At 73.0% G+C, this 42,056-nt stretch carries 37 protein-coding genes (1 of these 37 cut by a window edge); 13 read left to right on the forward strand and 24 right to left on the reverse strand.

Features of this window, described 5'->3' with window-relative positions; genetic code table 11:
* The 8 genes from AB0F77_RS03125 to AB0F77_RS03160 all read right to left on the reverse strand — a co-directional run.
* Positions 1 to 947, reverse strand: partial view of a substrate-binding domain-containing protein gene (locus AB0F77_RS03125; RefSeq protein ID WP_361940442.1) — the 5' portion only. 94 nt of this gene lie to the left of the window's left edge; the window shows 947 of its 1,041 coding nt (coding positions 1-947); the start codon lies at positions 945 to 947; the stop codon falls past the left edge of the window.
* 18 nt (positions 948 to 965) lie between these two features.
* Positions 966 to 1,985, reverse strand: a complete 1,020-nt coding sequence (locus tag AB0F77_RS03130) for an ABC transporter permease (protein ID WP_361940445.1) — start codon at positions 1,983 to 1,985, stop codon at positions 966 to 968.
* Complete coding sequence (locus tag AB0F77_RS03135) at positions 1,982 to 3,499, reverse strand: sugar ABC transporter ATP-binding protein (protein ID WP_361940448.1); 1,518 nt, start codon at positions 3,497 to 3,499, stop codon at positions 1,982 to 1,984. The genes AB0F77_RS03130 and AB0F77_RS03135 overlap by 4 nt, the downstream gene beginning before the upstream one ends.
* Positions 3,500 to 3,666: 167 nt before the next feature.
* Positions 3,667 to 4,848 (reverse strand): ROK family transcriptional regulator, encoded by a 1,182-nt coding sequence (locus tag AB0F77_RS03140; protein ID WP_361940451.1) that lies wholly within the window; start codon positions 4,846 to 4,848, stop codon positions 3,667 to 3,669.
* Positions 4,849 to 5,089: 241 nt separating this feature from the next.
* Complete coding sequence (locus AB0F77_RS03145; protein ID WP_361940454.1) at positions 5,090 to 5,767, reverse strand: GntR family transcriptional regulator; 678 nt, start codon at positions 5,765 to 5,767, stop codon at positions 5,090 to 5,092.
* Between the two features lie 161 nt (positions 5,768 to 5,928).
* On the reverse strand, positions 5,929 to 6,876 hold the full coding sequence (locus tag AB0F77_RS03150) for a beta-ketoacyl-ACP synthase III (RefSeq protein ID WP_361940457.1): 948 nt from the start codon (positions 6,874 to 6,876) through the stop codon (positions 5,929 to 5,931).
* Positions 6,877 to 7,012: 136 nt separating this feature from the next.
* On the reverse strand, positions 7,013 to 7,141 hold the full coding sequence (locus AB0F77_RS03155; protein WP_361940460.1) for a hypothetical protein: 129 nt from the start codon (positions 7,139 to 7,141) through the stop codon (positions 7,013 to 7,015).
* Complete coding sequence (locus AB0F77_RS03160; RefSeq protein WP_361940463.1) at positions 7,116 to 8,444, reverse strand: OFA family MFS transporter; 1,329 nt, start codon at positions 8,442 to 8,444, stop codon at positions 7,116 to 7,118. Before AB0F77_RS03160 ends, AB0F77_RS03155 begins: the two co-directional genes overlap by 26 nt.
* 196 nt (positions 8,445 to 8,640) lie before the next feature.
* Between AB0F77_RS03160 and AB0F77_RS03165 the strand changes: the two genes are divergently transcribed.
* Genes AB0F77_RS03165 through fdhD form a run of 5 tightly spaced genes read left to right on the forward strand, consistent with a single transcriptional unit; the run spans position 8,641 to position 15,131 of the window.
* Positions 8,641 to 9,612, forward strand: a complete 972-nt coding sequence (locus AB0F77_RS03165) for a 2-dehydropantoate 2-reductase (protein WP_361940466.1) — start codon at positions 8,641 to 8,643, stop codon at positions 9,610 to 9,612.
* A complete protein-coding gene (locus AB0F77_RS03170) occupies positions 9,609 to 11,528 on the forward strand; it encodes a molybdopterin-dependent oxidoreductase (protein ID WP_361940469.1) in 1,920 nt (639 codons plus the stop codon). Before AB0F77_RS03165 ends, AB0F77_RS03170 begins: the two co-directional genes overlap by 4 nt.
* 3 nt (positions 11,529 to 11,531) lie before the next feature.
* Positions 11,532 to 13,349, forward strand: a complete 1,818-nt coding sequence (locus AB0F77_RS03175) for an NAD(P)H-dependent oxidoreductase subunit E (RefSeq protein ID WP_361940472.1) — start codon at positions 11,532 to 11,534, stop codon at positions 13,347 to 13,349.
* On the forward strand, positions 13,346 to 14,275 hold the full coding sequence (locus AB0F77_RS03180) for a 2Fe-2S iron-sulfur cluster-binding protein (RefSeq protein WP_361940475.1): 930 nt from the start codon (positions 13,346 to 13,348) through the stop codon (positions 14,273 to 14,275). Before AB0F77_RS03175 ends, AB0F77_RS03180 begins: the two co-directional genes overlap by 4 nt.
* Positions 14,276 to 14,282: 7 nt before the next feature.
* Positions 14,283 to 15,131: a formate dehydrogenase accessory sulfurtransferase FdhD gene (gene fdhD, locus AB0F77_RS03185; RefSeq protein ID WP_361940478.1), complete on the forward strand. Its 849-nt coding sequence runs from the start codon at positions 14,283 to 14,285 to the stop codon at positions 15,129 to 15,131.
* A gap of 13 nt (positions 15,132 to 15,144) precedes the next feature.
* Here the strand turns inward: fdhD and AB0F77_RS03190 are convergent, their stop codons facing one another.
* The gene (locus AB0F77_RS03190) at positions 15,145 to 15,672 is read right to left on the reverse strand and encodes an isochorismatase family protein (protein ID WP_361940480.1); all 528 of its coding nucleotides are present in this window, start codon (positions 15,670 to 15,672) and stop codon (positions 15,145 to 15,147) included.
* Positions 15,673 to 16,013: 341 nt separating this feature from the next.
* Here AB0F77_RS03190 and AB0F77_RS03195 point away from each other — a divergent pair, with 341 nt between their 5' ends.
* Positions 16,014 to 17,882, forward strand: a complete 1,869-nt coding sequence (locus AB0F77_RS03195; protein WP_361940482.1) for a sialidase family protein — start codon at positions 16,014 to 16,016, stop codon at positions 17,880 to 17,882.
* A gap of 105 nt (positions 17,883 to 17,987) precedes the next feature.
* On the opposite strand, the gene AB0F77_RS03200 is transcribed toward AB0F77_RS03195, so the two are convergent.
* The gene (locus AB0F77_RS03200; RefSeq protein WP_361940603.1) at positions 17,988 to 19,001 is read right to left on the reverse strand and encodes a bile acid:sodium symporter family protein; all 1,014 of its coding nucleotides are present in this window, start codon (positions 18,999 to 19,001) and stop codon (positions 17,988 to 17,990) included.
* Positions 19,002 to 19,184: 183 nt separating this feature from the next.
* On the opposite strand from AB0F77_RS03200, the gene AB0F77_RS03205 reads away from it, so the two are divergent.
* Positions 19,185 to 20,069, forward strand: a complete 885-nt coding sequence (locus AB0F77_RS03205) for a LysR substrate-binding domain-containing protein (protein ID WP_361940485.1) — start codon at positions 19,185 to 19,187, stop codon at positions 20,067 to 20,069.
* On the opposite strand, the gene AB0F77_RS03210 is transcribed toward AB0F77_RS03205, so the two are convergent.
* From AB0F77_RS03210 to AB0F77_RS03240, 7 genes are read right to left on the reverse strand one after another with little or no spacing between them, the layout of a single operon-like run.
* Positions 20,035 to 20,931 (reverse strand): DUF6879 family protein, encoded by an 897-nt coding sequence (locus tag AB0F77_RS03210; RefSeq protein WP_361940488.1) that lies wholly within the window; start codon positions 20,929 to 20,931, stop codon positions 20,035 to 20,037. The genes AB0F77_RS03205 and AB0F77_RS03210 overlap by 35 nt on opposite strands.
* Before the next feature lie 9 nt (positions 20,932 to 20,940).
* Complete coding sequence (locus tag AB0F77_RS03215) at positions 20,941 to 21,876, reverse strand: hypothetical protein (protein WP_361940491.1); 936 nt, start codon at positions 21,874 to 21,876, stop codon at positions 20,941 to 20,943.
* 21 nt (positions 21,877 to 21,897) lie between these two features.
* Entirely contained in the window at positions 21,898 to 22,863 is a 966-nt protein-coding gene (locus AB0F77_RS03220) for an SCO2521 family protein (RefSeq protein WP_361940494.1), read from the reverse strand.
* Positions 22,864 to 23,823 carry an SCO2522 family protein gene (locus AB0F77_RS03225; protein ID WP_361940497.1) on the reverse strand — a complete coding sequence of 320 codons (960 nt, stop codon included), beginning with the start codon at positions 23,821 to 23,823 and terminating at the stop codon, positions 22,864 to 22,866. It lies immediately after the preceding gene.
* Positions 23,820 to 24,734 carry an SCO2523 family variant P-loop protein gene (locus AB0F77_RS03230; protein WP_361940500.1) on the reverse strand — a complete coding sequence of 305 codons (915 nt, stop codon included), beginning with the start codon at positions 24,732 to 24,734 and terminating at the stop codon, positions 23,820 to 23,822. The genes AB0F77_RS03225 and AB0F77_RS03230 overlap by 4 nt, the downstream gene beginning before the upstream one ends.
* 3 nt (positions 24,735 to 24,737) lie before the next feature.
* A complete protein-coding gene (locus AB0F77_RS03235) occupies positions 24,738 to 26,579 on the reverse strand; it encodes an SCO2524 family protein (protein ID WP_361940503.1) in 1,842 nt (613 codons plus the stop codon).
* A 53-nt stretch (positions 26,580 to 26,632) separates the two neighbouring features.
* Positions 26,633 to 27,427, reverse strand: a complete 795-nt coding sequence (locus AB0F77_RS03240; protein ID WP_361940506.1) for an SCO2525 family SAM-dependent methyltransferase — start codon at positions 27,425 to 27,427, stop codon at positions 26,633 to 26,635.
* Positions 27,428 to 27,620: 193 nt separating this feature from the next.
* Here AB0F77_RS03240 and AB0F77_RS03245 point away from each other — a divergent pair, with 193 nt between their 5' ends.
* The 3 genes from AB0F77_RS03245 (at position 27,621) to AB0F77_RS03255 (ending at position 31,334) form a co-directional block, all read left to right on the forward strand.
* Complete coding sequence (locus AB0F77_RS03245; RefSeq protein ID WP_361940509.1) at positions 27,621 to 28,133, forward strand: GNAT family N-acetyltransferase; 513 nt, start codon at positions 27,621 to 27,623, stop codon at positions 28,131 to 28,133.
* A 398-nt stretch (positions 28,134 to 28,531) separates the two neighbouring features.
* Positions 28,532 to 30,358, forward strand: a complete 1,827-nt coding sequence (locus tag AB0F77_RS03250) for an AMP-dependent synthetase/ligase (RefSeq protein WP_361940512.1) — start codon at positions 28,532 to 28,534, stop codon at positions 30,356 to 30,358.
* A gap of 139 nt (positions 30,359 to 30,497) precedes the next feature.
* The gene (locus tag AB0F77_RS03255; RefSeq protein ID WP_361940515.1) at positions 30,498 to 31,334 is read left to right on the forward strand and encodes an aldo/keto reductase; all 837 of its coding nucleotides are present in this window, start codon (positions 30,498 to 30,500) and stop codon (positions 31,332 to 31,334) included.
* A 73-nt stretch (positions 31,335 to 31,407) separates the two neighbouring features.
* On the opposite strand, the gene AB0F77_RS03260 is transcribed toward AB0F77_RS03255, so the two are convergent.
* The gene (locus tag AB0F77_RS03260; RefSeq protein ID WP_361940518.1) at positions 31,408 to 32,019 is read right to left on the reverse strand and encodes a hypothetical protein; all 612 of its coding nucleotides are present in this window, start codon (positions 32,017 to 32,019) and stop codon (positions 31,408 to 31,410) included.
* Between the two features lie 216 nt (positions 32,020 to 32,235).
* Between AB0F77_RS03260 and AB0F77_RS03265 the strand changes: the two genes are divergently transcribed.
* Positions 32,236 to 32,934, forward strand: coding sequence for a glycoside hydrolase family 75 protein (locus AB0F77_RS03265; protein ID WP_361940521.1), 699 nt, complete (start codon positions 32,236 to 32,238; stop codon positions 32,932 to 32,934).
* A 101-nt stretch (positions 32,935 to 33,035) separates the two neighbouring features.
* On the opposite strand, the gene AB0F77_RS03270 is transcribed toward AB0F77_RS03265, so the two are convergent.
* The 3 genes from AB0F77_RS03270 to AB0F77_RS03280 form a co-directional block, all read right to left on the reverse strand.
* Positions 33,036 to 33,959 carry a class I SAM-dependent methyltransferase gene (locus tag AB0F77_RS03270; protein ID WP_361940524.1) on the reverse strand — a complete coding sequence of 308 codons (924 nt, stop codon included), beginning with the start codon at positions 33,957 to 33,959 and terminating at the stop codon, positions 33,036 to 33,038.
* 186 nt (positions 33,960 to 34,145) lie between these two features.
* Positions 34,146 to 34,892: a class I SAM-dependent methyltransferase gene (locus AB0F77_RS03275; RefSeq protein ID WP_361940526.1), complete on the reverse strand. Its 747-nt coding sequence runs from the start codon at positions 34,890 to 34,892 to the stop codon at positions 34,146 to 34,148.
* A 4-nt stretch (positions 34,893 to 34,896) separates the two neighbouring features.
* Positions 34,897 to 35,202 carry a 4a-hydroxytetrahydrobiopterin dehydratase gene (locus AB0F77_RS03280; RefSeq protein WP_361940529.1) on the reverse strand — a complete coding sequence of 102 codons (306 nt, stop codon included), beginning with the start codon at positions 35,200 to 35,202 and terminating at the stop codon, positions 34,897 to 34,899.
* Positions 35,203 to 35,516: 314 nt separating this feature from the next.
* On the opposite strand from AB0F77_RS03280, the gene AB0F77_RS03285 reads away from it, so the two are divergent.
* Both AB0F77_RS03285 and AB0F77_RS03290 read left to right on the forward strand, forming a co-directional pair.
* On the forward strand, positions 35,517 to 36,380 hold the full coding sequence (locus tag AB0F77_RS03285; RefSeq protein ID WP_361940532.1) for a helix-turn-helix transcriptional regulator: 864 nt from the start codon (positions 35,517 to 35,519) through the stop codon (positions 36,378 to 36,380).
* A 126-nt stretch (positions 36,381 to 36,506) separates the two neighbouring features.
* A complete protein-coding gene (locus AB0F77_RS03290) occupies positions 36,507 to 36,989 on the forward strand; it encodes a molecular chaperone TorD family protein (RefSeq protein WP_361940535.1) in 483 nt (160 codons plus the stop codon).
* Between the two features lie 199 nt (positions 36,990 to 37,188).
* On the opposite strand, the gene dnaK is transcribed toward AB0F77_RS03290, so the two are convergent.
* From dnaK to AB0F77_RS03305, 3 genes are all read right to left on the reverse strand, one after another.
* Positions 37,189 to 39,045, reverse strand: a complete 1,857-nt coding sequence (gene dnaK, locus AB0F77_RS03295; protein WP_361940538.1) for a molecular chaperone DnaK — start codon at positions 39,043 to 39,045, stop codon at positions 37,189 to 37,191.
* A gap of 132 nt (positions 39,046 to 39,177) precedes the next feature.
* The gene (locus AB0F77_RS03300; protein WP_361940541.1) at positions 39,178 to 39,603 is read right to left on the reverse strand and encodes an OsmC family protein; all 426 of its coding nucleotides are present in this window, start codon (positions 39,601 to 39,603) and stop codon (positions 39,178 to 39,180) included.
* Between the two features lie 176 nt (positions 39,604 to 39,779).
* Positions 39,780 to 41,864, reverse strand: a complete 2,085-nt coding sequence (locus AB0F77_RS03305) for a phage holin family protein (protein ID WP_361940544.1) — start codon at positions 41,862 to 41,864, stop codon at positions 39,780 to 39,782.
* Positions 41,865 to 42,056: the final 192 nt, after the last annotated feature.

Consider the following 42,056-nt stretch of genomic DNA (forward strand, 5'->3'; position numbering starts at 1 on the left):
AGTCCGCCGACGCCCTTGGCCTGACCGAGGGCGCGGGCGAGGTCGATCGCGGAGGCGGCCATGGTCGGCGGGTAGAGCACGGTCGCCTTGAGGACGCCGTTGTCCTGCTTGATGGCCTGGAACGCGTAGAGCGCCCCGGCGCCGCCGACCATCATGAAGTCGTCCCGGCCGGCCTGTTCGATGGCGCGCATGGCGCCCACGCCCTGGTCGTCGTCGTGGTTCCACACGGCGTCGAACTTGGGCTGGGCCTGGAGCAGTTGGGCCATCTTGGCCTGTCCCGACTCGACCGTGAACTCGGCGGCCTGGCGGGCGACCTTGCGGACGTTGGGGTAGTTCTTGAGGGCGTCGTCGAAGCCCTGGGTGCGCTGCTTGGTCAGCTCCAGGTTGTCGAGTCCGGCGAGTTCGATGACCCGGGCGCCGGGCTTGTCCTTGAGCTTCTCGCCGATGTAGTGCCCGGCGTTGAGGCCCATGCCGTAGTTGTCGCCGCCGATCCAGCAGCGGTACGCCTGCGGGGTGTTGAAGATGCGGTCCAGGTTGATCACGGGGATGCCCGCGCGCATGGCCTTGAGGCCGACCTGGGTGAGGGCCTTGCCGTCGGCGGGCAGCACCACCAGGACGTCGACCTTCTTGTTGATGAGGGTCTCGATCTGGCCGATCTGCGCGGCGGTGTCGTTGGAGCCCTCGGTGATCTCCAGGGAGACGTCCGAGTACTTCTTGGCGCGGTTCTTGGCGTTGTCGTTGATGGCGTTGAGCCAGCCGTGGTCGGCCTGGGGGCCGGCGAAGCCGATGGTGACGTGCTTGCCGGGCTTGTCGTCGGCGGCCGGCTGGTCGCTCGCGGCGGGCTCCTCGTCCTTCGGGTCGTTGCTCGTGCAACCCGCGAGGAGGGCACCGGCGGACACGGCGGCGGTCCCGAAGAGCAGTCCTCTGCGACTGGTGAGTTGCGTCATGGCGGGTGAACCCTTTCCTCAGTTCGTGCTCGCGGTACGGCGCTGGACCAGCACGGCGGCGACGATGATCGCGCCCTTGGCGATCTGCTGGACGTCGCTCTGCAGGTTGTTCAGGGCGAAGATGTTGGTGATCGTGGTGAAGATCAGGACGCCCAGGACGGAGCCGGTGATGGTGCCGCGGCCCCCGCTGAGCAGGGTTCCGCCGATGATCGCGGCGGCGATGGCGTCGAGTTCGTAGAGATTGCCGTTGGTGTTCTGGCCCGAGCCCGACAGGATGATCAGCAGGAAGGCGGCGATCCCGCAGCACAGTCCGGACAGCAGGTAGAGGTAGAGCCGCTGGCGGCGGACGTCGATGCCGGCGAGCCGGGCCGCCTCGGAGTTGCCGCCGACGGCGACGGTGCGGCGGCCGAAGGTGGTGCGGTTGAGCACCAGCCAGCCGATGACCGTCACGACCGCGAAGACCAGCACGAGCGGCGGGATGCCGAGCACGTAGGAGTCGCGCTCGCCGAGGTCGAGGATGCCGTCGACGGTGACGATCTGCGTCCTGCCGTCGGTGATCTGGAGGGCGAGACCGCGGGCCGAGGCGAGCATGGCGAGGGTGGCGATGAAGGGCACCATGCCGCCGTAGGCGACGAGGACCCCGTTGACCAGTCCGCAGCCGACGCCGACGAGCACGGCGGTGAGGAGGATGCCCGCGAAGCCGTACTCCTGGGTGGCCACCGTGGTCGCCCACACCGAGGCGAGGGCGACGATCGCGCCGACGGAGAGGTCGATGCCGCCGGAGGTGATGACGAAGGTCATGCCGACCGTGACGACGCCGATCACCGATGCCTGGGTGAGGACGAGCTGGAGGTTGCGGGTGTCGAGGAACTCCTCGGGCTTGGTGACGCCGCCGATGAGGATCAGCGCGGCGAGCACGCCGAGGAGCGAGAGGGTACGGACGTCGGCGCGGGCGAGCACGCCGCGCCAGGCGGGTGGTTGACCGACCGGCGGCGCCTTGTCTGCGCTGCCCCGCGGCGGTGAGACGTGCTGCGTCATGACGCCGGACTTCCTTCCATGACGAGGTCGAGTACGCGGTGTTCGTCCAGTGCGCGGGCGGGCGCCTCGTGCACCACGCTCCCCTCGCGCAGCACCAGCACACGGTCGGCGAGGCCGAGCACCTCGGGGACCTCGCTGGAGACCAGGAGCACGGCGAGTCCCGCGTCGGCGAGGCGGCGCACCACGGCGTACAGCTCGGCGCGGGCGCCGACGTCGACACCGCGGGTGGGTTCGTCGAGCAGCAGCACACGGCAGCCGCGCAGCAGCCAGCGGGCCAGGACGGCCTTCTGCTGGTTGCCGCCGGAGAGGGTGCGCACGGGCACCGCCGGGTTGTCGGGGCGCAGCGACAGCTCCCGCACGGCGGCGCGGGCCGCGCCGAGTTCGGCCCGCCGGTCGATCCAGCCGGCGCGCGAGAAGCGGGACAGCGTGGAGACGGAGACGTTGCGGGTGACGGACTCCAGCATCAGCAGGGCCTGCGCCTTGCGTTCCTCGGGGGCGAGCCCGAGTCCGGCGCGGACCGCGGAGCGTACGCTGCCGGGCTTCAACGGCCGTCCGTCGACGAGTACTTGGCCGGCGGTGGGCCGGCGGGCGCCGTAGATCGTCTCCAGGATCTCGGAGCGGCCCGAGCCGACGAGCCCGGCGAGGCCGACGATCTCGCCGGGGCGCACGGTGAGGTCGAGGGGGGCGAACTCGCCGTCCCTGGCGAGGCCGCGCACGTCGAGCACGGGGGCTGTCCCGGGCGCCTCGGCGGGCCGGTCGGGGAAGACGTACTCGACGTTGCGTCCGGTCATCAGGGCCACGACCTCGCGGGTCGGTGTGGACTCGGCGGGCAGTCCGCCCGCGACCGCCCGTCCGTCCTTGAGCACGGTGACGCGGTCGCCGATGCGGCGGATCTCCTCCAGGCGGTGCGAGATGTAGACGACGGCCACGCCGTCCGCGGTGAGGTCGGCGACGATGCGGAAGAGGTTGTCGACCTCGTCGGGGTCGAGGGCGGCGGACGGTTCGTCCATGACGATGAGCCGTACGTCGTGGGAGAGCGCCCGCGCCATGGAGACGATCTGCTGCTGTGCCGCCGACAACTGCCCCACGAGCCGCGCCGGATCGATCTCGGGGTGGCCGAGCCGCTTGAGCAGGGCGGTGGTCGACGCGCGGGCCGCCTTGCCGCGGACGACGAACCCGGCGGCCGTGGGTTCGTGGCCGAGGTGGACGTTCTCGGCGACCGACAGGTGCTCCACCAGGTCGAGTTCCTGGTAGATGGTGGCGATGCCGAGGCGCATGGCGGCGATGGGCGAGCGGAGCGTGACGGGCTCGCCGCGCCAGTGGATGGTGCCCGTGTCCGGCTGGTGGGCGCCGGCCAGGACCTTGATGAGGGTGGACTTGCCGGCCCCGTTCTGGCCGAGCAGGCAGTGCACCTCGCCGGCCTGGACGTCGAGGTCGACACCGTCGAGGGCCCGGACGCCGGGGAACGACTTGGTGATGCCGGACATGCTGAGCAGCGGTGGTTCTGGTGCCATGTGGGTTCCCCTCGGCGGGCGTGCGGGCCGGTGTCAGGGCGGAACACGTGCGGGCGGGGCGTGTTCGGGCAGGGCGGAGCGGTGTTTCTGGCAGGGCAGGGCAGAGCAGGGTGCGCTGTGCTGACGAACCGTGCCTCGTGGCCCGTGGCGGGCCGACGAGCGGTGCCTTACGCGGGTGAGAACAGGTGGTCGCTGATGAGCCGGGCCGCGCCGATGACTCCGGCGTTCGGTCCCAGCTCGCCCAGGACGATGGGCAGGTTGCCCGTGGCGAGCGGCAGTGACTGGCGGTACACCTGGGTGCGGATCGCGGCGAGCAGGGTGTGGCCGAGGCCGGTCACCCCGCCGCCGATCACCACCAGGCCGGGGTTGAAGAAGGACACGAGCCCGGCGATGACCTGGCCGGTGCGGGTGCCGCCTTCGCGGATCAGGTCGAGCGAGGTGGCGTCGCCCGCGGCGGCCGCGGCGGCGACGTCGACGGCCGTGAGACCGCCGTTCGCCGCCAGACGGGTCGCGAGCTCGGCCGAGTGGCCCTGCTGGGCCGCCTCCAGCGCGTCGCGGGCCAGTGCCGCGCCGCTGAAGTGGGCTTCCAGACAGCCCCGGTTGCCGCAGGCGCACGGGCGGCCGTCGGGCACGGCCTGGATGTGCCCGATGTCGCCCGCGCTGCCCGTCGTGCCGCGGTGGACCTCACCGCCGACGACGATGCCGCAGCCGATGCCGGTGCCGATCTTGATGCAGAGGAAGTCGCCCACGGAGCGTGCGACGCCCGCGTGCTGTTCCCCCATGGCCATCAGGTTCACGTCGTTGTCGACCATGACCGGGCAGCCGAGTTCCTGGCTGAGCGCCTCCCGCACGGGGAAGCCGTCCCAGCCCGGCATGATCGGGGGTGCCACCGGGACGCCCTCGGGGAAGCGGACCGGGCCGGGGACGCCGATGCCGGCGCCGTCGAACCCCTCCGCGAGCCCCGACGCCCTCAACTTGGCTGCCATGGCGAGGACTTGCTCGAAGACCGCGACGGGGCCCTCGCGTACGTCCATGGGCTGGTTGAGGTGTCCCAGCACTTCGAGTTCGGCGTTGGTGACGGCGACGTCGACCGAGGTCGCGCCGATGTCGACGCCGAGGAACCTGAGGTTGGGGGCGAGCCGGATGTTGTGGGAGCGCCGTCCGCCCCGGGAGGCGGCGAGTCCGTCGGCGACGACGAGGCCCGTCTCCAGCAGCCGGTCCACCTCCACGGCCAGCTTGGACCGCGACAGGTCGATCTGATCGCCCAGTTGCGCACGGGAGTTGGGACCTCCGTCGCGCAACAGCTTGAGCAGCCGGGCCTGGTGGGCGTTTGCGGGTCGGGCCGTCATGCGTCTCACGTGCCCCTCCCCGCCTCGAACCGGCTGTCGCTGTCCTGTCTTTCGAGGGGAACGTAGCAGCGGCTGCCGAACCTGGGAAGAAGTTGCGCAGAGAATCCCGCATTCTTTTTCCACTGAAAGGACAAAGCCCGGCCGCTCCGCTCACGCCGGCCGCACGCACGGACAGCCCGGCCGCAGGGCGACCGGGCTGCTGACAGGGGGGGGAGACCGCGGCCTCCCGGGGAGGTGCCGGCTAGTCGCGCTGCCGGGCGTGGTACGAGCGGCGGGTGTGCTCGGTGTGTTCGCGCATGAGGACCGTCGCGCGCTGTTCGTCGCGGGCCGCGATCGCCGCGATCAGGGCCCGGTGCTCGATCCAGGACTGCTTGCCGCGCTGCCGGGCGACCGGTGTGTAGTACCAGCGCACCCGGCGGTCGACCTGTCCGGCCAGCTCCGCGAGGACCGCGTTGCCGGCCAGCTCCATGATCTTGGCGTGGAAGGCCGCGTTCAGGGCCACGGCGCCGTCCACGTCGTCCGCGGCGACCGCCTCCTCGCCCTGCGCGCACAGCTCCTCCAGCGCGCTGACGCCGGGGCTGCCCGCGTGCGCGGCGGCAAGCCGGGCGGCCTCGGCCTCCAGGAGCGTACGGACCGTGAGCAGCTGGTCGGCCTCCTCCTCCGTGGGCTCGTGCACGAACGCCCCCTGGGCGGGCCGCAGATCGACCCACCCCTCGGTGTTCAGCCGCTGGAGCGCCTCGCGGACCGGCTGCCGCGAGACGCCGAGGTGCCCGGCGAGTTCGCTCTCGACGAGGTGCTGGCCGGGTTGGAGCGAGCGGGTGGTGATGAGTTCGAGCAGCGCCTCGTAGACGCGGTCGCGCAGTGGTCCGGGCCGTTCGAGCTTGGGCACTGCCCCCTGCGGCAGTCCGGTCGACAACATTCGCGGTCCCCCTCCTCGGCAGGGCCGTGCACGGCGGACGGAGCTCGTGCTCGCTGAAAGCCCAGTATTTATTGTCTTTCGTCTACAGTCTACGGCGCACAGACACCAGGGGAAGCGGGAGTCGGGCGCGTCACACCGGCGGTCGCGCGCCCGGGTCCGGGTCAGGGGCAGCGCACGACCTGACCGGCGTACGACAGGTTGCCTCCGAAGCCGAACAGCAGCACCGGATCGCCCTGGGCGATCTCCCCCCGCTCGACGAGCTTGGACAGCGCGAGGGGGATGCTCGCGGCGGAGGTGTTGCCGGACTCGACGACGTCCCGGGCGACGACCGCCCGGCGCGCGCCGATCTTCTCGGCGAGGGGCTCGATGATCCGCAGGTTGGCCTGGTGCAGCACGACCGCGGCGAGGTCGGCGGGGTCGACCCCGGCCTTCTCGCAGGCGCCGCGGGCGACCGCCGGGAGCTGCTGGGTGGCCCAGCGGTAGACGCTCTGGCCCTCCTGCGCGAACCGGGGCGGGGTGCCCTCGATGCGCACCGCGTGGCCCATCTCGGGCACCGACCCCCACAGCACGGGCCCGATGCCGGGCTCCGCGCCGGGCTCGCACGTCTCCACCACGGCGGCTCCGGCGCCGTCGCCGACGAGCACGCAGGTGGTGCGGTCGCTCCAGTCGGTGACGTCGGACATCTTGTCGGCGCCGATGACAAGTGCGCGGCTCGCCGCGCCGGCCCGCAGCGTGTGGTCCGCGCTGGCCAGGGCGTGGGTGAACCCGGCGCACACGACGTTGAGGTCCAGCGTGGCGGGTCCGGGGATGCCCAGCCGGGCGGCGACGCGGGCGGCGGTGTTGGGTGAGCGGTCGATCGCCGTGGAGGTGGCGACCAGGACGAGGTCGATGTCGCCGGGGGTGAGCCCGGCGGCGGCGAGGGCCTTGGCCGCGGCGTGCGCGGCCAGCTCGTCGACCGGCTCGTCGGGGCCGGCGATGTGGCGGGTGTGGATGCCCACCCGGGTGCGGATCCACTCGTCGCTGGTGTCGACGATGCCCGCGAGGTCCTCGTTGGTGAGTACCTTGGCGGGCTGGTAGTGGCCGACGGAGGCGATGCGCGTGCCGATCATCTGGGATCCCCCTCGTGTGCCTGGATAGCGGGATCCCCAGTGTTGCCAGTGACTCGCGGGTACGTCGGCAGGTGAAGTCACAGGAATCGGGCGCCCGAGTTGTCGGCTTCCCTCAGCACCTCGGGCGCCCTTTGTCTCAACCGGTGAACAACTGCGTTGCCTTCTGCACGAGTTCGTACAACCCGTAGGCCAGGGGCGCTCCCACCCACACCCAGGAGAGGGCGATCAGGCCCCTCCGGCTAGGCGGACTGGTGTCGCTGGACATCGGCGGCCTCCTGCGGTGCGGGAACGTGGTGGCGGGCGTCGACGGGACGGACGAACTCGTTGGCCACGAAGCCGACGACGAGCAGGCCGATCATGATGAAGAAGGAGAGTCCGTACAGGGAGGAGCCGTGCTTGCCGGCGTCCTCCTGGCGGTCGGCGATCCAGTTCACGATCAGCGGTCCGAGCACGCCGGCGGTGGACCAGGCGGTGAGCAGCCGACCGTGGATGGCGCCGACCTGGTAGGTCCCGAACAGGTCCTTGAGGTAGGCGGGTATGGTCGCGAATCCGCCGCCGTAGAAGGAGAGGATCACCAGCGCGCACAGCACGAACAGCGGCTTGGAGGAGTCGCCGAACAGGGAGATGAGCAGGTACATCAGCGCGCCGACGCCCAGGTAGACGCGGTAGATGTTCTTGCGTCCGATGAGGTCCGAGGTGGACGACCAGCCGATGCGCCCGGCCATGTTGGCGGCCGACAGGAGGGCCACGAATCCGGCCGCGGCGGACGCCGAGACGGGGGTGGAGGAGTCGGCGAAGAAGTCCGTGATCATCGGGGCGGCCTTCTCCAGGATGCCGATGCCCGCCGTGACGTTCATGCAGAGCACCAGCCACAGGCACCAGAACTGCGGGGTGCGCACGGCGCTGCGGGCCGAGACCTGGACGCCCTCGACGACGGCCGGTCCGCTCTCGACGGGCTTCTCGCTGCGCGGGACCCGCACCAGCAGCACGCCGAGCGTCATGAAGACGGCGTACGACAGTCCGTGCACGAGGAACGCGAGCGCGATCCCGGAGCTGTCGGAGCCGAAGGAGTCCAGCATCTGGGCGGACCAGGGCGAGGCGATGAGGGCGCCGCCGCCGAAGCCCATGATGGCGATGCCGGTGGCCATGCCGGGCCGGTCCGGGAACCACTTGATCAGGGTGGAGACGGGCGAGATGTAGCCGATGCCGAGGCCGATGCCGCCGACGAAGCCGTAGCCGAGGACGATCAGCCAGTACTGCTCGGTCCACGCGCCCAGTGCGGAGATGAGGAAGCCCGAGGAGAAGCAGATCAGGGCGACGGTCATGGCCCAGCGGGGCCCGTTGCGCTCGACGAGGGTGCCGCCGAACGCGGCCGACAGACCGAGCATCACGATGGCCAGCTGGAACGGCAGCGCGCTCTGGGTTCCGTCGAGACCGAGGGCGGATTCGAGCGGCGGCTTGAACACGGACCAGGCGTACGCCTGACCGATGGAGAGGTGGACGGACAGCGCGGCGGGCGGGACCAGCCAGCGGCTCCATCCGGGCGGTGCGACAGGTGGGCTGCTCATGATCCCGGACGGTAGGTCGATGTCAAGAAGTTGAGAAGCGTCGAGTCGACCGTATGCGGTGAACGGTATGCGAGATGCGATGAACGGTCGGCGCGCGGACCCTTGTCGACCCTTCCTCCATACTGTAGACAATATTTCGTCGACAAGATTCACCCCCCACCTCCGCGGTATCCCTCAAACCGAACGGAGTGTTCCCGTGAAAGTCGCAGTTCTCGGCGCCGGTGCGATCGGCGCCTATGTCGGTGCCGCACTCCACCGTGCGGGCGCCGATGTGCATCTCGTCGCCCGTGGACCGCATCTCGCGGCCATGAGGCAGGACGGGGTCAAGGTGCTGAGCCCGCGCGGTGACTTCACCGCGCGCGCCCACGCCACCGACGACCCCACCGAGATCGGCCCGGTCGACTACGTCTTCCTGGGCCTCAAGGCGAACTCGTACGCGGCGTGCGGGCCGCTCATCGAGCCGCTGCTGCACGACAGGACGGCCGTGGTGGCGGCCCAGAACGGCATCCCGTGGTGGTACTTCCACCGGCACGGCGGGCCGTACGACGGACAGCGCATCGAGAGCGTGGACCCGGACGGCGCGGTGAGCAAGGTGCTCGCGCCCGAACGGGCCGTCGGCTGTGTGGTCTACGCGGCCACCGAACTCGAAGGCCCCGGCGTCGTACGGCACTTGGAGGGCACCCGCTTCTCCATCGGTGAGCCCGATCGCAGCGTCTCCGCGCGCTGCACGGACTTCAGCGAGGCGATGGTGGCGGGCGGACTGAAGTGCCCGGTCGAACCCGACCTGCGCAACGACATCTGGCTCAAGCTGCTCGGCAACATCTCCTTCAACCCGATCAGCGCGCTCTCCCGGGCCACCATGCGGCAGATGTGCCTGCACGGCGGCACCCGCAAGGTCATCGAGGTCATGATGCGCGAGACCCTGTCGGTGGCCGAGGCCCTCGGCTGCGAGGTGGGCATCTCCATCGAACGCCGCCTGGCGGGCGCCGAGAAGGTCGGTGACCACCGCACGTCCACGCTCCAGGACCTGGAGCGCGGCAAACCGCTGGAACTCGACGTGCTGCTCGCGGCCGTCGTCGAGCTGGCCGAGATCACCGGTGTGGAGGTGCCCACCCTGCGCACCGTGCACGCCATCTCGGACCTGCTCGCGCTCCGGAGCGCCGCGTGAGCGCTCGGGAGGGCGAACCCCTTCCCCGCCTCACCCACCCGCTGGTCAGGGACGCGCGTGGCGCGCCGCTGCGACCGGCGACGTGGGACGAGGCGCTCGACCGGACGGCCCGTGGCCTCGCGCTCGCGCGCGGGGCCCTCGGGCTGTTCGTTTCCGCCCGCGCCACGAACGAGACGGCCTATCTGGCCCAGCGGTTCGCGCGGGCCGTCATGGGCACCAACAACATCGACCACGACGACGGTCCCGGCCGCGACGCCCGTGCCGCGGGCGCGGCGGCCCTGTCGGCCGCGTTCGGCCCGGACGGCGCGACCCCCTCGTACGCGGAGGTGGAGCGCACCGACCTCGTGGTGCTGTGGGGCTGCGACGCCCGGCGCGGCCACCCCGTGTTCTTCCAGCACGTCCTGCGGGCCGTCCGCGACGGCGCCCGCCTCTACACGGTCGACCCGCGCCGCACGGCGAGCGCGCGCTGGGCCGAGGGCTGGCTCGGCCCCGACGTCGGCACCGACGTCCCGCTGGCGCACGCGCTCGGCCGCGAGATCGTCCGCGCCGGCCTGGTCGACGAGGCGTTCGTGGAGCGGGCGACGTCCGGCTTCGAGCGGTACCGGGCCCTCGTCGAACCGTGGACGCCCTCGCTGGCGGAGAAGGCGACCGGCGTACCGGCGCACGCGATAAGGGAGTTGGCGCACGCGTACGCCCGCGCCGAGCGCGCCGTGCTGTGCTGGACCCCCGGGGTCGCCGGTGGCCACCGCGGCGCCGGCACCGTGCGCGCGCTGATCGACCTGGCGCTGCTCACCGGTCACCTGGGGCGCGCGGGCTGCGGGCTGCTGCCGCTGCGGGGCGCGGGCAACCTCCAGGGCTGCGCCGACATGGGCGCGGTGCCGGACCGGCTGCCCGGCGGGGCCGACGTCCTGGACGCCGGGGCCCGCGAACGGCTCGCGGCCGCCTGGGGCGTGCCCGTCCCGGAGCACTACGGGCTCGATCTGCCGGAGATGGTCGCGGCGGCGGCGGACGGCTCGCTGCGGGCCGTGTACTGCGTCGGCGCGGACCCGGTGCGGACCGGGGCGGACCCGCGTCGGGTGGCCCGGTCGCTCGCGGGGCTCGACTTCCTGGTCGTCCAGGGCGCCTTCCGCACCCGGACCGCCGAGTCGGCGGACGTGGTACTGCCCACGGCGGGCCCGGCGGAGTCCGAGGGCACCACCACCAGCGGTGAGCACCGCGTCCAGCGGGTGCGCCGCGCGCTCGCCCCGCCCGGCGGGGCACGCGACGACGTCGCCGTCCTCACCGCCCTGGCACGCCGGCTCGGGCACGCGTGGAACCATCCGGACGCGGAGGCCGTCTGGGACGAGCTGAGGTCCCTCTCCGCGGGCCATCACGGCATGACCTACGAGCGGTTGGCGCGGCGGCAGGGCCTGCGGTGGCCGGGCGCCGGCACCGGCGGAGACGAACCGCCGTACGCCCACGGCCGGTTGTGGGAGACGGACCCGCGACGGCGGGGCGGGCGGGCGCCGTTCGGGAGCGTGCGGCACGAGCCGCCCGCCGACCTCACCGACGAACGCCATCCGCTGCGGCTGACCACCGGCCGCCCCGCCGACCCGTCCGATCCCCTGGTGCGCGCGGGGAGTTCGGGCCTGCGGCGCGGCGACTGCGTGGAGCTGAGCCCGGAGGACGCGGAGCGGTACGGGGTGGCCGTCGGCGAGCGGGTACTGGTGACCTCGCGGCGCGGCTCGGTCGTCGCGTCGGTGTGGATCGACGCCGCCCTGCGTCCCGGTCTCGCCTTCATGGCCGTCCGCGACGGCGACACCGACGAGGTCGAGCGGCTCACCGCCGGGGCGCGCACCCCGGCGCCGGGGACCGCCGGGCTCGGGGCGTCGGCGGTGCGCGTCGAGAAGCTTCCGCTCGTCACGTACGTGGGGTGAGACGTGGACCTGTACTTCGGGGACGGCGAGCCGACGGACGAGGAGCGCGCGGCCGTCGACGCGCTGCTCGGGCCGCCCGGGTCGTTCTGGGAGGGCGGGGAGCGCCGCGCCGAGGACCTGCGGTGGTCGCGCGGCGGACGTACGGCCCGGGAGCTCCGGCACCTGCTGCTGCCGGGGCTGCACGCCCTCAACGACCGCGTGGGCCGGATCAGTCCGGGCGGGCTGGCCCATCTGTGCCGGCGGCTGTCGGTGCCGCCCGCGGAGGCGTACGGCGTCGCCACGTTCCACCCGTACTTCTCGGTGCGCCCCCGCCCGCGCACGGTCCTGCGGATCTGCGCCGACCCGGTCTGCGCGGCGGCCGGCGCGGACGCGCTGCGCGCCGGTGTGGAGTCCCGGCTCACCCCGGCGGACGGCGTCGCCGTCGAGCGCTCGTCCTGCCTCGGCCACTGCGACCGCGCCCCGGCGGCCCGCGCGACCCGCGCCGGAGACCCCGCCCGCTCCGCCCTCACGGCCCCGGCCACCCCCGCCACGGCACTCCTGTCCGCGACGTCCCCCGACTCCCTCCCGGACCCCCCGCCCCCGGCCGCCTCCACCCCGCAGATGTCCGAGGAGGACGACGTCCCGGGGGCCGAGCCCGTTTCCCCCGGTGTCGGGCGCGTGTTGTTGCGGCGGGTCGGGGTGGTCGATCCCGGGTCGGTCGACGACTACCGGGCCCACGGCGGGTTCGTGGCCTTGCGGCGGGCCCTCTCGCTCGGGGTCTCCGGGGCGCTGGACGTGGTCGCCGCGGTCTGGCCGCAGGCGCGGGACGTGGCGGGACGGCCCGAGCGGCCGCACCATGTCGTGTGCGACGCGGACGCGTGGGCGGCCGGTGACGTCGCGGACCGTGTGCTCCTGGAGGGCGACCCGTACGCCCTCGTCGAGGCCATGACGATCGCCGGGTACACCACCGGCGCCCGGCGGGGCTTCGTCGTCGTGGGTCCCGACCACCCCGACGCCCTGCGCCGGCTGGACCACGCCGTGTCCCGTGCCCGCGCGCGGGGGCTGCTGGGCGAGGACGTCCTCGGCCGCGGCCACGTCTTCGACATCGAGGTCCGCCGCGGCGCGGGCGGCCGCACCGGCGGTGAGCACTCGGCCGTGCACCGCGCCGTCGAGGGCCACCGCGCCGAGCCCCTGCTCACCGGCGGGCGCGGGCTGTTCGGCCGCCCCACGCTCACCGGCCGCGTGGAGACCTTCGTGGGCCTGCTCCCCCTGCTGACCCCGGACGCCCCGGCGTACGCCGCCCGCGCGCCGAGGCTGTTCTCCGTGTCGGGATGCGTCGACCGCCCCGGCCTCTACGAGCTGCCGTCCGGCACGCCGCTGCGCGACCTGCTGGACCTCGCCGGCGTACGGCAGGGGCTGCGCGCGGTGCTGCTGGGCGGCCCGGCGGGCCGTTTCGTGCGCGCGGACCCCACGGGCGGCGCCGACCGCCTCGGCGTCCCGCTCACCCCCGACACCTCCGTCCCCGGTTCCGGCGCGGTCCTGACGCTCGACGCCACCGTCGACCTGCCCCGCCTGCTGTCGGCCGTCGCCGGTACGGTCCGCGCGGCGTCCTGCGGCCAGTGCGTGCCGTGCCGGATCGGGACCGTGCGCCAGGAGGAGGCCCTGCACCGGCTCGCCTCGCGCACCGGCACGGACCCCGCCGACACCGCCGCAGCCACGGACGACGTGGCCCTGCTGCGCGCGGTGGGCCGGGCGCTGCGCGACGCCTCGGCGTGCGGGGTGGGGCGCGGCGCCTGGAACGCCGTGGAGTCGGCCCTGGACGAGCTGGGGGTGTACGCGTGACGCCCACCGGACTCGGACTCCCGCGCCGCCTGCTGGAGTTCACCCTCGACGGCGAACCGGTCCGGGTGCCCGAGGGCACGACCGTGCTCGACGCGTGCCGCTCGGCGGGCAAGGACGTCCCCGCGCTCTGCCACACCGGGGGCGCCGGGCGCCAGGCCCCCACCTGCCGCCTCTGCGTCGTCGAGACCGACAACCCCGATAACACCGGCAACCCCGGCAACCCCGACGTCGCCGGTGACACCGCCGGCACCGACGACGCGGCGCCCCTGGTGCCGGCCTGTGCGCGTGCGGTCGAGCCCGGCATGGCCGTCCGCACCGACACCGAGCGGGTCCGGCACAGCCGCAGGACCGTCCTGGAACTGCTCGCCTCCACGGCCGACCTGTCCACGACCCCGCGAGCGGCCGGGTGGATCGAGGAGTACGGCGCCCGCCCCGACCGGTTCGGCCCGGACGCCGCCCGCCCCGACGACGGACCACCGAGGCTCGACGACGAGCTGATCGCGCGCGAGCCGGACAAGTGCGTCCTGTGCCGGCGGTGCGTGGACGTCTGCGGCGAGCAGGGCCCGTACGCCTTCGCGCTCGCGGTGACCGGCCGCGGCTTCGCCACCCGGATCGCGGCCGAGCACGACGCCCCGCTCCCCGACTCCGCGTGCGTGTACTGCGGGGACTGCCTCGACGTGTGCCCGACGGGCGCCCTGTCGGCGCGCACGGAGTTCGACCTGCGCGCGGCGGGTACCTGGGACGTGACACGGCGGACCACGACGGCCACGGTGTGCGGGCACTGCGACGCGGGCTGCGGGGTCGTGCTCCATGTGCAGGACAATGACATCGTGAGGGTCACCTCCCCGCAGAGCCATCCGGTGACCCGGGGCCACCTCTGTTTCAAGGGCCGTTTCGGCCACCAGTACGCACAGAACCGGGGCTGATCAGGACATGGGACGAGTCACGGAACGACGCAAAGTGCTCCGCATCCGCGACGGGGCGGTCTCCAGCCGGCCCGACACGCTGGTGGCCGAGGAGCCGTTGGAGATCAGGCTCAACGGCAAGCCCCTCGCCATCACCATGCGCACACCGGGCGACGACTTCGCGCTGGCCGCGGGCTTCCTGGTGAGCGAGGGCGTGCTCGCCGAGGGCACCGACCTCCAGAACATCGTGTACTGCGCGGGCGCCACGGCGGACGGTTCGAACACGTACAACGTGGTGGACGTGCGGACCGCGCCGGGCGTCGTGATCCCCGACATCACGCTCGAACGGAACGTGTACACCACCTCGTCCTGCGGGCTGTGCGGCAAGGCGAGCCTGGACGCCGTACGGACCACGGCCCGCTGGCCGATCGCCGACACCCCGCCCGTGCGCGTCGATCCCGGGCTGCTCGCCGAGCTGCCCGACCGGCTGCGGGCCTCACAGCGGGTGTTCGACCGGACCGGAGGGCTGCACGCGGCGGCCCTGTTCACGGAGGACGGCGAACTGCTCGACGTCCGGGAGGACGTGGGCCGGCACAACGCGGTCGACAAGCTGGTCGGGCGCGCGCTCCAGAGCGGCGCCCTGCCGCTGTCCCGGACGCTGCTGCTGGTGTCGGGGCGGGCCTCGTTCGAGCTGGCGCAGAAGGCCGTGATGGCGGGCATCCCGGTCCTCGCGGCGGTCTCGGCGCCGTCGTCGTTGGCGGTGGACCTGGCCGCGGAGACCGGGCTGACGCTGGTGGGGTTCCTGCGGGGCAGCTCGATGAACGTGTACGCGGGCGAGGAGCGCATCGCCCTGCGGACCCCGGTCGGGCGGGGCTGAGGGTCTGAACGGCTCAGGCGGTCGCGAAGCTCAGCGCGGCCGCCCGGACCACCGTGCCGAGCCGCGGGAAGTCGAGGCGTACGGAGGCGTCGTGCTCGGCGGCGGTGAACGCGGCCATGGCGTCCTCCGCGAAGACCAGGTCGTAGCCGAGGTCGGCGGCGGCGCGGGCGGTGGACTCGACGCCGAGGTTGGTGGCGATCCCGGCGAACACCAGCCGGGTCACGCCGTGCGCGCGCAGCCGCGCGTCGAGGTCGGTGCCCTGGAAGGCGCCGATCGTCCGCTTCACGACCTCCACGTCCCCCTCCCCGGGCAGTCCCGCGACCAGCCCGCTGCCGGGCGGCTGCTCGGCGACGCCGGGCCGTTCCACGCGCACGAGCACGACGAGCGCGCCCGCGGCCCGGAACGTGCGCGCCAACTCCTGGGCGGTGGCGAGGACTTCGGTGCCCTGCCGGGGCTCAAGGGGCAGCGCGACGATGCGGTCCATCAGGTCGACGAGGACGAGGGCGGTGCGCGCCGGATCGAGTGCGAGAGCTGGGGTCATGACGGAACGTTAGCCTCCGTCAGCCGTCCGCGACGGACACACCCCGACAAAGGGGTCGTTGGACTTGCCCACGATCGTGGATATCGTCGGGGCCCCCGGCGCCACCCCGCCCGTCCCGCCGGCCGAAGTGGCCGCACGCTTCTTGTGAGGCCCCTCTGATCCCAACTACCTTCTGATACGCGCACGTTGGACGTCGGATGTCCGGATGTCCCGATGCCGTGACGTCTCGATGCCGTGCTGCCGTGATGTCCCGATGTCCCGATGTCCCCATGCCTCTCGACGCATGAAGGGCAGGTCGCACCATGCCGTCAGGAACCAGCGCACTCCACCGACTCCGCGGTTTGGGACGCGCGGGCGGGATTCCCCTGAGAGCCGCCCTGGCCGCCGTGTGCACGGCGGCCGTCCTCCTGGTGCCGGCCGAGGCCGCGCACTCCCAACCCGCCGCAGCCGCACCGCAGTTCGAGCAGCAGATCCTCTTCAAGGCGTCCCAGGACCCCGGGTACGCCTGCTTCCGCATCCCGGCCGTCGTGCGCACCACCGACGGCACGCTCCTGGCCTTCGCCGAGGGCCGGGTCCTCAACTGCGGGGACGCCGCCGACATCGACATCGTCCTCAAGCGCTCCACCGACGGCGGGCGCACCTGGGGCCCGCTCCAGGTCGTCGACCGGGGCGGGGGCGACACCCACGGCAACCCCGCCCCGATCGTGGACCGCGACACCGGCCGGATCCTGCTCGCGGAGACCTACAACACGGGCCGTACGGACAGCGCCGGCTGCTCCGTCCCCTGCGACCGCACCCCGCACCTCCAGTACAGCGACGACGACGGCCTGACCTGGTCGGCGCCGCGCGACCTGAGCCCCGAGATCCTGCCCCCGGACTGGAACTCCTGGTACGCGACGGGACCGGTGCACGGCATCCAGCTCACCCGGGGCCGGTACGCCGGCCGGCTGGTCTTCGGCGTCAACACCGAGACCTGGGACGGCAGCCGGGTCAGCGCCAATCACGCGGCGCTGATCGTCAGCGACGACGGCGGCGACCACTGGCGGATCGGCGCGCGCGACACCTGGCCCATCGCCGCCGACGGGACCTTCCGGCAGAAGCCGTCCGAGGTGACCCTCGCCGAGCGCGCCGACGGCTCGGTCCTCGTCAGCGGACGGGAGCAGGACGGCACCGACCTCGGCCACCGCGCCCAGACCGTCAGCCGCGACGGCGGCACGAGCTTCACCACGCCCTTCCGCGCCCTGCCGGACCTGTACACGCCCCAGGTCCAGGGCTCCCTGCTGAACGTCGGCGACCGCGTCCTGCTGTCCTGCCCCGCCGACCCCGACCGCCGCCGCACCATGATGATCCGCTCCTCCTACGACGGCGGGCGCACCTGGGACAGCGTGGACCGGGGCACCGTCGTCACCACGGACTGGTCCGGCTACTCCGACCTGGTGGGCATCGGCCGGGGCACGGTGGGTCTGCTGTACGAGGGCGGCGCGGTCGACGCACGCGACGAGATCCGCTTCGCCCGGTTCACCGAGGACTGGCTGCGACCGCGCCGCGGACCCGATCCCACGACCGCCGACCTCGCCGCGGGCGCCCGGCGGGCGGCGGTCCTCGGCGGCGCGCGGGAGACGGACGGCGTGCGGGGCGGCGCGCTGGAGTTCGACGGCACCGACGACGCCGTGCGGCTGCCGTACGACGGGCGGCTGCCGCTGGGCACCGGGGACTTCACGGCGTCCCTGTGGTTCCGCTACTCGGCCACCACCGGGGAGCAGCCGCTGCTGTGGATGGGCGGCATCGGCACTACCCAGCCGCAGATCTGGCTGCGCGGCGAACCGGAGAGCGGGCGGCTGCGCGGGCTGATCACCGTGCGGGACGGGGCGACCGCGGTGCGGACGGCGGCCGTGGCCACGACGACCGCCTACAACGACGGCCAGTGGCACCGGGTGGTGCTGCGGCGCGGCGGCGGGCAGTTGTCGCTGTCGGTGGACGGGACCGTGTCGAGCGTCGCCGACGTGACCGGCTCGGTGAGCCGCAACTCCCCGTTCGGCGTGCACATCGGCCAGCGCATGGACAGCCGCGCCTTCTTCACCGGCTCGATCGACGAGGTCCACCTCTGGAACCGCGCCCTGACCGACGCCGAGCTCGCGGCCCCCGGGGCCCACCGCGGCTCACCGGACACGGTCCTGTACCTCCCCCTGGACCGGGTGACACGCGGCTGACGCCGGGACCGTCCGGTGGGGACACCACCACCTCACCGGACGGTGTGCCCCCGCCGGACGGCGGCGGCATCGAGGGCGGGATCGGCGTCGGTGTCCGCGTCGGCGTCAGTGCCAGCGGGGGCCGGTGCCCACCGCGGTGCGGGTCTCCGCCCTCGGGGCCTGCGGGACCGGCGGCCGCTGCGGGTCGCGGGCGCGGCGTTTGGCGATGACCGCGCAGACCATGAGCTGCATCTGGTGGAAGAGCATCAGCGGCAGCACGGCGAGGGAGGCGTGGGCGCCGAACAGCACGCTCGCCATGGGCAGTCCGGAGGCGAGGGACTTCTTCGACCCGGCGAACTGGAGGGCGATGCGGTCCTCGCGGCCGAAGCCCAGCGCCTTGCCGCCGTACCAGGTCACCAGGAGCATCACCGCGAGCACCACGGCCTCGACGACGAGCAGCCCGCCGAGCCGCAGCGGGCTGACCTGGTGCCAGATGCCCTGGACCATGCCCTCGCTGAACGCGGTGTAGACGACGAGCAGGATCGAGCCCCGGTCGACCAGTCCGAGCACCTTCTTGTGCCGGGCCATGAACCCGCCCACCCAGCGGCGCAGCAGCTGCCCGGCGACGAACGGCACGAGCAGCTGGAGCACGATCTTGACGAGCGAGTCGGCCGAGAAGCCGCCCCCGCTGCTGCCGAGCAGCGCCGCCGCGAGCAGCGGGGTGAGGACGATGCCGACGATCGAGGAGAAGGAGCCGGCGCAGATCGCGGCGGGCACGTTGCCGCGGGCGATCGAGGTGAACGCGATGGACGACTGGATGGTCGACGGCACCAGCGTGAGGAACAGCAGGCCCTGGTAGAGCGGGTGGGTGAGGAGGACCGGCACGAGTCCGCGCGACGCGAGTCCGAGCAGCGGGAAGACCACGAAGGTGGCGGCGAGGACGGTGACGTGCAGACGCCAGTGCCTGAGGCCGTCCAGCGCCTCGCGGGTGGACAGACGGACGCCGTAGAGGAAGAACAGGAGGGCGATGGCGCCGGTGGACACGCCGGAGGCGACGTCCGCGGCGGTGCCCCGGGCGGGCAGGAGAGCGGCCAGACCCACCGTCCCGAGCAGCAGCAGGATGTAGGGGTCGATCGGCATCCAACGCGGCCGGTGCAGGCGTTTCACGGTGCTCCACTTGCTTGTGTCACGAGGGTCGTGTCGTCGTCGTGTTCTGGTCGTCCGAGGGCCGGAGGACCCCTCTCCATCGTCCTCCTCCCACCCGCGATCGGGAATCCGTCATACCACTCTGACTGTTATCGCGGCCCGCGATAGCCTGGCCGGATGTACGACCCCACCCACCTGCGGACGTTCCTCGCGGTCGCCCAGACCCTCAGCTTCACGCAGGCCGCCAGACGGCTCGGACTGCGGCAGTCCACGGTGAGCCAGCACGTGCGGCGGCTGGAGGACGCCACCGGACGGCAGCTGTTCTCGCGCGACACGCACTCGGTGGAGCTGACCGAGGACGGCGAGGCGATGCTCGGCTTCGCGCGCCGGCTCCTGGAGGTGCACGAGCAGGCGACGGCGTTCTTCGCGGGCACCCGGGTGCGCGGCCGGCTGCGCTTCGGCGCGTCGGAGGACTTCGTGCTGACCCGGCTGCCGGAGATCCTGGAGGGCTTCCGCCACGACCACCCGGAGGTCGACCTGGAGCTGACGGTCGAGCTGTCCGGCACCCTGCACGAGCGGCTGGCCGCGGGGAAGCTGGACCTGGTCCTCGCCAAGCGGCGCCCGCAGGACCCGCGCGGCGAGCCCGTCTGGCACGACCGCCTGGTGTGGATCGGCGCGGAGCGGCTGCGCGTGGACCCCGACCGCCCGGTCCCCCTCATCGTCTACCCGCCGCCCGGCATCACCCGTGCCCTGGCCATGGAGGCGCTGGAGCGGCAGGGCCGGGAGTGGCGCGTCGTCTGCACGAGCGGCAGCCTCAACGGCCTGATCGCGGCGGCCCGCGCGGGCCTGGGCGTCATGGCCCACTCCCGCGGTCTGATCCCCCCGGGCCTGTTCCGGGTGCCGGACCGCGCCGGTCTGCCGGAGCTGGGCGCCGTGGACTTCGTCCTGGTGCACGGGCAGCGGCGTACGGCCGCGCAGGAGGCGGCGGACGCGCTCGCGGCGTCGGTCCTGGCGGCCGGCAACCGGCTCATGACCGTCCGGCGGCCTCCCACAGCTCGCTGAAGCGCTTGACCCGCTGCTCGACCCGCTCGGTCAGGAAGTTCAGCGTGGTCGCGTTGATCCCCTGGAGGTCGAAGACCACCTCGTAGGAGAGCTGTTCGTCGAAGACGACGAAGTCCCGCGTCACGTCGAGCCGCACCGACGAGGGCACGGAGTCGAGCACCAGCACCCGCACGTCGATGCCGAGGCTCTGCTGGTTCTCGAACTGCCGCTCAAGCACCTCGTCGACGTCGGCCGGCGCCGCGACGAGGAAGACGCGCCGGATGCGCACCCCGCGGGTCTGGATGGCCTCCCGCTGGGCGCTCAGATAGCGGCGGCCCGTCTCGCCGTCCCAGAAGTCCCGGTCGATCGAGGTGCTGACGGCGTTGATCGTGGCGACCGTGCACCGGGTGAGGGTCACGATCCACTCGTGGTCCTCGCCCTCGCGGTCGACGACGTTGCGGCTCATGTTCTCCAGCAGGTCCGTCAGCCTGCGCACCTCCTCCTGGGCGAACACGCGGACGATCCCGGGCGCCGACGAGTCCACGTTGGTGGCGCTGTTCACCAGCCGGACCACACCGTCGGCGCGCAGGGCGGACGTCTCGACCTGGCCGAACAGCTCGGTGGCCTGGCTGATCCGGGTGAAGCTGTCGTCGACGAGTTCCCGGGTCTCCTCCCGGTCGCGGCGCAGGTCCTCGCCGAGCGCGCCGATCCGCTGGTCGAAGTCGAGCATGAACTGCACGATCAGGGCGACGCCCCCGACGACGACGGCGAGGGTGACCCGCCACGCCACGGGCTGGTCGAAGGCACCGGCGACCAGATAGGCACCGCCGCCGACGATCACGGTGACCAGCGCGCGCGTCGTCAGCATCAGCCTGTTGCTCATCCCGCCTCCCTAGTTCCCCTCGTCCCACAACTCGTTGAAGCGGGCGATCCGGGTGTCCACGTCCGACTGGCGCAGCACGAGCTTCGTGCTGGCGATCATCGGGGTCACCGGCTCCTCCTCGGTCCCCCGGCCGCCGTCGAGGTCGGGGCTCACCTCGTAGCTGATCGCCCCGTCGAACACGACGAAGTTGTGCACCGGGAAGATGCGCAGATGGTGGGGGAGCGTCGAGAGCGTCGCGATCTTCACGTCGATGTCCAGGAGTTCCTGCTGTTCGCGCAGGCGTCTGAGGTCCTGGTCGATGTGTCCGGGCGACTCGACGATGATCAGCCGGCGGATGCGCACCCCCCTGAGCCGGATCGCGTTGCGCTGCGCCATCAGATAGCGGCGGCCCAGGTCCGTCTTCCAGAAGCCCAGGTCCTCCTGGGTGCTGGCGGCGTCCATGGTGAGCCCGACCTTGTCGATCAGGGCGAGCAGCCAGTCGCGGTCCTCGCCCTCGTAGTCGACGTGGCTGCCCGACAGGTTCCCCATGAGGTCGGCGACCCGTTTGAGCTCGGCGTCGACGAACTCCTCCAGGATGCCCCCGCGGCCGGGCGCCAGGGCGGCGACGTTGCGCACCAGCCGCTCGACCTCCGCGAACCGCTCGGTGTCGTCGTCGAGCCGGCCCAGGAACTCGAAGATGTCGCCGAAGCGCACGAACCCGTCCCGCACCCGGCTCTCGACGGCCGTCGTGTGGTCCTCCAGGCGGGTCCCCAGGACCTTGGTGCCCTTCTCGAAGTCCATCATGAACTGCACGATCAGCGCCGAGGCGCCGATCAGCAGGGACAGGGTGATCTTCGCGACCTCGGACGCCTCGAAGAGATTGGTGATCACATAGCTGCCGATCCCGAGGACGCCGGTGATCCCGACCTTCAGCAGCACCGACTGCGTACCGCCGGACTCCGCCATCTCATCCCCCGCTTCCGGTCGTCACGCGCTCTCCCCCGGCATGAGTGCCAGCAGCGCCGTCTGATCCCTGATCCGCTGCGCCAGGCCGTGCCACTGCCGGCTGAACCCCGGCGCGCGCTCCAGGGGGTCCCACAGCGCCGCGAGGTCCGGGTCGAGCCGGGCCGCCGGCATCCACAGGTGCAGCAGCCGGCCGACGGCGGGGCGCAGGGCGCGCAGCGCCACGAGGTCGTCCGCCGAGCCGAGCCCGCTGCGCTCGACCTGGGCAAGGAGCGTGGTCAGGAGCCAGTCGTGCAGGGCCAGGTCCTCGCAGAACGCGGTCAGCGCGTCCCCGTCGTCCCGTTCGGGCAGCCGCAGCCGCGCCGTGCGCAGTCCGTCGTCGACGAGCACGAGGGACTCGATCGCGGGTGCCTGCCCGGCCGGCGCCCGCAGCGCGGCCCAGCGCAGCCGGGTCGGGCGGGAGCGGAAGGGCGGCCGGTGGTCCAGGACCGGCTGCCGGGTCACGTCGGCGAGCAGCCGTCCGGCGACCGCGCCGAGCGCGAGTTCACCGGGCCGGTCCGTCCCGGCCAGCCAGCCGTCGGCGACGTCCTCGGCGGGCAGCCGCCCGAAGGGCCGTACGGTCCCCGGCCGGGCCAGGTGCCGTCCCCACGGTCCGCGGGCGCGCTCACCGTCGGCGGGCAGCGCGACACGGGCGGAGGACTGCAGGACGCGGCCCCCGGTGAGCAGGGCGCGGGCGCGCACGGTGCCGACCGCCCGGACGCGGGCGCCGGACGCGGTGGGCAGCGGGCAGTCGACGCCCGTGAGGACGTCGGCGGACTCGGCGTACGGCACCGGGCGGCTCGCCAGGCGCACCCGGTCGCCGGCGCGCAGCCGCAGCAGGGCGCACGCCTCCTCGCCGGACAGGGCGCGGGAGGTCGCGAGCAGGGTGGTGCGCACCTCGCCGCAGGCCAGCACGGTGGTCCCGGTCCCTTCCGCTCCCCCGGCCGGCATTCACGGCTCCGCGGGGAAGACGTAGGAGATTCGCTCGGCGACGGAGCCGGGCACGGTCAGTCCCTCGCGCGCGGCGCGTCCGGCGGCCTGGGCCAGGGCGTCGGGGTCGACGGTGACCTGGTCGAGGACGATCCGGACGGCGTGCTCCACGGCGAGGAACCGCGAGGACAGGACGGACCAGGTCCGGTAGGCGCAGAAGGGCGGGGGGTCCGGTCGTGTCCGCAGCAGCGGCGGCAGGGCGGCCCAGGTCCCGGGCAGGGCCGCGGCGTCGAAGGGGTGTGCGGCGGGCAGCGGCCGGCCCTCGTGGCGCAGCAGGCCGAGCCGGGCGAGCTGCCAGACGGCGGCCAGGAGCGGGCAGGACCAGGTGCGCCGGCCGTCCCGTTCGTCCCACAGCTCGACGTCGGTGAAGATCGAGTGCCGGCGTGCGCCGGTCTCGGCGGGCGGGGCCCAGGGCCGGGCGGGCGCCATGGCCTCGACGGGTGCGGGGGCGGGGCCGCGTTCACCGTTGGCGAGCCAGCCGGTCTGCCGGGCGGGCGGCCGGGAGCCGTCGCTGCCCGGCACCGGCGACTCCACCAGGCGTGCCACCGTGTGCTCGGCCAGCGGGACGCCGTCGGCGACGGCGCAGCCCGACTCGCGTGCCAGGTAGTCGACGCGCACCCCGGCCCGGTCCGCCTCGGCGAGCAGGCCGGGCAGGACCTCGGCGGGCGAGGCGAAGGGGGTGAAGTAGTCGTCGACGAGGAAGCAGGTGCTGACGCGGGGCCGGGCCACGAGGGCGGCGGTCGCGGTGTGGACGGCGTCCAGCCAGGGCCGTACCCGCTCGAAGTGGGCGCGCAGCCGGGCCGTTCCCGCCGCGAAGTCCTCGGCGTAGAGGTGGCCGACCTCCAGGGAGACGTGGGAGAGCGGCACGGCCTCGGTGCGCGGCTCGGCGGTGGTCTCGCGGAAGACGGGCGGGCCGTTCACGTCCGGCCCCAGGACGTGTCGTCGGTGAGCCGTCCCGCCAGGTCCTCCAGTGCCTGCCGGGTCTGCGGGGCGACGATCCCGCTCTGCACGTCCTCGTCGGTGATGAGCTGCTCGCGCCACTGGAGCACGGGTTCGAGCGGGACGGAGCCCAGCACCCGGGCGTAGCCCGCGCCGAGTTCGGCGGCCAGCGCGAGCAGGGACTCGTCGCACTGGCGCATCCAGGTGGCCTGCGCGGGGCCGAGCTGCGACCAGAGCGGGGAGTCGGGGTCGGGTACGGCGGCCCGGACGAACCGGACGGCGCCGCGCAGCCGTTCCTCGTCGTGCCCGTGCCGTACGCCGGCCGCGATCAGGCCGCGCCCGCCGTGGACCAGTCCGGCGGCGGCGGTGACGTGCTGGCGCGTCCAGCGGTGGTAGACGAGCCACCGTGCCGGCACGTCGCGCAGTGCGGGCAGGGCGGTGGCGGCGAGGACCATGTCGGTGGCGAAGCTGCGGCCGGCGCTGAGGTCGACCATCACGAGGTCGAACTCCGCGGTGAGGGCGAGGAGCAGGTCGGCGCAGCGCCGCAGTGTGTCCGGGCGGACGGCGAACTCGCCGCGTCCGGGGTCGCCGGGGAGCAGGACGAGGCGTCCGGCGGGCGGCCGGTGCCGTCGCAGGTCGGGGTGTTCCGTGCGGGTCCAGACGTCGATGCGGGCCGGTTCGGGGCCGGTGCCGTCCAGGTACGAGTGGAGGCCCTTGCCCTCGGCCTCGCGCAGGGCGCGCGGGACGTCGAGGACCACCGCGGTGGTGGGAGAGCCGAAGTCGAAGTCGACGTAGCAGACGTCGTCGCCGTGCAGGGCCCTGCGGTAGGCGAGGTTGGCGGTGGTGACGGAGCGGCCGGTGCCGCCCTTGTCGGACGCGGCGAAGAGGATCATCGGTCAGCCGCCTCCGAGTGCGTTCTGCCGGGCGCGGGCCAGGGTGTCGAGGTCGCCGAGGGCGCGCAGGGCCAGGGCGAAGGCGGTGCCGGGCTGTTCCTCGGCGAGGCGGCCGGCGCGGCGGAGTCCGGCTTCGATGCCGGCGAGTTCGAGGGCCTGGGCGCTGCCGGCCCGTACCGGGGGCCCCTGGCGTTCGACGCCGAGCAGGTGTCCGGCCTCGCCGATGAGGTCGCGGGTGAGGCCGACCAGGTCGACGCTGCGGATGGGCTGCTGGGCGAGGAGCAGGCCCGCGGCGACCATGGCCTCGACGACGCGTTCGGTCAGTCCCCAGGAGGGTTCGTCGGACGCGGGCGCGTGCGGGTCCACGCCCCGTGCGTCGTCCCAGAGTCCCGCGCCGGGGCCGTCGGGCCGCCGTCTGGCCCACAGGTGGGCCATCGTCTCCTCGGCGAGCCCGCGCAGCTGTTCCTGGGCGGGCAGGGCGCGGACGAGGACACGCAGTTGGACGGTGCGTTTGAGGAGCTGGGCGGCGAAGTCGTTGACGGTCCAGGACAGCGGCGGGCCGAGGCGTTCGCTGCCGTCCAGGGGCAGGGCGACGCCGGGGGTGTGCAGGCGCAGCGCGGTCTCGGCGTCGCTGGTCATCCGGCTGGTGACGCGGCCGCGTTCGGCGAGGCGGCGCAGGACGTCGACGACGCGGGGCACGTCGTCGTCGGCGGTGCGTTCGCGGGCGAGGCCGTGGACGAGGATCGAGGTGACGGAGAGGGTGTGGTACTCCGCGACGGGTCCGTCGTCGGCGAGCCGCCAGGGGATGTCGGCGAGGGGCCAGGCGGTGGGCAGGAAGCGGGCGATGCCCGACCAGTACTGCTGGGCGACCTGGCGGCGCAGCCGCAGGGCCTCGGCGAGCCGCTGCTGGTCGGGGGTGAGCAGCCCGAGCTTGAGGGTGCGGTCGGAGAACAGGTCCACGATCCCGTCGAGGGCGACGACCGTGAAGTACGGGGAGGGGACGGGGTCGGCGCAGCCCTCGGGCTGGGGGCCGATGTCGTCCTCGGTCGCGACGGGCGGCGCGTCCCGTACGACGCCCCAGGTCCAGCCGCACTCGAAGAGCTGGTCGCGCCGGTCGAGGCTGCCGCGGAGGTCGGCGCCGAGGTCGAAGTGGTCCCGGACGGTGGCGCTCAGCGAGCCGAACCGGCGCTGGAACCGCTCCAGGACGATCCGGTCGGGCACCTTGTCCTGGCCGAGCAGCGCGCACAGCCGCCGCCCGCGGGGCGACTCGGCGTCGAAGACGCTGACGGTGAAGGAGCGCAGCAGGCTGACCAGGGCGGCGGTGAGCCGGACCCGGGTGGCCTCCCTGAGTTCGGCGGCGAGGGCGGCGTGCGGGCCCCAGGGGCGGGCGGCGGTGAGGTCCTTGAGGAAGCCGAGCGTGGCCAGGCAGAGGGTGATGGACATCGAGTAGGAGTCGACGACGCCCAGGGCGCGCTGTTCGGCGGTGGGTTCCCGCGTGGGGTCGAGGGCGGTGAAGTAGCTGCCGCCCGCGAAGGCGGGCCGGCCGTCCGCGGTGGTGTGGGTGGTGGTGAAGTCGTGGAGCATGCGGCAGAACGCCTCGGGCAGGCCGAGCCGGCCGCCGAGGCCCGCGAGGACGGCCGCCACGTCCTTCTGGAGGAGGTCGGGGTCGCTCAGCTGGAACGCGGGCATCTCGGTGGCGGGGTACATGAGGCACAGGAGGCGTTCCGCGTCCTCGACGCTGCTGCGGCCGGCGTGCGGCCCCCAGTCCCAGGCGCCGTCGGTGACGGCGTGCCGTGCGATGCCGGACCAGATGGCCAGCACCTGCTGCCGCGGATCGATCTCCATCCGGCCCCCCTGATGGTCGTCGTCGGCCCGTCGCGCGCGGGGCGCGGGCCGGATCAGCCGCCGCCGTGTGCGACGGGCCGTGCGTTTCTGCGCCCGCAGGCGACGATCATTCCGCTGGTCCCGGTGCGGAACGGCGGGTCGTGCGGTTCGACGACGGTGATCTCGCACTGTTCGGCGTGCGGTGCGAGACAGGCGCGGACGTCGGCCTCGCCCACGGCGCAGGCGGGGTACGCCGTGTCGCCGACGTCGTAGCCGGCCGAGCCGGAGACGAACGCGGCGGCGAAGGGGGCGCCCGGTTCGAGGGAGCCGAGGAAGCAGGCGACGGCCTGTTCGAACTCGGTGTGCGAGGTGGACATGGACTCGGCGACGAAGAACATGGTCCCGATCTCCCAGGCCGCCCGGGGCAGGTCGAACAGGTTGCCGTGTTCGACGCGGACGACGGAGCCGAGCCGGGAGCGGGGTTCGCCGACGGCGCGGTAGACGGGGCGTTCGGCGAGCACGTCCCAGAACTGGCCCCACAGCCAGGGGCTTCCGTTCGCCGACGGGGTCCAGTCCTGCCGCTTGAGCCATTCGATGTTGGCGGCGGAACGGTCGCACAGGGTGATCTCGTGGCACCAGGGCAACAGGGAGAGTGCGGGATAGAGGTTGGCGCCGGTTCCCACGTCGATACCGCGCAGCGGAATATGATCGTCGGCAGCAAAATGCGCACCGAAATGATCACGGACGATCGCGAGGATTCGGGAGTCCTCGCCGGTCAGGGAACGGTAGTTGACATCCACATAGGCGCGCGCGTCGAATGAGTTCCACGGAGCGTTGTCATTGAGCACCTGAACTGGCGACTCACGCACTCGTTTCCCCCTCGTCTCGATCGCCCCATGGTATGAGGGAATGCCCCGTTCGGGGCCACTATAGGGACAAGTCCCGCGGCCGGCGGCGTCTCTCGCGCTCTCGGCCCGCGGCACGCACAATTCGACATCCCGGTACAGGAGTTCGCTCCTGCCGATACCCCTTCATCCCTCAACTCACGCTTCGAGGAACGGAATGACTCCACCGACCGGCGACCCCGCCCCCGCCCCTCCCCCGGTCCGGCCGGGCGACCCCTCCGGGCCTCAGGTGCGGCTGCGCCTCGCGACCGAGCAGGACCTGCCGCTGCTCGCCCGTCTCGACGAGCGGATCTTCAAGGAATTCGCCTATCCGTTCTTCACGCTGCGTCAGCTCATGGACGTGTGCGGGGAGGACCTGCTCGTCCTCGACGACGGCCGGGACCTCGTCGGGTACGTGCTCGTGGGCACCCGGCCCGACCGCAAGCGGAGCTGGGTGCTGGGGCTCGGCGTCGACGAGCGGATGCGCGGCCGGGGCATGGGGCGCCGGCTGATGGAGGCGGCGCTGGACCTGATGCGCGCCGAGGGGGTGGTCGAGGCCGCCCTGACGGTGGACCCGGAGAACGCGTCCGCGCGGGCGCTCTACCAGGCGTTCGGCTTCGAGCAGATCGACGACCGGAGGGACTACTTCGGTCCGGGCCAGCACCGGCTGATCATGGTCCGCCCGCTGTGAACGCCCGCCGGGCCGCCCCGCGGCCCGGCACCCGCACGGCCCCGCAGCCGGGCGGTTGACACGTGTCCCCGCGGGGAAGAGTCGCCCGGGGACGGTTCCCCGCGCGGCGCGAAGAAGGCTTTCGCCGACCCCCTCCGAAAGCCGACGTTCCGGACAGTCGGTCCGTAATCGCGGAGTACAGATTCGGTGGAGATTACGGCACCGAAACTTACTGAACCGTAAGGATTCTGTCCGTCCCTTCCCCATGTACGGGCATTTTCCGGGTGCTGACCTGTGGAGACCCGGGTGATGCCCGATTTCCGCCCCCCTCCCGCCCGGTCGGCGGGTGGGGTAGCTTTCACGGCGCTGTGAGGAGCGCCACTGATGAGCTCCATGGAGCGAGGAGCGGGGAGCGGGGTTTGCGCGAGTTCACCAACCCTCCGTCGGCCTCTGCGCCGCCGGTGGGCGGCCTGGCCGACGCGGTCTTCGAGCATGCGCTCCAGGACCCGCACCGGGTGGCGTTCGGCCGCAAGGACGATCTCGGCCACTGGCGCGACGTCACGTCCGGGGAGTTCCGTGACGAGGTCCTGGCGCTCGCCAAGGGGCTGCTCGCCCGGGGCATCCGCTTCGGCGACCGGGTCGCGATCATGTCCCGCACCCGCTACGAGTGGACCCTCTTCGACTTCGCCCTGTGGACGATCGGCGCCCAGGTGGTCCCGGTCTACCCGACGTCGTCGGCGGAGCAGTGCTTCTGGATGCTGTACGACGCGGAGGTGTCGGCGGCGATCGTGGAGCACGAGGACCACGCCATGACGATCGCCACGGTGATCGACCGCCTCCCGCAGCTGCGTGAGCTGTGGCAGCTGGACTCGGGCGCCGTGCAGGAGCTGTACGACGCGGGCGCCCACCTCGACGACGAGGTGGTCCACCGGCACCGCCAGGCGGTGACCCCGGACTCGATCGCCACGATCATCTACACCTCGGGCACCACCGGCCGTCCCAAGGGCTGTGTCATCTCGCACGGCAACTTCATGTGGGAGGCAGACACGGTCATCCGGCGCTGGGAGCCGGTGTTCCACTCCAGGAAGGGCGACGAGGCGGCGACCCTGCTGTTCCTGCCGCTCGCCCATGTCTTCGGGCGCATGGTGGAGGTCGCCGCGTTCCGCGGCCGGGTCCGCTTCGGGCACCAGCCGCAGCTGAACGCCGCCGCGCTGCTGCCCGACCTCCAGGCGTTCCGGCCGACGTTCATCCTGGCCGTGCCGTACATCTTCGAGAAGGTGTTCAACTCGGCCCGCCGCAAGGCCGAGAAGGAGGGCAGGTCCGGCCCGTTCGAGAAGGCCGTCGACATCGCCGTGCGGTACGCGGACGCGGTGGAGGCGCGGGCCTGGGGCGTGGGGCCGGGCCCCTCGGCGGCGCTGCGCATGCAGCACCAGCTCTTCGACAAGCTCGTCTACGCGAAGGTGCGCACGGCGATGGGCGGCCGCATCCGCAACGCGATGTCGGGCGGCTCGGCCATGGACCGCAGGCTCGGTCTGTTCTTCGCCGGCGCGGGCGTGCAGATCTACGAGGGCTACGGCCTGACCGAGTCGACGGCCGCGGCCACCGCCAACCCGCCCGAGCGCACCCGCTACGGCACGGTCGGCCAGGCCATCCCGGGTGTGACCGTGCACATCGCGGACGACGGGGAGATCTGGCTGCACGGCGACAACGTGTTCCAGGGCTACCTCAACAACCAGAAGGCCACCGACGAGACCCTGCACGACGGCTGGCTGGCCACCGGCGACCTCGGTTCCCTGGACGAGGACGGCTACCTCACCATCACGGGCCGCAAGAAGGAGATCCTGGTGACCTCCGGCGGCAAGAGCGTCTCGCCCGGTGTGCTGGAGGAGCGGGTGCGCGACCATCCGCTGGTCAACCAGTGCATCGTCGTCGGCAACGACCGGCCCTACGTCGCCGCCCTGGTCACACTGGACCACGAGGCGGTCGAGCACTGGCTCCAGATGCGCGGCAAGCCGCAGCTGTCGGCGGCGCAGCTGGTGCGGGACCCCGATCTGGAGACCGAGGTGCGGCGCGCGGTGGTCGCCGCCAACACCCTGGTCTCGCAGGCCGAGTCGATCCGTACGTTCCGCATCCTCGCGCAGCCGTTCACCGAGGAACACGGCCTGCTGACACCGTCGTTGAAGCTGAAGCGCAAGGCGATCGAGAGCGCGTACCAGAACGAGGTCGAGGCGCTGTACCGGGCGTGACGGGCCGCCGTGCGCGGCCCGGACCGGTATCCGGCCGGACGACCTGTTTCCGTGAATCGCGTGGTCAGGAATGCGCGCGGGCCCGTGATCGTTCAGGATGGGAGGACGAACTGTCGACAAAACGAAGGATCAAGAGCTCGTGAGCAGCAAGGTCCCCCCGATCATCCTCAACAACGGTGTCGAGATGCCCCAGCTGGGCTTCGGCGTCTGGCAGGTGCCGGACGACGAGGCAGAGCGGGCCGTGGCAACGGCGCTGGAGTCCGGTTACCGCAGCATCGACACCGCGGCGATCTACGGCAACGAAGAGGGCACCGGCCGGGCGATCGCCGCTTCCGGCGTGCCCCGCGAGGAGCTCTTCGTCACCACCAAGCTCTGGAACGGCGACCAGGGCTACGACGCGACGCTGCGCGCGTTCGACACCTCCCTGCGCAAGCTGGGCCTGGACCACCTCGACCTGTACCTCATCCACTGGCCGCTGCCGGCCAGGGACACGTACGTCGACACGTACAAGGCGTTCGAGAAGCTGCACGCCGACGGCCGCGTCCGGGCCATCGGCGTGTCCAACTTCCTGCCGGAGCACCTGGAGCGGCTGATCTCCGAGACGTCGGTCATCCCGGCCGTCAACCAGATCGAGCTGCACCCGCACCTCCAGCAGCACGCGGCCCGCGAGTTCCACGCGGAGCAGGGCATCGCCACGGAGGCGTGGTCCCCGCTCGGCCAGGGCAAGGGCCTGCTCGACGTGCCGGCGATCGTCGCCATCGCCCAGAAGCACAACCGCACGCCCGCCCAGGTGGTGCTGCGCTGGCACATCCAGCTCGGCAACGTGGTGATCCCGAAGTCCGTGACGCCGTCGCGGATCGAGGAGAACATCCGGGTCTTCGACTTCAGCCTGGACACCGAGGACCTGGCGGCGATCAGCGCGCTGAACGAGGACCGGCGCCTCGGTCCGGACCCGGCGAGGTTCGACGTCGGCTGACGCCCGGCCCGTACCCCGCCCGCGCCCCGTCGCACGGAAGCCCCGTGCGACGGGGCGCGGGCACGTCCGCGGGTCAGTCCACCCGCACGTCCGCGTGGACGACCTCGAACTCCTCCAGCGAGACGACGGTGACGTGCGCCTTGGCCGCGCCCTCGTGGCGGGCCGCCGCCTGGGCCGCGCGGGAGGCGGCGAGGGAGCCGCGGTCGGTGAACAGCGCTCCCGCCATGCCCCGGCCGCGCTCACGGTCCACGAACAGGTGCGCGCGGGTGAGGCCCGGCAGGGTCTCCAGGCGGGGCAGCACGGAGGCGCGGAAGGTCTCGGCGAGCAGGTCCGTGTCGCCGGGGTCGAACTCCAGCCTGGTGACGCGCAGTCCGCCGCCCGGGCTCGTGGGCCGGAGCGAACGGACCGCCGCCACCTCGTAGTTGTGGACGGCGACCGTGCCCGCGAACGGCTCCAGGAGGCTCGCGCGCCGCTCGCGCATCACCGCGTCGCTGTTGCTCCTCGCGTCCTCGGACTCCCACCAGCTGACCCCGAGGAGCTTGCCGAGGTCCCGGTCGACGAAGACGCCGGCGCCCCGGTAGCCGGGTCTGTCCGCCAGCAGCTCCCGGCCCTGTGTGTTCAGGGCACGGACGGCCGTGTCGATCTTCGAGGGGTCTCCGGTCGTGTACACGGTGCGTACGAACATGGCGCCTCGCCTCCCACGGGCTGCGTGACTGTACGGGGAATTCCGGGTTGAATGTCCGGAATGCTCGATATGGCAAGTCTTCTCTGCGGCGTGAATCGCCGCAAACGCCACACGGACCTCCCGTTTCCCTCTCGGGTATTGACGCGAGCATGCAATGAGGTCCACCTTGTACGGCACCCGGTAAGGAAACTTTCCTAACAGAAGGGTCCCCCCACAGTGCGCATCCGAACACTGACCCTCGCCGCGGCCTCCGGGGCCGCCCTGCTCGCGGCCGGAGTGCTCCCGGCCTCGGCCTCCGGCGCCACCCGCGCCCCGGCGTCCACCCAGGAGGGCACGGTCAGCGCGGCGGACCTGCTCGCCAAGGTGACGTCCTGCCAGCAGCTCTCGAACGGCAAGTACCGTACGGACGAGGAGACTTCGGCCACCGTTCCGGTGTGCGGCAAGAACGGCGCGGTGTTCTGGAAGGCCGACATGGACATCGACTGCGACGGTCAGCGCACCGCGAACTGCAGCGAGAGCACCGACCCCTGGTACCAGGACGACACGGCGTTCCACCAGTCCGACGGCAGGCCCCTGAAGGCCGACACGCTGCCCTACGTCGTCGTGCCCAGCTCCAGCAGCATCTGGAACTACTCCGGTGCGGGCATCAAGGGCGGCGGCGTGGTCGCCGTCATCTACAACAACAAGGTCGAGTACGCGGTCGTCGGCGACACCGGCCCCAACCAGATCATCGGCGAGGCGTCGTACGCCACGGCCAATGCGCTCGGCATCGACCCCGACCCGGAGACGGGCGGCGCGGAGTCCGGCGTGACGTACATCCTCTTCAAGAACTCGACGGTCTCCCCCATCGAGAACCACAGCGCGGCGGTGTCCCTGGGCGACCAGCTGGCCCGCCAGTTCTTGCAGAACAACTGATCCCCGGCGGGCCCGCCGGCACAACCGGCGGGCACCACGGCCGGGCGCGGGGCCACGAGCCCCGCGCCCGGCCCGCACTCCGTCCGCGTCGCCGCGCGGGTCTACGCCGGGCGCACCGCCGTGTGGACGGTGTAGGCCGACAGAACGAAGAGGTCGGGGCGGTGGTGGACGCCCGCCGGGTCGTCGGGGTCGAGGAGGCGGTCCAGGGTGGCGCGGTCCTCGGCGTCGAGGCCCTCGGCGAAGGTGTCGCGCAGGCGGGTGAAGGACGCCGCCACATAGGCGCGGACCCGGTCCGACGCGGGGGCGGGCAGGTCGAGCAGGAAGCTGCGCGTGCGGGTGTGCTTGAGGCCCGCGGACGTCAGCAGCGCGGGCCAGTCCTCCGTGACCGCCACGCTGCCCGGCAGATCGGCGCGCATCCTCGCGAACCACTCCTCCTGCACGGCGTCGACGCGCGCCTCGAGTCCCGGCCGCCCGATCCCGATGTCACGCGGCAGGAAGCGGTGCGGCAGTCCGCCCTCCAGGAGGGCCAACGTACCGCCGGGAGCCAGCCGTTCGCCGAACGCCGCGAGCGCGGCCCGCTGGTCCCCGAGATGGTGGAGGCTGCGGCTCGCCCAGAGCAGATCGGCCGGGTACTCCAACTCGTCCAGGACCGAGGGAAGTTCACCGGCGAGGGTGTCGAACCGGTCGGCGACCCCCTGCCGGGCCGCCCGGTCCCGGGCCCGCTCCAGCAACGCCTCCGTACCGTCCACCGCGACGACCCGCGCCCCGGGGAACGTCTCGGCGAACAGGCACGACACGACACCGGGCCCGCTGCCCGCGTCCACGATCAGGCCCGGCTCGGTCACCTCCTTCGCCAGCCAGGCCAGCGCCCGCTCGTACATGGGGACGGCCAGCTCCGCCTGCGACTCCAGGAGCGGGGCCATCTCGGCCCAGTCGATGTCGGTGCCGTCATGACCGTGGCCATGACCATGACCATGACCATGACCGTGCCGGTGCTGGTTCTCGTGCTGGTGGTGGTGCGCCATGGGCTCAGCCTCTCGTCAGGATGCGGACAGCCTGCGACGACGCACCGCCCGTCGGCCAGTCCTCTTGCGGGGACGGCAAAAAGACGGTGGGGAGAGACGGCGGGAGAGCGGGGAGCCGGCCACGCCGTCGCCTCTCCGCCCGTCGTCCGTCGCCTCTCCGCCCGTCGGTCCGTCGCTCCCCGCCCGTCAGGCCGTCGTCTTCCTGAAGGACCGGACGCCGAACCGCGGGTCGGGCCTGCGGCGGTCCTGGTCCGGCAGCGTCGCGAGCCGCGCGGCGAAGTGCTCCGCCCGCGGGTCGCCCGGCGGGAACAGGCTGTACCAGCCGCGGCGCAGGTCCGCGATGGTGCTGCGCGGGCTGCGGCCCTGGCCGAGGCCGGTGAAGACGGTCCGGCCCGCCGGCAGCAGGCCGTACCGGGCGGCGTGGTCGACGACGGCCGCGGCGGCGTCCTTCGCCGGCGGGCGCGGACGCGGCGCGAGGACGGCGTCGATGTCGCTGCCGACGTCGTGCGCGGCGGCCTTGTCGACGGTGGTGACGTACACCCCGCCGGGCCGCAGCACCCGTGCGCACTCCCCCAGTACGGCCCCCACCTCGGCGGGGTCCTCCAACAGGTGCAGCAGCCAGACGCTGGTCACCGCGTCGAACGTGCCGCCGGGGAAGGGCAGCCGGCGGCTGTCGGCCCGCACCACCGCACCGGGCAGCCGGCCCGCGGCGAGCCGGACCATCGCGGGGGCGAGGTCGCAGCCCGTGACCCGCAGCCCGGGGCGGGACTCCGCGAGCCGCCGGGTGACGAGACCGGTGCCGCAGGCGAGGTCCAGCAGCCGGCCGGCCGTGACGGGGACCAGGCCGAGGACGGCGTCCGCGGCGGCCCGGGCCCGCGCCTCCCCGCCGCGCGACGCGTCGTAGACGGCCGCTTCCTTGTCGTAGTCGAGCACGGCGTCAGCGGGCGCCGTGGGCCGGGGCGAGGTCCTCGACCCGCCGGGCCAGCTCGAAGTCCTTCTCCGTGACGGCGCCGCCCACGCTGTGGGTGTTCACCGTCAGGGACACGCTGTGGTAGCCGAGGGTGAGGTCGGAGTGGTGGTCCAGTGCGTCCTGCACCCCGGCGATGTGCACGACCAGCGCGGCGGCCGCGAAGTGCGTGTCCAGCCGGTACGAGCGCGCGAGCCGGTCCCCGTCCAGGGACCACCCCGGCAACTCCCCCAAGCGTTTCTCGATCTCTTCCCGCGACAACGGCGCGACGCCCATGACCGCCTCCCTCCGACGAATGCCGGGTACCTGTTCAGCGTGCCACAGGAGACCCGGCCGCGACCGGGTCGCACCGGGCGCGCGGGGAGCGCGGACGGGCGCACGGGGGGAGGCCGGTGGGCCGGTGGCGGGCCCCTTCCTGCCGTTGCGGATCGGGCACGAGGGGCGCACCCTGTCGTTCGTGAGGTCGATCTCCACCTCGTTCCCCAGCGGGCCGGGCGTGTCCGGCGCCATGAGTCCGGGGCGGACAGGTGTGCGAGACGGCATCGCGTGCCACACTGCTCGCGTACTTCGGCGCGTAGGGGAGGCGTGGCGTGAGTGAGCGGCGGGCTGCGCCCACCGTCGGCCAGGTGGTGCTCGGAAGGCGGCTCCAGGAGCTGCGCGAGGTGGCCGGCCTGAGCCGTGACGAGGCGGCACGGGTGCTGCGGGTGGCGCCCGCGACCGTACGGCGGATGGAGATGGCCGAGGTCTCCCTCAAGATCCCGTACGTGCAGGTGCTCCTGACGACGTACGGCGTGCCGGAGGAGGAGGCCGCCGCGTTCGTGCGGCTGGCCGAGGAGGCCAACCGGCCTGGCTGGTGGCAGCGGTTCCACGACGTGCTCCCGGACTGGTTCAGCATGTACGTGAGCCTGGAGGGCGCCGCCCGGCTGATCCGCTCGTACGAGCCGCACTTCGTGCCGGGGCTGCTCCAGACCGAGGCGTACGCGCGGGCGGTGCTGGAGGCGGGGACGGTCGGGCAGCGCGACCCGGAGCTGATCGAGCGCCATGTGTCGCTGCGGATGGCCCGGCAGCGGCTGCTGGAGCGCGAGGAGCCGCCCCATCTGTGGGTGATCATGGACGAGACGGCGCTGCTCCGCCCGGTGAGCACGGACCCCTCGGTGATGCGCGGTCAGCTCGACCACCTCCTGGAGTTCGCGGAGCGGGACCGGATCACCCTCCAGGTGGCCGAGTTCGCGAACGGGCCGCATCCGGGGACGTACGCGCCGTTCACGCTGTTCCGGTTCGCCGAGCCGGAGCTTCCGGACATGGTGTTCACCGAGTATCTGACCGGCGCCCTCTATCTGGACTCCCGCAAGGAGGTCGCCACCCACCTGGAGGTCCTGGACCACATGACCGCGCAGGCGGCGTCGGCCCAGCGGACCAAGAAGCTGCTGCGGGAGTTCCGCGAGAACTGCTGACGGCGAGCTGCCGCGGGGCGCTCCGACCCGTACGGGTGGCGTGAACGGGTGCGTACGTGCGGCCGCCCCTAGGTTCGAAGCCACGGTGGTGCGGTGGCGGACCACCGACGGCGCACGGGAGGTGCGATGCCCGCGGACGCGGTGTTCCACCAGGCGGCGGCGCTCTGTCTGACCCGACCGGACGAGGATCTGGTGGCCCGGCTGCCGCTGCTGCGGGAAGCGGCGCCGCAGTTGCGGGAGTTCACCGACCACGCGGCGGTGACACCGCTCGGCGAACTGGCCGCGCACTACGAACGGGTCTTCGGCGGCGGCGACCGGCACCGGCTGTGTCTGGCGTGGGGACGGGAGGGGGACGGCGCCGCGCTCGGGCGGTTCAGGGAGCTGTACCGGGCGCACGGGCTGGAGCTGGGCGAGCGGGAGCGGCCCGATCTGCTGCCCGCCGTCCTGGAGTTCACCGCCCGCACCGGCGACCCGGCCCCCCTCGCCGAGCACCACGAGGCCCTGAACCGCCTCCGCGCCCACCTGACCGATCTGGACACCCCGTACGCCTGCGTCCTGACGGCGATCTGTGCGACCCTGCCGCCCCGCGGCGAGCGGGACCACCCCTGAACGTCCCGCACGAGGCCCGGCATTCGCCCATGCCCCGGAACCGCCGGTCGGCCGGTCGGCCGGTGCCGCCGCCCCGCTCCCGTGAGCGTCTCCCACCCCCGCGCCGCGCCGGAGGGTCCGCCCGCGCAGGACGGCCCCCGTCAGCCCGGTGGGTGCCCGGCCCGAGCCCGGACCGTCCGGCGCGGGCGGCCGGCAGGCGTCACGCGGCGCCGCCCCTGGTGTCCCTGTCGTCGTCGACGATCTCCGCGTCCACCACGCCCTCGTCGTCCGACGGACCGTGTTCCTCCGTGGGCGTGGTGGACTGCTGCGCCTGGGCGTACATGGCCTGGCCCATCCGCTGGCTGACCGTGGCGAGCTTCTCGATGCCGGCGCGCAGGGCGGCGGTGTCCGGCTCGCCGTCCAGCAGGGTCTTCAGCTCGGCGACGGCCGCCTCCACCTCGGCCCTGGTGTCGGAGGGCACCCGCTGCTCGTTGTCCCGGACGAACTTCTCGGTCTGGTAGACGAGTTGCTCGGCCTGGTTGCGGGTCTCGGCGGCCTCGCGGCGTCTGCGGTCCTCCTCCGCGTACTGCTCGGCGTCCCGCATCATGCGGTCGATGTCGTCCTTGGGCAGCGCCGAACCGCCGGTCACCGTCATCTTCTGCTCGCGCCCGGTGGCGAGGTCCTTGGCGGAGACGTGCATGATCCCGTTGGCGTCGATGTCGAACGCCACCTCGATCTGCGGCACCCCGCGCGGGGCGGGCGGCAACCCGGTCAGGTCGAAGACGCCGAGCTTCTTGTTGTACGCGGCGATCTCCCGCTCGCCCTGGTAGACCTGGATGCCCACCGAGGGCTGGTTGTCCGCCGCGGTGGTGAAGATCTCCGAACGGCGGGTGGGGATCGTGGTGTTGCGCTCGATCAGCCTCGTCATGATGCCGCCCTTGGTCTCGATGCCCAGGGACAGCGGGGTGACGTCGAGCAGCAGCACGTCCTTCACGTCGCCGCGGATGACACCCGCCTGGAGGGCGGCGCCGACGGCCACCACCTCGTCGGGGTTGACGCCCTTGTGCGGGTCCTTGCCGGTGAGGTCCTTCACCAGCTCGGTCACCGCGGGCATCCGGGTCGAGCCGCCGACGAGGATCACGTGGTCGATCACGGAGAGCTTCACCCCGGCGTCCTTGACGGCCTGGTGGAAGGGGGCCCGGCAGCGCTCCAGCAGATCGGCCGTCAGCTCCTGGAACTGCGCCCGGGTCAGCTTCTCCTCCAGGTGCAGCGGGCCCTCCGCGGAGGCGGTGATGTACGGCAGGTTGATCGAGGTCTCGGTGGACGAGGACAGCTCGATCTTGGCCTTCTCCGCGGCCTCCCGCAGCCGCTGCACGGCCATCTTGTCGCCCGCGAGGTCGATGCCGTGCTGCGCCTTGAACCGCTTCGCCAGGTGCTCGACGACCCGCTGGTCCCAGTCGTCGCCGCCGAGCCGGGTGTCGCCGTTGGTGGCCTTCACCTCGATGACGCCGTCGCCGATCTCCAGCAGGGACACGTCGAAGGTGCCGCCGCCGAGGTCGAAGACCAGCACGGTCTGCTCGTCGCCGCGGTCGAGGCCGTAGGCGAGCGCGGCGGCGGTCGGCTCGTTGATGATCCGCAGCACCTTCAGACCGGCGATCTCCCCGGCCTCCTTGGTGGCCTGCCGCTGGGAGTCGTCGAAGTACGCGGGCACGGTGACCACGGCGTCCGTGACGTCCTCGCCGAGGTACGCCTCCGCGTCCCGCTTCAGCTTCTGCAGCACACGCGCCGACAGCTCCTGCGCCCGGTAGCGGGTGCCGTCGACCGATCCGCTCTCCGGGAAGCGCCACTCCGCGCTGCCCATGTGCCGCTTCACCGAGCGGGCGGTGCGGTCCACGTTCGTCACGGCCTGCCGTTTGGCGACCTCGCCGACGAGGACGTCGCCGTTCTTCGCGAAGGCCACCACGGACGGGGTGGTCCGTGCCCCCTCGGCGTTGGCGACCACGGTGGGCTCGCCGCCCTCCAGGACGGCCACCACCGAGTTCGTCGTCCCGAGATCGATTCCGACCGCACGTGCCATGTCCGTCCCCTTCCGCGCCGGTATCTCCCCGCTTTCCAGCACAAAACGCGAGGGGGCGGTTGTCAATGGCACCCGGCGCGGAAACGGCGGTGCCGCGCCCCCGGGAGGGACGCGGCACCGGGGCGTGCGGGGTCAGGCGAGCTTCGCCGACAGGGTGATCGTCGTGCCGGTCAGGGCCTGGCTGACCGGGCAGTTCTTCTTGGCGTCCTCCGCGGCGGCGGCGAAGCCGTCGGCGTCGAGGCCCGGGACCGTGCCCTCGACGGTCAGGTGGATGCCGGTGATGCCCTCGCCCGGCTGGAAGGTGACGTCCGCCGAGGTGAGGAGCTTGGTGGGCGGGGTGCCCGCGCCGGCCAGGGCGTGCGACAGGGCCATGGAGAAGCAGCTGGAGTGGGCGGCGGCGATCAGCTCCTCCGGGCTGGTCTTCCCGTTCGCGTCCTGGGCGCGCGAAGCCCACGTGACCGGCTGCTCGCCGATGCCGGAGGAGTCGAAGGTGACGACACCGTTGCCCTCCAGCAGATTGCCTTCCCAGGCCGTGTGTGCGGTGCGCGTGGTAGCCACGGTTCTTCCTTTCGCATGCGATCCCGGTTCCGGGTTCCGTGCCCCCCATCCGATCACATCCGGGCTCGTCGCACCCCGAAGACCGGGCCACGCGCGGTGAACGGCGGACGACGGCCGCGCGGGAGCGGACAGTGGGCCCCGGTGCGGGGGTACGGCTCCCGGGGCGCGGCCGGTTCTCAGGCGGCCCGGGTCTCCTCCTCCGCGGCCCCGGCGAGCGGCACCTGCGGTCCGTTCGACTCGCGCAGCCAGCGCCGCAGCACACCGTGCACCTGCTCGGCGCCGACGAGGTCCGCGCGGTCGGCGACCGGCTGGGACAGGTCGGCGGGCCACAGCAGGAAGGGGCGGCCCTGGGCGCCGCCGAGGCCGCCGTGCGAGCCGATCTGCTCCTCGAACGCGAGGACTTCGCCGTCGGCCGGGTCGTACCAGGAGTTGACCATGATGTCGGCGGTGTGCGGGAAGCCGTGGGTGCGGCGGACGGCGTCGGCGGCGCCGGGGCCGAACACGGCGAGCGGGCCTGGCTGTTCGTCGAGCCGGTCGAGGGGGATCTCCGCGCCGTACGCGCCGAGGACCACCCCGCCGTGCCGTTCGCTGCGCACCAGCAGGAAGCCGACGCCGGGGTGGTTGGCGAGGGTGGTCAGCAGCGCTGGGTGGCGGGCGTCGATCTCCTCCTTGGTCATGCGGTGCGGCACGTCGGGGAAGGAGACGAGGCCGAGGTTGCCGGAGGCCAGCACGATGGGCTCCGCGTGGCGGCCGGCGATGCCGTGGTGCCCGGCGCGTTCCTCGACGGGCCGGCGCAGCGCGGCGCGGACGGCGGCGCGGGCCTCGGTACCGCTGTGGGTGCGCTCGGCCCTGCGCGGCACGGGCAGTCCGCAGCCGGCGCGGACGAGCTGGCCGAGGGTGAGGCCGTAGCGGGCGCGGAAGGTCTCGCCGGGGCTCTGGCCGTGGTCGGACAGGACCACGATCCGGTAGGGGCGGGGGGCGTGTTCGGCGACCTTCTCGATCAGGGCGAGGGAGCGGTCGAGGCGCTGGAGGACCTTCGCGGCGTCCCGGCCGCGCGGCCCGGAGTGGTGGGCGACCTCGTCGTAGGCGACGAGGTCGGCGTAGACGGCGGTGCGTCCGGCGAGCAGGTCGCCCATGACCGCGGCGACGACGACGTCCCGTTCGACGACGGTGGCGAAGGCCCGGACGAACGGGTAGAGGCCGCCGCGTCCGACGCGCGGGCGTTCCCTGCGGACCAGGGCGCGGGTGGACTGGCCGATCTCGCGTCCTGCCTCGGCGACGAAGGACAGGGCGGTGCGCACGGCGTTGGCGGGGTCGGAGAAGTAGGCGAAGTAGCCGGCGCGGGAGCGGTTCTCGCGGGAGCGGCGGCGGGCGGCTATGGACAGGACGAGGGCCTGTTCGTCGGCGCCGCCGCCGAAGAGGTTGCCGCGGCTCGCGCCGTCCACGGTGAGCAGTCCGCCGTCGCCGGTGCGGGCGACGGCCCGGCGCTGGAGTTCGGCGGCGCTGGTGGGACGGTTGCAGACCATCACCTCGCGCTGGTCCTTCTCGTACCAGCGGAAGGCGGGCACGTCGAAGGTGCTGCCGTGCAGGATGCCGAGCTGGCTGGCGCCGGTCTGGCTGGACCAGTCGGTGCGCCAGGGGGTGAGGCGGTGGGTGGGGCAGCCCGCGTCGCCGGGGGCGAGCCAGCGGGCGACGGTGGGCATCAGGCCCTTGGCGACGGCGTCGACGAGGACGTCGTGGCCGACGCCGTCGAGCTGGAGCACGACGGTGCCGGGGGCGTCGGGGCACGGCGGGCGGGATCTGCGGCGGCGGTCGGCGAGCCGGGAGAGCCGGCGCCGGTAGGCGTCGTCGTCGCGCACGGCGAGGGCGGCGCCGGTGGCGGAGGCGACGGCGGACATCACCGCGGCGACGATGACGGCGGTCTCGGGGGCGACCTCGCCCCGGCCGGTGGGGTTGATGCGCAGCGCGACCAGCAGCAGGGAGCCGTTGAGGAAGAAGACGAGCAGACCGAGGACGAGGGCGGGCACGAGCAGCAGCAGCCGGACCAGCAGGGGCCACACGAGGGCGGACAGCAGGCCGAAGGCGCCGGCGCCGAGGGCCGCGGTGGCGGCGATGCGGGTGGCGCTGTCACCGTCGGCGGACTGGAGCTGGAAGTCGGGCAGGAGGCCGGCCAGCACGAGCATGGTCACGGTGGAGACCGCCCACACGGTGACACTCCGCCCAACCTGGCTCAGTACGCGCCGCCACCACCCACCGGCCACCGACCGCCCACCTCACATCCCGCCCCGAGCCCGACAGAGAACTGCCCCCACCTTGTCACAGCCTCGGAAACAGCGACCGGACCAGTTCTCCGGGCGGGGCTAGGGCGTGTTTCGAAAGTAGCGCCGTCCGCCCGGAGGGCGGGGCCCGCGGCGTCTGGTGCGTGCAATCGCAAGGCGGAGGATCGCCCTCGT

The organism is Streptomyces sp. NPDC026672 (genome assembly GCF_040638185.1).
Taxonomy (GTDB): Bacteria; Actinomycetota; Actinomycetes; order Streptomycetales; family Streptomycetaceae; genus Streptomyces.

Bases quoted from the DNA above. Each gene is read 5' to 3' on its own strand.
- AB0F77_RS03130 (WP_361940445.1), bottom strand. From the start codon at position 1,985: ATGACGCAGCACGTCTCACCGCCGCGGGGCAGCGCAGACAAGGCGCCG.
- AB0F77_RS03135 (WP_361940448.1), bottom strand. From the start codon at position 3,499: ATGGCACCAGAACCACCGCTGCTCAGCATGTCCGGCATCACCAAGTCG.
- AB0F77_RS03140 (WP_361940451.1), bottom strand. From the start codon at position 4,848: ATGACGGCCCGACCCGCAAACGCCCACCAGGCCCGGCTGCTCAAGCTG.
- AB0F77_RS03145 (WP_361940454.1), bottom strand. From the start codon at position 5,767: ATGTTGTCGACCGGACTGCCGCAGGGGGCAGTGCCCAAGCTCGAACGG.
- AB0F77_RS03150 (WP_361940457.1), bottom strand. From the start codon at position 6,876: ATGATCGGCACGCGCATCGCCTCCGTCGGCCACTACCAGCCCGCCAAG.
- AB0F77_RS03155 (WP_361940460.1), bottom strand. From the start codon at position 7,141: ATGTCCAGCGACACCAGTCCGCCTAGCCGGAGGGGCCTGATCGCCCTC.
- AB0F77_RS03160 (WP_361940463.1), bottom strand. From the start codon at position 8,444: ATGAGCAGCCCACCTGTCGCACCGCCCGGATGGAGCCGCTGGCTGGTC.
- fdhD (WP_361940478.1), top strand. From the start codon at position 14,283: ATGGGACGAGTCACGGAACGACGCAAAGTGCTCCGCATCCGCGACGGG.
- AB0F77_RS03190 (WP_361940480.1), bottom strand. From the start codon at position 15,672: ATGACCCCAGCTCTCGCACTCGATCCGGCGCGCACCGCCCTCGTCCTC.
- AB0F77_RS03200 (WP_361940603.1), bottom strand. From the start codon at position 19,001: ATGCCGATCGACCCCTACATCCTGCTGCTGCTCGGGACGGTGGGTCTG.
- AB0F77_RS03205 (WP_361940485.1), top strand. From the start codon at position 19,185: ATGTACGACCCCACCCACCTGCGGACGTTCCTCGCGGTCGCCCAGACC.
- AB0F77_RS03210 (WP_361940488.1), bottom strand. From the start codon at position 20,931: ATGAGCAACAGGCTGATGCTGACGACGCGCGCGCTGGTCACCGTGATC.
- AB0F77_RS03215 (WP_361940491.1), bottom strand. From the start codon at position 21,876: ATGGCGGAGTCCGGCGGTACGCAGTCGGTGCTGCTGAAGGTCGGGATC.
- AB0F77_RS03220 (WP_361940494.1), bottom strand. From the start codon at position 22,863: ATGCCGGCCGGGGGAGCGGAAGGGACCGGGACCACCGTGCTGGCCTGC.
- AB0F77_RS03230 (WP_361940500.1), bottom strand. From the start codon at position 24,734: ATGATCCTCTTCGCCGCGTCCGACAAGGGCGGCACCGGCCGCTCCGTC.
- AB0F77_RS03235 (WP_361940503.1), bottom strand. From the start codon at position 26,579: ATGGAGATCGATCCGCGGCAGCAGGTGCTGGCCATCTGGTCCGGCATC.
- AB0F77_RS03245 (WP_361940509.1), top strand. From the start codon at position 27,621: ATGACTCCACCGACCGGCGACCCCGCCCCCGCCCCTCCCCCGGTCCGG.
- AB0F77_RS03260 (WP_361940518.1), bottom strand. From the start codon at position 32,019: ATGTTCGTACGCACCGTGTACACGACCGGAGACCCCTCGAAGATCGAC.
- AB0F77_RS03270 (WP_361940524.1), bottom strand. From the start codon at position 33,959: ATGGCGCACCACCACCAGCACGAGAACCAGCACCGGCACGGTCATGGT.
- AB0F77_RS03280 (WP_361940529.1), bottom strand. From the start codon at position 35,202: ATGGGCGTCGCGCCGTTGTCGCGGGAAGAGATCGAGAAACGCTTGGGG.
- AB0F77_RS03290 (WP_361940535.1), top strand. From the start codon at position 36,507: ATGCCCGCGGACGCGGTGTTCCACCAGGCGGCGGCGCTCTGTCTGACC.
- dnaK (WP_361940538.1), bottom strand. From the start codon at position 39,045: ATGGCACGTGCGGTCGGAATCGATCTCGGGACGACGAACTCGGTGGTG.